We start from the raw sequence: 56,677 nt of genomic DNA, 5'->3' as shown, positions 1-56,677 counted from the left end.
CCCGCCGATGCCAGGCGAATGGCCGACTCGCGGTAGTCCGCAGGCCGCCTCGCCCCCTCGACAATCCGCGATGGAGGTGCGAAGAATATCCGGACGCGCGACGCACGCGCGGATGCTCATGGAGGTGCGTGCCGTGGCCGATCGAGTGCCCGGAGGACGTCTGGTCAGGAGCGGTCGGTTGGGCAGACTGGCCGCAGGCCAAGCCGTGCGTGGGGTCGGAGCCCGGTTGTCGATGATCGGCCGGACCGAAGAGGCCCGGCGCGTACTCGCCGAACGTTCCACACTCGCGACCGCGCAGCAGGTTGTCACGGTGCTCGGCAGCATGAAAGGCGCGGCGATGAAGCTGGGCCAGATGCTGTCGGTCCTCGATGTCGACCTCGTTCCGGAATCGCATCGCGAGCTCTTTCGGACCAAGCTGGCCGAACTCCGCGATCAGGCGCCGGCCGTGCCGTTCGCGGAGATGCTGAAAGTCATCGAGGACGATCTCGGGCCGCCTGCGCGCGTATTCGCCGACTTCGACGAGACACCGATCGCCGCGGCATCGATCGGCCAGGTCTATCGGGCACGACTGCACGACGGGCGCACCGTCGCGGTCAAGGTGCAATATCCCGGCGTCGATCGAGCCGTCCACGCGGACATGCGCAATCTCGAGATGCTCAGCAAGCTGTGGAAGTCCATGTTGCCCAGCGCCGCCGACAATGCCGTGCTGGACGAGATCTCGCGCAATATCGGTAACGAACTCGACTATCCGCGGGAAGCCAGGACCCAGCATCGGGTCGCGATGCGTTATCGGGGGCATCCTTTCATCACGGTTCCCGACAGTATCGAAGAGTACTGCGCGCGCAGAGTTCTCGTAACCGAGTTCGTCGAAGGCGGCACTTTTCAGCAGATCCGGACGCTGCCCGACACCGAGCGTGACCGGCTCGGTGAGTTGATCTACCGCTTCTATATCAGTTCGCTGTTCTGCGACAACGAATTCTGCGGTGATCCGCATCCGGGAAATATCCTATTGGCGGCCGACGGCAGGCTCGCGTTCGTCGATTTCGGACTCTACGACCGGATGGACCCCCTGCATGTCGACTTCGAACGCGCATGTCTGCGTGCGGCCGGGGAGCACCGCGCCCGAGACCTCTACGAGGCCTGGGTCGGGCGCGGCATCATCGACCCGGATGTGGAGGTCACTGCGGAGGAATGCTTGGAATACGTATGGGCCGCGACGGGATGGCATTTGCTCGACGAGCGAATAACGATCACCCCCGAGGTCGCGACCGGTGCGGTGATTCTGGCTGTCGACCCTCGTGCCGCCCAGTTCAAAGGCATGCGGCAGCAGTTGCTTCCGCCCGAGCATGTGTTCTCGCGACGCGCGGATCTGTTCACCTTCGCCGTGCTCGGTCAGTTGCGGGCCACCAACAATTGGCATCGGCTCGCGCGTGAGTGGCTCTATCAGGAGGCCCCCGTCACCGAGATCGGGCAGGCCATCGCAAAATGGCGGGCCGACTTGTGACGGACCCCGCAATCCACTGATGCGCTGAATCCGGTGACCGACTCCGACGCCTTGCGCTTCGGATTTTGGTCCGGAAACGGGACTGCGTGACCGCGGTATCTCGTCGGCGGCCCGTGCCATGTGGTCGATCTCGGTTTCTCTCGTTCTGTGGCCGCTCATATAGGTAGCCGCAACTTCGCAGTGAGCCGCCCAGAATCCGTTGCTGACCAGCATCTTTCGCCGAATTCCGTCCTATCGTTGCTGCCGTTCGACATTGCGAGGCGCGCCTGCCGGCAAGGACAACCATGCCGAAATACGGAAAGGCATTCGATGAGATCAAGCGTCAGTCGGCGAATATTGCGCACCGCCGTATTCACCGTAACCGCGACCATGACGATGGGGTTGAGCGTGCTGACCGTGCACGCGGCCCCGGAGACGGGTCCGACGGAGCAGCAGTTGGCCGATTACATCGCGGCGGGCCGTAAGGCAGCGCCGGTTGCGGATTCGGGGAGCGCGGGGTCGGGGTCGGCGTGTACGTCGGGGAGTGGTGCGGGTTCCGGGAATGGATCCGGTGACTGCTACGGGGGTTCGGGCAGTAGTTCCGGGTCGTCGGGTGGCTATGCCAGTGACACCGTGGGATTCGGTCCGCCGATGACGTCGTGGTTGGCGGCGTTCGGGTACGGATTGACTCATCCGGATGTCGCGCCGCCGGGAGCGAACGACTGGAACTGCAAGCCGACGGCGGAGCATCCGCGTCCGGTGGTGTTGGTGCACGGGACGTGGATGAACGCCTACAACGGATTCGCGTTCATGGGGCAGCCGATCAAGGATGCGGGGTTCTGCACGTTCACGTTCAACTATGGACGGTCGAATCTGTTGGAGGGCGGCGGTCTGGGGTCGGTGTTGCCGGGGGTGATGGGCACCGGTTACATCCAGGATTCGGCCAAGCAGTTGGCAGTCTTCGTGGATCGCGTGCTGGCGGCGACGGGGGCCTCGGAGGTGGATCTCGTGGCGCATTCCCAGGGTGGGTCGATGTCGAACTGGTACACGAAGTTCGAAGGCGGCGCGGCGAAGGTGAAGAACTTGGTCACTTTCGGTGCGACGCATCATGGGACGAGTCTCGACGGGATCGGCGCGCTGGGGCGGGCGATCAACAACTTCGGAATCGACGTGCTGGGTTTCATCGAGATTTTCGTGGGGCATGCGGGAATTCAGCAGACGATCGGTTCCGACTTCGTCAACAAGCTGAACGAACACGGTGACACGATCGCGGGGGTGGACTACACCGTGGTCGGTACCCGGTATGACGAGATCACCAATCCGTATGACCTGACGTTCCTGAAGGCGGCGCCGGGGGTGTCGGTGCAGAACATCACGTTGCAGGACGGGTGTGAGCAGGATGTGTCGGATCATCTGACGATGATGTATTCGCCGCGAGCGTTGTCGATCGCGTTGCGGGCATTGGACCCGGTAGGTCATCCGAATCTGGAGTGCACGTTCAACCCGTGGCTGCTGGGCGGGGGAGGCTCGCTGTAATCACCGCGGCGAAGTGCCCATCGAGCGACCTGGATCCTCGCTCGATGGGCACACCCATGCGGTCAGTGAGCATGTCCGGCGAGCACCGGCCGACCGACCGGCTCAGACCGCCGCCTCCCAGGCGAACCCGTCCGGGTCCACGAAAGGGCCGATATTGCCGCGGATGGCGATCCGGTGCGACCCGGTGCCTTCCGGTGCGATGCCGGCGTCCTTGGCAGCGGCACGGCGCCCGTAGAGCGCCAGTTTGACCGACGCGGCCGGGGTGGCGAACTCCACGTACTTGCTGCCGAAGCTCTTCGCCACAGCCAGGCCGTGGTCGATGTAGAACTGCTTGGTCGCCTTGACGTCGTCGACCCCGAGGAGCACGACGAAATCATCGACTTCCCGGGTGGCCGGGCCGGTGTCCTTCTTCGATGACGTCGCCACCTTCCAGAGCGCGCCGTCCGGCGCCTGGACGACACCGCCGTAGCCCCAGAAGCTCTTCTTGACGGGCTTGAGCGTCGTCGCACCTGCGTCGACAGCGGTACCGACGAGGCTGTCGACGGTGCTCGGCTGAGACACCACCAGCGACAGCACATAGCCGCGGAAACCGCTGGTCGGAGCGTCGGAGGCGCGGAAGCGCAACTTGCCGCCGAGTCCGAACGCGGCGGCGTAGAAAGCCCCGGCAGCGCCCGGATCGGGCACCTCGAGCACGACGGAATCGATTGCGGCCTGATCAGTGGTGAGGTTCATGGCACCAACGCTAGGCGGCGCGCGGCGAGCGCCGCTTCTCGATTCCTGACCGGTCGGTTCCGGCGGCCCGAGATCCCGCCCGAGACCGTCCGGCGGATGTGCCACAGCTACCTGGCGGCCGCGGTGATCAGCCGCTGAATCCCTCGTCGGACCCGAGGCGGCCGTCGGGGCGCAAGGTGCGCCTGGTCGCCAGCTGCGGCGGGGCGCGGGGATCGGCTTGCTCACGTACGCCATGGGTGTTTACTGAAGGAGCGGTTCGGTTCGCCCACCCTTCGATGGCGGTTCGAGGTGCGTATGCCGGTATGGCGGATTCGCGAGTTTCGTGACGCTGATCTGGATCAGGCGATCCAGATCTGGGAGCAGAGCCGTATGGACACCGCGGGTGAGCCGGTGTTCGCGTTGGCGGAGGTGCTTGCGTCCGCGCGGGCGGGGCAGCCGGCGGTGGTGGCCGAGGTCGGCGAAGAGATGGTGGGTATGGCCGTCGCGCAGGTCCAAGGTGAGCGGGCGTGGGTGTTGCTGGTGGCGCTCGGTGCGCAGTGGCGGCGGCGCGGTATCGGCAGTGCGTTGCTGACCGAACTGGAGAGGCGGCTGCGGGCGGATGGGGTGCGGCGGATCTGCACGCTCGTTCCCGAGGGCGCCACCGGGTCGGTCGCGTTCGAGAATTCCGGCTATCTGCGCAGGACGGGTTTGGTCTTCTACGAGCTGGTCGAACCGTTGGCGCCCGCGCAGTCCAGTCTGCTGAGCGAGTTGGGCGGTCGGCTGTTGCCACCGGGGTTGTGGGAGTCGATGGCGGGCATGGACCGAGAGAAAGAGGTCATCGAGCGGCGGATCGTGTTGCCGTTGGCGCGCCCGGATGTCGCGGAACGTTATCGGGTCAGGCCACCCAAGAGCGTGATCTTGTTCGGACCGCCGGGTACCGGCAAGACCAGTTTCGCGAAAGCGGTCGCTTCACGGCTGGGTTGGCCGTTCGTGGAGTTGTTCCCGTCTCGGCTGGCCGCGACGGCCAGCGGTGGTCTCGCGGCCTCGCTGCGTGAGGTGTTCGCGGATTTGAGCGACCTCGATGAACTGCTGTTGTTCATCGATGAGGTCGAGGAGATCGCCGGTGCGCGCGAGGGGACGGCGACCAGCCCGGCGCACGGGGTGACGAACGAGTTGCTGAAGCTGATCCCGGTTTTCCGGGAGGACTACAGCCGGTTGCTGATCTGCGCGACCAACTCGGTCCGGACTCTGGATTCGGCATTCCTGCGGCCGGGCCGCTTCGACTACGTGATACCGGTCGGCCCGCCCGACGAGCCTGCCCGCAAGGCGATCTGGCGGCGCTACCTGGGTCCGGCAGCCGAGACCATCGATCTCGCACGCCTGGTCCGCGCGACAGTCCACTTCACTCCCGCGGACATCGAGTTCGCCGCGCGTGCCGGTGCGCAGTCGGCGTTCGAACGCGCGGTCCGCGAGGAAACGAGCGAACCCGCCGACGTCGAGGACTATCTGGCCGCCGTCGCCAACACTCGCCTGACGCTGACACCGGAAATCCTGACAGCGTTCGAGCAGGACCAGGCCAACTACACCCGACTATGAGATTCGGCCACATTTGAGGCGTGCTTGCGGAGATTCAGGACTCGATACCGAGGAGTGGTCCGCAGCCTGTGGTGGACGCCTTCGCCGATCACCTCTCCGAGGCCCGCCGAAGGGAGTGCGACTCCATCAACAGTTCATAAGATCTGCGGCGGTCGCTCGGGTCGTACAGGTCGGTCTTGATCAACAACTCGTCGGCACCGGTGGCATCGACCAGCGCTTGCAACTGCGGTAGCACCGTGGCGGCGCACCCGACGAACACACCGGTCAGCTTGTCATCGGTGTTCCGGCTATCCATATACCCGTGTGCTTCAGCGGTTTGCGGGCTGGGCAGTTGTATCGGTCGGCCCTGCCGTCGCCGGGCGACCTTCATTCTCAGCGATCCGGCCAGCCACTGGGCTTGCTCGTCGCTGTCGGCGACGATAACCGCCACACTGATGACGATGCGCGGAGCGGGGCACAGCGATGACGGCTGGATGGCCACCGGCTCTATCCACCTCGAACAGCGCGAGCAGTTCTCGAACCTGATCTTCGAACGATTCGGCGGTGCGGTCGTGCTCGCTGCGCACGAGGTCGGTGATCTCGCGAGGTCCGCCGAGGGCTCGTCCGAGTCCGAGATCGATTCGCCCCGGGTGAAAAGCCTCCAAGGTGCCGAACTGTTCGGCGACCACGATCGGAGCGTGATTCGGCAACATCACCCCGCCGGCGCCGACCCGAATCCGCCGCGTCACCGAGGCCACGCGTTCGACAACGACTGCCGGTGCCGCGCAAGCCACACCCGCCATCCCGTGGTGCTCGGGCACCCAGTACCGGTAGTAACCGAGATCGTCGACGAGCTGTGCCAGCTCAACGCTATTGCGCAGCGCCATCCTCGCGTTCGATCCCTGCGTGACAGGAGCCGTGTCCAGAACCGAGATACGAACCTCACGACGGTCTTCGACCATTCAGAGCACCTTTCCGCAGCGACATCCCGCGCTTGCTCGGCTCCCGCCGGCCGTTGAGCATCCGTCGTGCTCGATGCCGCGACGGTATCCGAGCTGACGCTGTGGATATCGTTGCACTGCCTCTTGCAGTCGCACCGGGCCGCAGCGTCCCCTCCCACGAATGCGGGTTCTCGGAGAGGCCAGCGGCCGCGGTAGTTCCTCCCGGTCAGGAACCCCCGAACTCGCGTATGGAATCGCGGTCGGGGTTCCGTCGCGGGCTCTCGACAGTTCACCCGATAGGGGCGGCGACGAGTGTGCGGAGGGTCATCGGCTCGGCGAGCACGAGTTCGAGCACCTGCTCCACATGTCGGAAGTGCGCTGTCGTGAAGTGGTCGGCGAGAGACTGAGCGCTGGTCCACTCCTCGACGATCACCATCCGGCCGACGTGGTTCGGGTCGAGGTAGGGCCGGTAGGCCAGGCAGCCTGGCTCCTCCAGCGAAGGCTCGATCATCGCTTCCAGCGCGGTGCGAAGCCGATCCTCCTGTCCTGGCGCGGCCAGGCACTCGGCGATGACGGTGAGCGACATATGATCTCCTGTGCGGTAGAGGTTCTCACGGCTGAGTGGGACCGGCGCCCGCGCCGGAGGCGGTGATCGCCGCGGCGATCTCGGCCAGGTCCGACGGCGTCAACGCCACCGAGTCCGCGCCGATCCAGCCGTCGACCTGGTCGGACTTGCGCGCACCGACGATGGCTCCGGTGATACCGGGCCAGGCAAGCACCCAGGCGATGGCCACCTCGGCGACGGTCACGCCGTGTCGTGCGGCGATGGGGCGCAGCGCGTCCGCCAACTGGAGGTTGGCGGTCAGGCCGGTGGTGAAGTCGTGGTGGGCGGTCCGCCAGTCCTCTGCGGGCAGGCCGGCCACACGCTCGGCGGAAAAGGCCCCGGTCAGCAGGCCGGACTGCAACGGCGAGTAGACGATCACGCCGGTTTCGTGGGCGTGTGCCCAAGCGATCTCGGCGGCGGACGACCGGTTGATCGCCGAGAACGGCGGCTGGATGACGTCGACGTGAGCGATCCGCTCGGCGGCCTCGAGCAGGTCGGGCGTGTGGTTCGACAATCCGATCGCCCGAACCTTGCCCTCGGCCTTCAGGTCGGCCATGACCTGCCAGTACTCCTCCAAGGGGGTGGCGTTGGGCGACACCGCCCCGAAGCCGCCGCCGGCGTACTCCAGCGATTCGCCGGTGTCGGGATAGTGCACCTGGTACAGGTCGATGTGGTCGACCCCCATCCGCCGCAGGGAGTCTTCGACCTCGCGGCGCACGCTCGCGGGTTTCATGATCCGCCGAGGCGCGGCCGATGGGTTCTCCGGGTCCCAGACCAGGCCGACCTTGGTGAAGATGTACGGGCGGTCGGCCTGCGGCAGGCCGGAGATGGCCTTGCCGACCAGTTCCTCCGAATGGCCCAGGCCGTACACGGCGGCGGTATCGATCCAGTTGACGCCCGCGTCGAGCGCGTGGCGGATCGCGGCGACCGATTCGGCGTCGTCCGTGGCGCCCCAGCTGAAGGTCCAGCCCGATCCTGAAACGGCCCACGAACCGAAGCCGAGCCGGGTGATGTCCATACCGGTGGTGCCGAGGGGGACGGCGGTCAGGGTGGTCATTGCGCAGTGCTCTTTTCTTGTCGGCGTTCGTTTTCGGTGCCTCCAACCTTGGCGGCCGCGTCCCGGGCTACCCAGTGCCAGCTGGAGCCTGGGCACCGCATGACCAGGCTCGCGTCCGGCAGGCGCGGGGATACTGGCCGCATGCCATTGGACAGACGGGCGGAACTAGGCGAATTCCTGCGCTCCCGGCGGGCCCGCTTGCGGCCCGAGGAACTCGGCCTGCCGGACTACGGCGGTCGCCGCCGCGTTCCCGGGCTGCGCCGGGAGGAACTCGCGCAGCTCGCCGGGGTGAGCGTCGACCACTACGTGCGGCTGGAACAGGGGCGCACCCTGCACTTTTCCGAAGCGGTACTGGATGCGGTCGCCCGGGCGCTGCGCCTGAACGATGTCGAGCGGCAACACCTCTACCGGCTCGCACGACCTTGGTCGGAAGGCGACCGCGCGGATGCGCCGCAGCGGGTCCGGCCGGGGTTGCGGCGGCTGCTGGACTCGGCCGCCGACGTGCCCGCGTACATCGTCGGCCGCAACACCGATGTCCTGGCCTGGAACCGACTCGCCGCCGCGCTGATCACGGACTTCGGCGCACTGCCACCCGCACAGCGGAACCTGGCCCGCCTCGTCTTCCTGGACGAAGGCATGCGCAGCCTGTACGCCGACTGGCCGGAGAAGACCCGCGACGTGGCCGCCTACCTCCGACTCGACGCCGGGCGGCACCCGGACGACCCGGAAACGGCGGCGTTGCTCGACGAGCTTGCCGCGAGCAGCGCGGAATTCCGGAAAGCGTGGGCAGAGCACCAGATCAAGGACAAGACCCACGGCCGGTACGTCTACCGGCACCCGGTGGTCGGCGAACTGGACCTCGGCTTCGAAACCCTGCGCTTCCCGGACGATCCGGACCAAGCGCTGATCGCGCACACCGTCGAAGACGGGTCGGCCTCGCAAACCGCCTTGCGGTTACTGGCGAGCTGGGCTGAGGAAACGCGGCCGGTGAGTTGAGACCACTGTTGCCATCGCGAGTTCCCCTCGTCGAGCAGCGCGCCACCACCGCCGTCCGGAGTCGATGGCACGCCGGATCTTGCGCACAGTGGGTATCTGTGTGAGCAGGTGTTGCTGATATCGCCACGGCATTTGTGGCCCGTGCCGAGCCGCCATCGCATAGGCGAGTTGCACGGGGCTGCGGTCGAGATACCGGTCAGCGTGTTCGAACCAGATCATGCTGGTGCGGGCGGCCGCCTGGATCGGGCGTAGCGCAGCGCGGCGCTGCGCATCGTAGTTCTCCAGCGCGTCGGTGAGCTCGGCATGCTCGTACAGGTTCTGTGCGAGCACGACGGCGTCGACAATTGCCAACCGGGTGCCGGAACCGATGGTGAAGTGCGTCGTGTGCGCCGCGTCGCCGAGCAGCACCACGTTGTCGTGATACCAGATCTTGTTGGTCACCTCGAGAAAGCGGCTCCACCTCGCCGCTTCGCCTCGTGTGGTGCTGAGCAAGGAGTGATCGTCGAGAGTGCGCGCGAATATGTTCTCCAAAACGCGCAAGTTCTCCAGATTGTCCTGGGAATCGAATCCCAGTCCACGCCAAGTCTGCGGTTGGCACTCGACGATGCAGGTGCTGATTTTCCCGGCAATCGACGGGTAGGCATGGAACCAGATCCATCCGGCCGAGGTGTGTTCGAAGGCGAAGGTGAATCGGGTGAAGACCTTGTCCGTACCGAGCCAGACATATCGATTCTCGCCGAGTGTGACGGACGTGCCGAAACGATCGTCAACCAGCCGCCGTACCCGGCTGTTCGCGCCGTCGGAGGCGACGATGAGATCGGTGTCGCCGAAGCCGGACAGATCGTGCACCTCTCGCCCATGCTGGACATCGACGCCCAGGTCGCTCGCCCGCCGGGAAAGTACGTCCAGCAATGCCGCGCGCCCCATGCTGAACCCGTAGCCCCCGAAATACGCGGCTCGGTCGTCACGCACATGAATTTCCTGCTCACGCCATAGGACCGACCCGGCCCGCACCGCCTGGGCGCTGTCGGGGTCATTCCGATACAGAATGTCGAGCAGGTCGTCCCAATACACGACGCCCCAGCCATAGGTGGACCCAGCGGGATCGCGGTCGATCACCGTGATGTCATGAGCCGGGTCGCGCCGCTTCATCGAAATCGCGAAGTACAGTCCGGCCGGCCCGCCACCGACGCACACGATCTTCATTTCGTCACCAGCTCCAGCCCGGTCGGTCGAACTCGGCTTCAGATGAGCCCTGCTCGATGCGACCGAGCCCGGCACGCTGTACGTGTCCGGGCTCGGTCACCGGCGCTAGAAGCTGCCCCAGCCACCCCAGCCGGGGTTCCACCACCCCCAGCCACCGTTACCCCAGCCACCGCCCCAACCCCAACCCCAACCGCCGCGGCCCCAGCCGCCACCGCCCCACCCCCAGCCGCCGCGGCCCCAGCCGCCGCCGCCCCAACCCCAGCCGCCGCCGTGACCCCAACCAGGGCTGTCGACGAGCTGGGTCGCAGACGTGGGCGTCGTTGCGCGGGCGGTAGGCGCTTGCGCCGCGGCTGCGACGACCGGAACTGCGGCAACTGCGGCTATACCGGCGGCGGCCGCTAACCGGGCGAACTTTGTATGTGAATTCTTTCTGTCGAACATGATAGGGCTCCAGGGACAGTCCCGACCTGCCCGAATTGTACGCGTTTTCGCGGAATTGTAGAAGTTTCCGTGTTGCCCAATTTATAATGCTCGCCGCATTCCCTACCGTTTCCTGATCCGAGGATGCCCGCGTGCCCTGTGGAGGGGGGAATCGTCAGTAAGGCCGGTGTATTCGGTGGCCGGGATCGATGAGGATCTTGCCTTCGATCCGGCCGGCGGCCAGCTGGTCCAGTGCGTCGCCCAGCTCGGCGAGCGCTATCGGGGGTCGGGCGAATTCGTTGCCCAGTTCCGGGGTGGCGGTGAGGATGTCCAATGCCGCCGGAAGGTCGGTGTCGCAGATGTGGGCCAAGGTCGTGTCGAGGGTGATCTCGCGGAAGATCATCGAGTGCAGGTCGAGTGTGGGATGTTGTTTCGGGATGCCGACGGCTTGGACTCGACCGCCGTCGGCGACCATGTCGAGGGCGGCGGCCAGTTGGCCCGGCGCGCCACTGGCTTCGATCACCACATCGGGCTTGCGGCCGCCGAGCGCGTCGCGGACGTCGGCGCTCAGCGGCGCTGAGGAGGGCGGCAGGGTTCGGGCGGCGCCGAGCCGTCTGGCGCGTTCGAGGCGGGCGCCGGGGAAGTCGATGACGGTGATGTCGTAGTCGCCGAGATGTTTCAGGCCGGCCAGGACGAACGAGCCGATCGCTCCGGCGCCGATGACCACGACATGGTCGCCGTCGCGTACCCCGGCTCGGCGGGCGGCGTGGATGCCGACGGCCAAGGGCTGCGCGAGTGCGGCGTGGTCGAGGGGGAGGCCGGGCGGCAGTCGGCGCAATGTTCGCACCGGAACGGCGACGTATTCGGCCATGCCGCCGTCGAGGTCGAGCCCGAGGGTCTGGTATCGCGCGCACCGGTTGGTGCGGCCTTCGTGGCAGCGTCGGCAGGTGCCGCACCAGATCCCGGCTCCGCTGGCCACGAGTGTGCCGGAGGCGAGGTCTGTTCCGGTGTCGACTTCCACGATCTCGCCGACGAATTCGTGCCCGGGAATGATCGGGCCGAGGTGGCGGCTGTGGGGGTGACGGTGGTGGACGGGAAAGATCTTCGGCCCGGCTGTCCACTCGGCGGCGTCGGTTCCGCAGATGCCCGAGCGCAGCACACGCACCAGCGCTTCGGTCGCGCCCGGGGTGGGGATGGCGACGTGTCGCAGACGGATATCGCGGGCGCCGTGGTAGACGGCGGCTTGCATCGTCGATGGCACAGAAGGTCCTCTAGGTCGGGGCGTGTTGCCGGACAGCGCCGTCGGGCCGGTCGTATGACGAGCGGCCCGACGGCGTTTCATACGGTGACGGGTGCGTCGTCGCGAGGGTCGGTCATCGGTCGGATGACGACCGTGTCGTCGGTGGCGCCGGAACGGGGCAGCAGCAGGGCGACGACGGCGGCGAGTCCGAAGAAGCAGGCACACAGGATGAGTCCGCCGCTGAAACCGATGTCGGCGGCCAGTCCGGCCAAGGCGAACGGCGCGAGCGCGGAGATGCCGCGGCCGATGTTGAAGCAGAATCCGGCTCCGGTGGCGCGGGCTCGGGTGGGGAACAGTTCACCGAGGTAGGAGCCGAACAGGCCGAAGAAGGCGGTGAACGCGCCGAACAGCGGTCCCAGCCACAGCAGACTGGTTTGGTGGGTGGTCACCGCGTAGATCGGCAGTGTCAGCGAGACCCCGGCCAGGGTCAGGATGATGGTCCGGTGGCGGCCGATGTGGTCTGCGAGGAACCCGAATCCGTTGTAACCGGCGAACATTCCCAGGTTCAGGATCGTCACGAAGACCGCGACCGAACTCGAGGGCAGGTCGCGTTCGGTCGTGAGGTAGGTGGGCAGCCAGGTCGTCGCGCCCCAGTAGCCGAACAGCGCGAGGGCCGCCATCAGGGTGCCGAGCAGGGTGGTGCGGCGCAGGCCGGGGCCGAGGACATCGCGCACGGAGACGACCTCGCCCGCGTTGGCGGCCTTGTGCACCGCCCAACCCGCGGATTCGGTGAAGAAGATCAGGACCACGACGACGGGGAGTGCGACCGCGGCGCCCGCCACGAGGAACATCAGTCGCCAGTCCGGCAGGAACCAGCCGGAGATGGTGGCGGCCATCGCGCCACCGGCGGGGAAGGCGCTGATGACGAAGGCGGCGGCGCGGCCTCTGCTGTGTTCGGGCCAGGTCTCCACGACGTAGGCCGAGACCACGCTCCACACCGCGCCCAGGCCGATGCCGGCGAGGAACCGCAGCAGCAGGACGGTCTCGAAGTTCGGGGCGACGGCGATCACGGCGGTGAAGACACCGAAGGTGACCAGCGACGCGATCAGTGCCTTCTTACGTCCGAAGTTGTCGGCGACGTAACCGCCCAGGACGCTGCTGACGCCGATGCCTATCAAGGTGGCGGTGGCCAGCAGTCCGCCCTGGGTGACCGACAGCCCCATTTCCTTGCGGATGGTTGGCAGGGCCATGGACAGCAGCACTATCTCGAGCGCGTCGAACAGGTAGGCGAGAAAACACCCGCCGAGCACGATCCAACGACTACGTCGCATCGCGACACCTCCAAAGTGGCCTGCCGCGGACATGACTGCGCGGCAGGGAAAATCGTGTTCGCAGGGAATGAAGCCCGCCCTGCCGGGCAGATCCGGGATCCGCGTGCGCGGACGGCGCGGTGTGCGGCCCGCGATAGCCGGCTAGGAGCCGTCGTGGGCGGCCAGGACGAGGTCGAAGTCGATGCTCGTCCAGCCGCGTTCGGAACGGGTGCCATCGGGCGTGGGGTCGACGGCGTCGTGGCTCACGACGTCGACCACAAGGTTCTGCTTCACCCCGAACACCGCGTCACTGTCCAGGTACGGGTCGCCGGCGACGAAGATGTGGGTGATCAGGGTCCGGTATCCGGGTGCGGTGACCATGAAGTGCAGGTGGGCGGGCCGCATGGGGCCGCGGGCAGTGGCCGCGAGCAGGTCGCCGACCGGGCCGTCGTGCGGGATCGGATACGGCGCGGGGAGAATCGAGCGGAAACGGTATTCGCCGTCGTGGCCGGACCGCAGCCAACCGCGACCCGCCGAGCGGCCGTCGGGATACTGGACGTCGTAGAAGCCGTCTTCGTCGGCCTCCCACACCTCGATGCGCGCACCCTCGATGGGGACGCCGGTGACCGAGCGCACCTGGCCGGACACATAGCAGGGGATTCCGGCCGCACCGCGGGCGATGTCACCGCCGAGCGGCACTTCAGGGGCTGTGTCGACGAAGAACGGGCCGAAGACTGTGGATTCGGTGGCTCCGGGTTCGCGTGGTTCGTTGATGGCGATGGTCAGCATCGACAGGCCGAGCACGTCGGAGAGCAAGATGAACTCCTGGCGGCGCTGGTCGGTGATGTGCCCGGCGCGGGTCAGGAAGCCGATGGCGACCTCCCACTCGCGTTCGCTGAGCCGCACGTCGCGGGCGAAGGCGTGCAGGTGCTCCACAAGGCTGTGCATGATCTCGCGCAGGCGGGGATCGGGGGTGGCGTCGAAGCTGGCCAGCACCTCCTCGGTGACGGCTTCCTCGCGGTCGGTGGTCAGGGTTCGGTCGATGCTCATGTGGTGTGCCTCGAAGGGTCGGATCCCGACCATGCGGCGTGCAGCAGGGCACGGAGGCCGGCAGGAGTGACGGGAGTGGGGTTGTCGGCGGGTGCGATCGCGAGGATGTCGTCGCCGACCGCGGCAATGTCGAGTTCGGTGACGCCGAGTTCGCATAATCCCTTGGGAATTTCGAGCTTCTCGCTGAGTTCGCGCAACGCGGTCACCGCGTCGGGGCGGGCGAGCGCGTTGGCGATCCGGTCTCCGGCCTGCGGCGCGTTGGGCAGGTTGTAGGCCAGCACGTACGGCAGGACGATGGCGTGTGTCTGCGCGTGGGGCAAATCGAACGCGCCACCCAGGACGTGGCAGATCTTGTGGTGCAGACCGGATCCGGCGACGGCGAACGCCGATCCTGCGAGGTAGGCGCCGAGCAGCAGTTCACCGCGTGCCGCGAGATCCGAGGGCGCGGCGTGGACGGTGGGTAATCCGTTGATCAGATGGCGAATACCTGCTTCGGCGACAGCACTCGAGATCGGGTTGCGCTGCGGCGCCCAGAACGCTTCGACGCAGTGGGCCATCGCGTTGAGACCGCTGGCGACCGAGAGGTCCACCGGGAGCGAAACAGTCAGTTCGGGGTCGTAGATCACCGTGCGGGGCAGGACCCGTTGATCGGTGCCGGTGGTCTTGCGGCCTCGATCGGTCAGCCCCCACACCGGCGTGACTTCCGAGCCCGCGTAGGTGGTGGGCACCGCGAGGATCGGCAGCCCGGTGGTCAGGGCGACGGCCTTGGCGGTTCCGGTGGTCGACCCGCCGCCGACCGACAGCACGAGATCGGCACGTTCGGCGGCGGCGCGGGCGCGTTCGGCGACCTCGGTGGGCACGTGCGGACGCACGTCGGTGAATGTCGCGATCACCCTGTCGGCGAACGGCGCGCACAACCGCGCCCCGATCACACCTTCCTGGCCGGTGCCGATGAGCAGGATCCGTTCCGCGCCGAGACGGTCGATCTCGCCGAGCAGCTGGGTGCGCGCTGCGCCCGCACCGAAGACGACGCGGCCGGGCAACCCGTCGTAGGTGAAACTCGTCATCGGCGTTCACCCGCCGGGATGACGGTGGGCTGGAATGCGAGCAACAGCCATTCGTCGTTCTCGTACACCCAGACCGCGAGTACTCGGTTGGCCAGCGTCTTGCGGACGCCGCCGGCGGTGATCTCGGCGTGCATCTCACCGGCGACGATCGCGGTGTCCGCGGCGACGACGACCCGTGTGACCGGGTGGTCGATGCGGTGGTAGCGGTAGTGACCGGTGCGGAGTTTCTCGAGGTAGCTGTCGCGGGTGTCGACCTCGGCGGTGGAATGGGTGTAGACGAGGTCGGGGTGGGCCAGCGCGGCGAAACGGTCGAACTCGCCGGTGAGGACCGCGGCGTAGCGCCGATCCTCGAGCCCCCGGATGGCGGTCTCGATGCTGGCAGCGGTCATGGTTGCGCCGGTCATGGGCGCGCTCCTGTCTGTTCGAGTTCGGCAGCGGTCGTGTGGTTCGGTTTCTCCGCGCGATCGCGCAGTGCGGTGAGTACTCGGGCCATGTCGGCCTCGGCGAGGCCGGCGTCCACGGCTTTGTCGAGGACGGACAGCGCCGCTTCGGAGCCGGGCAGGTCGAGCCCGTGCCGGTGGGCGAGGTCCAGGGCCAGACCGAGGTCTTTGCGGATGAGGGAGACCGGGGCCGCGACGGCGGTGGACTCCGGTGTGAGATACGTCTGGCGTTTGTAGCCGACGTACGGGGCTCCGGCGGCGCTGCCGCTCAGGATGTCGTAGAAGACACCGAGGTCGAGATCGGCGGCCTCGGCGATCAGCAGGCCTTCGGCGACAGCCTGGTTGAGCCCGGCCAGCACCGCGTTGACGGCGAGTTTGGCCGCCGAGCCCGCACCGACCGGGCCCGCGTGGAACTGGGCCGCGGTCATCGCGGCCAGTACCGGACGGGCACGCTCGAACTGGTCGGCCGACGCGCCGACCATCGTGGTGATGGACGCGGTCTCGGCCATGGAGACGCTGCCCGAGACCGGCGCGTCGATGAGCTGGAGGTGGGGCAGTTCGCCGAGTGCGCGCACGGCTTCGGGGCCGATGGTGCCCATCACGATGTGCAGGTGACCGGGCCGCGCGGCGCGCAGCACTTCGCTCACCACGGTGAAGGTGGAGGGACCGTCTGGCAGCATGCTGATCGACAGCGAGGCGGCGGTGAGGTCCTGCGCGGAGGCGACCGCGGTCGCTCCCTGCGGAGTCAGTCCGGGAACGGGGTCGTAGGCGAGGACGGAGTGGCCCGCCCGGACCAGATGCGTCGCCATCGGATGTCCCATACGGCCCAGGCCGGCGAATCCGATCAGCATGACCGCCTCCCTCGTTCGGACATCGCGTGTCGCGCGAGCGGTGGCACGGCTGCCGTGGGGTGACGCGCTGCGAGGAAAGACATGGGTCTCCTTTGTCATCGGTGACCGGAATGGACGCACTCGTGAGAGTGACGTTCAGTATCATGGAACAAGATTCCACATAGTGTCAAGTAACACCAAACATGATGATTGATAGAAGGTAGCTATTCGATCGGAGGATTTCCGCAATGTCGGACACTGGAAAGGACTTCTCGTCACTACGTAAACTGTTGTGCCGAAGCCAATTAGAGGCTTCGGTGGCCATGTTCGACGCGACTCGGTCCAGACGGCGCAGACGCGGATGCCTCAGCGGCGATGTAGCCGGACTGTTATGCCAGGCCGAACGCCGATCGCGCTGGCATGCGAACGACCCGCATAGTGTTCACTGTGAATGAATGATCGAGGGCGTCCGGATGAAAGGGTGAGCCGATGGAGGACAGGATCGGATCGGCGTTGCGGCAGGCTCGCCTCGAGCAGAAACTGAGTCTGCGCGGCTTGGCGGCCGCCGCGGGCATCTCGGCCAGCCAGCTCTCCCAGATCGAGACCGGCAAATCTCAGCCCTCGGTGAGCACTCTCTATGCCCTGGTGACCCACCTCGGCGTCTCGCTCGACGAGTTGCTGGGGATCGGACAGACGCGCCCGGACGCCGACCGCGCCGCAGAACCCCGCCGCCAATCCACGGGGGTCGTGCAGCGGGCCGCCGACAACCCGGTGTTGGAGATGGCAAACGGGGTCCGGTGGGAACGGCTGGCGGTCGATCCGCGCGCCGACGTCGACGCACTGCTGGTGACCTATCAGCCGGGCGCGGCCAGTTCCGTCGACCGGATGATGATGCGCCACCAGGGAACCGAGTACGCCTACCTGCTCGCGGGTGAGTTGACGCTGCTGCTCGACTTCGACCGGCATCGTATCGCCGCAGGCGACTCGCTGTGCTTCGACTCCACCAGGCCGCACATGTATGTCAATCAGGGGGGCGAACCGGCGACGGGAGTGTGGTTCGTCTCCGGTCGCCACAATCCCGGTCCCTCGCGGACTTGGGTCGCCGAACAACTCGGCGAGGCCGGAGCGCAGGCGTCCCCGCGGGTCACCAACGCCGTCGACGTGCTGAGCCTGCTCGGAGCGGTCGGCGCGCCGCCCGGCGAACGCGACACGGAGGTCGCGCCGCACGGGGACGCCTGAGCAACCCTCGCTCAGGCGAATCCGAGCAGGCAAGGGCCTTCTCGGTGGCCGGGATCGTTCCGATGCCCATGGTGGCGGACGGAATTGCCGCCGTCGCCGCGGAGTTCTTGCCGCCCACGGTGATTCGATCGCGGGCGAGGTGGTCGTGCAGAGCCGCGCCTTCGCCTCGGATGCCCCATCGGATGTCGGTGGCGTAGAACTCGCTGCGGCTCACAGATTCCAGGCCGCCGGCCACGATGGGGTCGCGGTCACCGAAGCGCACGTGCATGCACACGTCGAGCACGGCCTGCGAACACGATCCACAGCGTCGGTCCACCTGTTGACCCGGGCGCGATGACACCGAGGCCTACGCCCAGCGGGCCGATCCGCCCGATCGCGGGCGCCTCCCCGTTCGGGTTGAGCGCAGTCGCCGAATACGCGGACCTTCAGCGGGACACCCCGTGCAGGATGAGCGTGTGCTCGATGCAGCGCGCGATGAATTCGTCGTCGAGCGCACCATCGACCACCAGAAGACGGAAATATATAGGGGCTGAGAGGGTTTCGAGTACTTCGCGGGGATCGACGTCCGACGGCAGCTCGCCGCGCTCGACGGCCCTGCCGATGACGTGCGCGGTTCGGTCGAAGCGGTCGACCCAGAAGCGTCGGCGCGCCTCGGCGACCTCGGGATCGGCCGACAGCGCGATGGTCGTGCCGAGCAGCCGCGCGATTCCGGGTCGCGAGATCAGGTGGGAGATCTGTTCGGCGAGTTGCCGGAGATCGCCGCGCAACGTCCCGGTATCGGGTGCGGGGTTGCCCGCCGCCGCCAGTTCGGTGACGGTCTCGGCGATCAGGGCCGTGCGCGTGCCCCAGCGCCGGTAGATCGTCGTTTCCGCGACGCCCGCCCTGGCGGCGACATCGCCGATGGTGAGCCCCTCGATCCCGTGTTCGGCTACCTGCTCCAGGGTGGCGGTCAGTACCGCGTCGCGCACGCGCGCCGACCGTCCCCCGGTCCGCTTGCGCGGGGCCGGGGGCGGTGACGGTTCGTCGATGCTCGCGTCGCGTCCGCGCTGATTCATGCCCCTGTTCTACTCGATGCGCACCCGGCGATGGGCGGACCGGGCCGCGAACGGCTCGGTCAGCGCAGGTAGGCGGTGATCCAGTTGCCGAACTCGCAGGCCAGATGCCACTCGTGTTCGGCGATGTACAGGCCCGGAACGGCCGCCGGGAAGGCCACCGCGAGATGGCTGCGGAAGCCGCCGCCGGGCTCGTCGCGGAACTGGTGCCGCACGCCCCCGATAACAGTGCCATCGGCGAGTGCGGCGGTTCCGGCGACGGCGAGCGGATAGGCCGGGTCAGCGGAAACGGGAACTCCGGTCGAGTCGGCGTAGTCGACGAAGAAGCGGCTGGCCAGGACCGCTCCACCGGTCACCTCGACGACTTCCTGACGTCCGTCCGCCAAGGTGGCGATGATGTAGTGGTCGGGGCACGCGTCGGTCCAGATCGCGCGCGCGTCGGTCGTGCGCGCGAGGCCGAACCACTCGACGAAACCGGCGGCGCTGCCTCGGTCGCTGACGATCTCGGTGGTCGAGATCGCCCATTGCCCGCCCGAGGCGGCGAGCGCGGTCCGCGTGGCCGCCTCGGAGGCGGCGAGTTCGGCGGCGAGCAGTTCCCGCAGTCCTTCCGAGCCGATCAGGGCGCGCGCCTTCGACAGGGCCGATCGCGCGGCGGCGATGTCGTCCACGGCGACGGCGAACCGACCGAGCAGGGAATCGAGCTCACCCCGCAACAGTCCGGCGAAGTCGGTCGACAGTCGTGCCGCCGCCACCGACAGTCGTGCCGCCGCCACCGACAGTCGTCGACGCTCCCATTCCACGACCCCGGACGGCTCGACCGGCGCACCGCCGATGAAGGTCCGCAGCCCGGTCCTGAAGGCCGGGGACCCAGGATTCGCCCCCGCCGCGCCGCAGGCCAGGTACATCGCGGTCGCCGCGGTCGCGGCCGCTCCTGCGGTCCGGTTCATGAAGTTTCGCCTGGTCAGCATTGACCGATTCCTCTCGCCTGCCGCCCTGTTCGCGCGCGTCGACGACGTGTTCGAACGGGGATGAAATGTTAATGCAAGATGAACTTGCGTTAACATAGCATGGGTGACTCGGGTCACTCTGTCAACAGTTCCGGGACATTAAAGCTAGGAAAGCTTGCGTTTGCGAGGGGGTGGGATTACGTTGACGCTGGTCTGCTCGGCGTTAGCCACCGCGCTTCCCGAGCGGGCGGACGTTGGTTCATCCCCCGCCGACGGGAAGTGGTCGGGACGGAAACGGAGAGGAAGGCGAGGCTCATGGGCGAGTCCATCGCGATTCGGACGTATATCGGCGGCGAGCAAGTCTCGCGGGAACAAGTACGAGCATGGGAAGCCCGCCGGGCCGCGGTGGTGTTGACCAAGCTCGCCCGTCGTCTGGGAGCGCGAGCCTTCGCCGAACTCGCGCCGGGAAAGCGTTTGGACGACCTGCTCGGCGCTCCGCTCGACGCGCAACGATCCGCGTTGACCTCGATGAAGACCCGCCTGGGTCACGCGGGCGTGTACGCCGCCCTCAGGCGTGACCTCGAGATCTCCGAGCGGATGACGCGCACCGGCGTCGCGCTCAGCCGGGGCCGCACCGAGCACGCCGTCACCCGCCTCGAGGTTCCCGGTTGCAGCGCCGAACGATTCGCCGCCTGGTTCTCCGACCTCACCGCTACCAACGCCGAGACCGATATGGTCGACGCCTGCCCCGACCACTACCTCCTGCGCGGCCTCTCCGACGGCCGCCAGGAAGTCGTCGAAACCACCGGCGGGTCACCCCTTGCCACCCGATTTCTCGTCGACTACGGCAGAACCGAAGCGCTCACCATCCCCGCCGACCCCCGCTACCCCCAGCAGATCGCGGGACAGGCCCTGCTCGACGACGGCCTCGTGATCGGCGGTGTACGACACCAATTCCTCGACCGCCGCGGAACGATGGAAGCCCTGCTGACCGTGCAGTTCCCGGCGAGTGTGCCCGCTCGGTTCATCCGCGAGCACCGATGGCACCTGGCGGTGGAATTCGGCAACTGGATCATCGCCGCCGCGCCCACAGCCTTCACGTCGTGAGCCGACTTCGGCTTGACGCCGATCCCTCCGCGGGCATGCAAATTGGAACATGCAGCGCTGCAACGCAGTACTGTCCGCAACTTCGGTGCCCGTGTTGATGTGAGGCAGCCCGGCAACGGAGTCATCGGCGCAGTCTCCCTCCTGTGGCAGACCTGAACAGCCCGACAGCGACGCGATCCGCGGGGAAGATGCCCATCTGGTTCAACACCAGGCGTGCCGCGGCGAGCGTTTCTGCGCTGACTGCCGGTGTGGTCATCGGCGCACCTCCTCGAGCAGTCGCCGGCTGGCCACGCACAACTCATCGAGAGCGGGGGTGGGTCAGCAGCCTTCCGGCATCGAGCCGAGTCGGTTCCAGGCGAATGCTCGGCCGCCGGTCGAGGGCGGCGACGGGGTGCTTGTCGAGGATGCGGCCTCGGTCTCCGGGTGTGCAGATTCCGTGGACGACATCGCCGTCGGCGGTACGAACCACGCGGTTCGTGACCTGCGGTCGGTGAACACGTTCCTGCAACGGCCACTGTGGCGGGATGACCGGCGCGATCACGGCTGACCACCACCGCCAGCAAACTTTTCGCAGAAGGCAAATGTGTCGCGATCCGGCGCATGTGGCATGGATCGCAGCAGGTCAGAGCGTGTTCAGCTGGTCGACTCCGTGTGCGCGAGTGCGCTCCCACGCGCGGCTCGGGAAGGTGTCACGACTGACGGGAATCTGTGCGCGAGAGGGGACTTGAACCCCTACGTCCGTGGACACCAGAACCTAAATCTGGCGCGTCTGCCAATTTCGCCACTCGCGCTTGATGGTACGACCGTCCAAACTCTACCGGGCCAATCGGTCATCGCGAAGCATTGGGTTGGCGTGGCGTACTCGTCAGTAACCTCACCTGGGATTATAACGATTTGGCAAACGTCAATGTGAGGGGCACTCATGTTTCGTACGTGTTGGTAACCCGATGGACCAGCGTGTTCAAACATGAGGCGGAGTCATGTTTACCACTATTCTGGTACGTACGTACTCAAATACTCTCTAGTAGTGGGCGCGCCCAGGGGCAAACGTGAGGATTTCCTCATGATTCTGTGTCATCCTCGCCCGTATCAGGCCGATCAACCGCGATCACTCGTGAACCGGTAGGGACCGGCGTGTCGCCGAGGCATGTCGCATGGAGAAGGAAGTCGAAGCGTCTTGACGATCAACGAGAGCACCAAGACCGAAGCCGGACAGAGCACGAAGGTGGCTGCCGCCGCCGGGAAGGCCGCGTCGGGCGGGGCGCGGTCGCCGCTGTTGGATCGTCTGCTCGGCGGCGTGTCGTACGCGCTCGCCTTCGGTGGGCAGGGTGCGCAGTGGCTGAGCGAGCTGGAGGAGATCGCGCGCGACAGTGCGCTGGAGCCGGAGCTGACCGCGCTGGTCAACGAGGCGGCGGCGCTGTTGGAGCCGGTCGCGGCGCAGTTGCTGGTGGTTCGTCCGGTCGGCTTCGACCCGATCGGCTGGATGCTGGAGAACGAACTCGCCGACGGTGACGAGGGCGAGATCTCCGCGGCCCCGTCCGACGCTGTACTGCGCTCGGCGGCGGTGTCCATGCCCGGTGTGCTGCTGACCCAGGTGGCGGCCGTGCGGGCGCTGCGGCTGCAAGGCTTGGATCCGGCCGAGCACGCGCCGGTCGCGATCGTCGGGCATTCGCAGGGTCTGCTCGCCGCCGCCGCGGTCGAAGCCGGTGGCGCCCGCGACGCGGAGCTGCTCGCGGTAGCCCAGATGATCGGCGCCGCAGCGGGTTTGGTCGCGCGGCGGCGCGGGCTGATGCCGGTGGGCGAGCGCTCGCCGATGGTCGCGGTGTCCAATGTCGATCCCGAGCAGCTCGGCGCCGTGGTGGCCGAGGTGTGTGACGGATCCGATCCCGCTGCGGCCGTGGTGGTCTCGATCCGCAACGGACGTCGGCGCGCGGTGCTGTCCGGGCCGCCCGCGCAGCTGGAGCGGGTGCGGCAGCGGTGCGCGCAGATCCACGACGAGCAGGCGCGCGAGCGCGACGCGAAGGTGCGCGGCGGCTCGGTGTTCGCTCCGGTCTTCGAGGACGTGGCCGTCGACGTGGCTTTCCACCACCCGGCGCTGGCCGACACCGTCGACCTGGTGAGCAGCTGGGCCGACCAGTGCGGCCTGGACAAGGAGCTGGCGGGCGAGCTGGCGCGGCAGATCCTGGTCGATCCGATCGACTGGGTGGCCGTCGTCGAGGGCGTGATCTCCGCGGGCGCGGAGTGGATCCTTGACCTGGGCCCGGGCGACCTGCTCTCCCGCGTCACGGGGGGCACGCTGAAGGGCACCGGCCTCGGCATCATCGCGGCCGCTACCCGCGCCGGACAGCGCAGCCTGCTCACCCCCGGTGCCGCGCCGGAGCCCGCGGCCCCGTGGTCGGCGTTCGCGCCGCGGCCGGTGCGGCTGCCCAACGGGCGCATCGTGGTCGAGACGGCCTTCACCAAGCTGACCGGGCGCTCGCCGATCCTGCTCGCGGGCATGACTCCGACCACGGTCGACGCGAAGATCGTCGCGGCCGCGGCGAACGCGGGCCACTGGGCGGAGCTGGCCGGCGGCGGGCAGGTGACCGAGCAGATCTTCGCCGACCGGGTGGCCGAGCTGCGGACGCTGCTGCACCCGGGGCGCTCGGTGCAGTTCAACTCCTTGTTCCTCGACCCCTACCTGTGGAAGCTGCAGCTGGGCGGAAAGCGACTGGTGCAGCGGGCCCGCACGGCAGGCGCCCCGTTCGACGGCGTCATCGTGACGGCGGGCATTCCCGAGCTGGAGGAAGCTGTCGCGCTGATCCAGGAACTCACCGAGGTCGGGATCAGCCACGTCGCGTTCAAGCCGGGCACGGTCGCCCAGATCCGGGCCGTGCTGCGCATCGCCGACGAGGTCCCGGACTACCCGGTGATCATGCACATCGAGGGCGGCAAGGCCGGTGGTCACCACTCCTGGGAGGACCTGGACGACCTGCTGCTGGACACCTACTCCGAGCTGCGCAACCGCGCCAATGTCGTGGTGTGCGTCGGCGGTGGCATCGGAACCCCCGAGCGCGCGACGGAGTACCTCACCGGCCAGTGGGCGGTCCGGCACGGCTACCCGGTGATGCCGCTGGACGGCGTGCTGGTCGGCACGGCGGCCATGGCCACGCTGGAGGCCACCACCGCGCCGGAGGTCAAGCAACTGCTCGTGGACACTCCCGGCACGCCCGACTGGGTCGGTGCGGGCACCGCGTCCGGCGGCATGGCCTCGGGCCGCAGCCAGCTGGGCGCCGACATCCACGAGATCGACAACGCCGCTTCGCGCACCGGCCGACTGCTGGACGAGGTCGCGGGCGACGCGGAGGCGGTCGCGGCGCGTCGCGACGAGATCATCGCGGCGCTGAACGCCACCGCCAAGCCGTACTTCGGCGACCTGGCCACCATGACCTACCAGGACTGGCTGGAGCGCTACGTCGAGCTCGCGGTCGGGCTGGACCGGCGCAAGGACTTCGACTGCGGCAGCGACCTGGGCGACGCGATCGCCGAGGCGACGCGTTCGGTGTGGTTGGACATCACCTGGCGGGACCGGTTCGCGGAGATGGTGCGCCGCACCGAATCCCGGCTGCACCCGGCCGACCGCGGCGAGATCCCCACGCTGTTCGCGAGTGACGACGACTTCGAGAACCCGGTCGCGGCGCTGTGCGCCTTGAAGGACGCCTATCCCGCCACGGCGCAGACGCTGCTGCACCCGGCCGACGTCCCGTTCTTCATCGCGTTGTGCAAGACCCCGGGCAAGCCGGTGAACTTCGTGCCCGTCGTGGACGGCGACGTGCGTCGCTGGTGGCGCTCGGATTCACTGTGGCAGGCGCACGATCCGCGCTACTCGGCCGATCAGGTGTGCGTCATCCCCGGCACGGTCGCGGTCGCGGGCATCACCCGGGTCGACGAGCCGGTCGGCGAACTGCTCGACCGCTTCGAACAGGACACGGCGTACTCCCTGGTGCGCGCGGGCGTGGCGCCAACCCCGGTGGACGCGCGTCGCACGGCGGGCGTCACGAGCGGCCCGATCGACGCCGTGCTGGCCGCCCCGGACGTGCAGTGGGCCGGACGCACCGCGATCAGCCCGGTGCACCGGCTCGGTGACCTGTCCGAGTGGGTCGTCGACGGCAAGGGTGCGGTGCATCCGCCCACCGGCGCGACGCTGGTCGAGACCCCAGGCGCCGAGCCGGAGCACGCCTACGTGGAGCTGACCGTCCCGCTGCTGGCGGGCAACGCGGTGCGCATCCGGATCACCGTGCCGACCTCGGTCTACAACGGTGGCGCCCCGGTCGTCACCGAGGCCGACGCCGACGAGGCCATGGCCGCGCTGCTCGCGGTCGCCGCGGGCCAGGATCTGCCCGAGGTCAAGGGCAAGGTCGCCCACGTGAATCTGGCCTGGACGCCGGATCTCATCGCCGATCACGCCGGGGTCACCGGCTCCGGCCTGCCCGCCACGCTGAGCACGCTCGGCCGCACCGTGCCGGACGTGCTGGTCGGCGCGTGCTGGCCCGCCGTGTTCGCGGTGCTCGGCGCGACCCGCACCGCGAAGGGCGAGAGCGTCATCGAGGGCATGCTCGACCTGGTGCACCTGGACCACCAAGTGCACCTCGCCGGTGCGCTGCCCGCCGAGACCAGTGTGCTGGCGGTGCGCGCGGAGGCCGGTGAGACCGTCGACACCGACCTGGGCCGGGTCGTCGAGGTGCACGTGCGGATCACCGCCATGCTGGACAAGCCCGAGACCGGGATGTCGATGCCGGTGCTGGCCACCCTCACCGAGCGGTTCGCGATCCGCGGGCGCAACGGCGCGGGCGAACTGGCCGATCCGCCGCGCGCGGCTGGCACGGTGTCCGACGCGGCCACCGACACCCCGCGCAGGCGTCGCCGCGACGTCACGATCGTGGCTCCGCGCACCATGCACGCCTTCGCCGCCGTCTCCGGCGACCACAACCCGATCCACACCAGCGATGCCGCGGCGAAGCTCGCCGGGCTCGGCAGCCCGATCGTGCACGGCATGTGGCTGTCGGCGGCCGCGCAGCACGTCGTGTCGGCGGTCGATCCCACGAGTTCGGTACCCGCGCGGACGGTGACCGCGTGGACCACCCGGTTCCTCGGCATGGTCCGTCCCGGGGCGCAGATCGATGTGCGCGTCGAGCGGGTAGCGCTCGACGCGGGCAGCGAGGTCGTCGAGGTCTCCTGCCGCACCGAAGGCGAGCTGGTGATGACCGCGACCGGTCGCACCGTGGCGCCGAAGACCGTCTACGCCTTCCCCGGACAGGGCATCCAGCGCAAGGGGATGGGGCTGGATGCCCGCTCCCGGTCGAAGGCGGCCAAGGAGATCTGGGACCGCGCGGACAAGCACACCCGTGCGGCGCTCGGCTTCTCGATTCTCGCCGTGGTGCGCGACAACCCGACCTACCTGAAGGCGCGCGGCGTCGAACACCGCCACCCGGACGGCGTGCTGCACCTGACCCAGTTCACCCAGGTCGCCATGGCGACCCTCGGCGTCGCCCAGGTGGCGGAACTGCGCGAGTCCGGTGCGTTCGTCGAGGGCGCGCTGCTCGCGGGCCACTCGGTGGGCGAGTACAACGCGCTCGCCGCCGTCGCCGGAGTGCTGCCGCTGGAGGCGGTGCTCGAGGTCGTGTTCCAGCGCGGTTCCGCGATGCACGAGCTGGTGCCGCGGGATGCGCAGGGACGCAGCGACTATCGGATGGCTGCGATCCGGCCCTCACAGATCGGATTGCCCGACGCGGAGGTCGTCGGCTTCGTCAAGGAAGTCGGCGATCGGGTCGGGGAGTTCCTCGAGGTGGTCAACCTGAACCTGCGCGGTTCGCAGTACGCGATCGCGGGCACGGTGGCCGGGCTGGACGCGCTGGAGCAGGAGATCGACCGTCGTCGCGCCGAATTCGGCGGCAAGCGGGCGTTCATCCTGGTCCCCGGCATCGACGTGCCGTTCCACTCGACGGTGCTGCGCAAGGGCGTTCCGGAGTTCCGGCAGAAGCTCGAGCAGCTGCTGCCGGTGGATCTGCGCCCGGAGACCTTGATCGGCCGCTACATCCCGAACCTGGTGCCGAGGCTTTTCACACTCGAGCGGGCGTTCGTGCAGGAGATCGCGGACCTGGTGCCGTCCGAACCGCTCGCGGAGGTGCTGGCCGACTTCGACAGCTGGGCCGCCCGGCCGACCGAGTTGTGCCGCGTGGTGCTGATCGAGTTGCTCGCGTGGCAGTTCGCCAGCCCGGTGCGCTGGATCGAGACCCAGGACCTGCTGTTCACCGACCCCGCACAGGGCGGCCTCGGCATCGAGCGGTTCATCGAGATCGGTCTCGGCGCGACGCCGACGGTGGCCAACCTGGCCAGCCAGACGTTGAAGCTCCCCGCTTTCGGCGGAGCCAAGGTGGAAGTGCTCAACATCGAGCGCGAGGCGGCGATCGTCTACGCGACCGACACCGATCCCGCCCCGGTCGACGAGCCGGTGGAGGAGCCTGCCGCCGCAGCGGCTCCGGCAGCGGCCGTCGCCGCCGCACCCGTGGCCGCGCCCGCCCCGAGTTCGGGCGGCCCGCGTCCGGACGACATCGCGTTCACCGCCGCCGACGCCACGCGCGTGCTGATCGCGCTGTGGACCAAGTTGCGGCTGGACCAGATCGGCCCGGTGGACACCATCGAGGGCCTGTGCGACGGCGTTTCCTCCCGGCGTAACCAGCTGCTGGTCGACCTCGGCTCCGAGCTCTCGCTCGGCGCGATCGACGGCGCGGCCGACGCCGACATGGGTGCGCTGTCCGCGACGGTGGAGCGGCTCGCCCGTACCTACCGTCCGTTCGGCACGGTGCTCACCGACGCCATCGGCGACCATCTGCGCAAGGTGTTCGGGCCGTCCGGCAAGCGTCCGGCCGCCATCGCGGACCGGGTCAAGAAGGTCTGGGAACTCGGTGACGGGTGGGCCAGCCACGTGACCGCCGAGGTGTCGCTGGGCACCAGGGAAGGCACCAGCGTGCGTGGTGGCGACCTGGGCGGCCTCGTCTCCGGCGCGCTGGGCGACGCCGCCTCGGTCGACGCGGCCATCGATGCCGCCGTGCAGGCCGTCGCGGCCCGTCGCGGTGTCGCGGTGTCGCTGCCCTCGGCGGGCGGCGGTGGCGGTGCGACCGTCGACGCCGCCGCGCTGGGCGAGTTCACCGAGCAGATCACCGGACGCGACGGCGTGCTCGCCACGGCCGCGCGCGTCGTACTGGAACAGCTCGGACTTTCCGAGCGCGTCTCCGCGCCGGAAGCGACCGACAACTCCCTGGTCGATCTGGTGTCGGCCGAACTCGGTTCGGACTGGCCGCGTCTGGTGGCGCCCGCGTTCGACGCCCGCAAGGCGGTGCTGCTGGACGACCGGTGGGCCACGGCGCGCGAGGACTTGGCCCGGCTGTGGCTCGCCGACGACGCAGGCAGCGCGAACGGACCGGTCACCGGGTTCATCGGTGCGGGGGAAGCCGTTGCGGCGCAGGCGAACTGGTGGCGGCAGCGGGCGATGCACGAAGCGCGCTCGGTGCTGGCCGGCCTGTACGAGCGCATCGCCGAGGCGGCGCTGAGCACGGAGGAGCCCGGGCTGTGGTCCTCCGACATCGCGGTGATCACCGGCGCCAGCAAGGGATCCATCGCGGCGGCGACGACCGGCAGGCTGCTCAGCGGTGGCGCCACAGTCGTGGTCACCACGTCGTCGCTGAACGACGAACGCCTCGCCTTCTACCGGAAGCTCTACCGCGACAACGCCCGGCACGGCGCGGCTCTGTGGGTGGTGCCCGCCAACATGGCGTCCTACCAGGACGTCGACGCCCTGATCGACTGGATCGGCACCGAGCAGGTCGACAGCGCGGGCGGCGCGAAGATCAAGGTCAAGGACGCGATGACGCCCACGCTGCTGCTGCCGTTCGCGGCGCCGCGAGTGGCCGGTGACCTCGCGGACGCGGGCGCGCGCGCCGAAATGGAGATGCGCGTGCTGCTCTGGTCGGTCGAACGGCTGATCGGCGGGCTGTCCAAGCTGGGCGCCGATCACGACGTGGACGCGAAACTGCACGTGGTGCTGCCGGGTTCGCCCAACCGCGGCATGTTCGGCGGCGACGGCGCCTACGGCGAGTCGAAGGCGGCGCTGGACGCGGTGGTCGCCAAGTGGCGGGCCGAGAAGTCGTGGTCGACCCGGGTCACCCTGGTGCACGCGCTGATCGGCTGGGTGCGTGGCACCGGCCTGATGGGCCACAACGACCCGATGGTCGAGGCGGTCGAGAAGGCGGGTGTGCAGACCTGGTCCACCGCGGAGATGGCCGACGAGTTGCTCAAGTGGTGCACCTCGCGGGCCCGCCAGGTGACCGCGACCGGCCCGCAGCAGATCGACCTGACCGGTGGGTTGGCCAGGGCCAAGCTGGACCTGCCCGCGCTGGCCAAGCAGGCCGCGGAGCAGGCGGAGGCGGAGACCGACGCGGACGCGGGTCGCACGATCGCCGCACTGCCGGCGCCGCCGACCGTGACCTCCGCGCTGCCGGTGCCCGAGTGGGGCGAGGTGACTGTGGATCCGGCCGACATGGTGGTCATCGTCGGCGCGGGCGAGCTGGGCCCGTACGGCTCGGCGCGCACCCGATTCGAGATGGAGGTCTCCGACGAACTGTCGGCGGCGGGCGTGCTGGAACTGGCTTGGACCACCGGCATGGTCACCTGGGAGAACGACCCGAAGCCGGGCTGGTACGACGCCGCGTCCGGTGACTACGTCCCCGAGCACGAGCTGGCCGAGCGTTACCACGACGCCGTGGTCGCCCGTTGCGGTGTGCGCCGCTACGAGGACGACGGCGCCATGACCGACAATTCGGCCCCACTGATGACCTCGGTCTTCCTCGACCAGGACCTGTCGTTCACGGTGGGCGGCGAGGCCGAGGCGCGTGCCTTCCACGCCGCCGATCCGGAGCACACGGTGATCACACCGGTCGCGGACTCCGGCGACTGGACGGTGACGCGCCGAGCGGGCACGGAGATCCGCGTGCCGCGCCGGGCCAAGCTCTCGCGCACCGTCGGCGGCCAGATCCCGACCGGCTGGGACCCGACCATCTGGGGCATCTCGCCCGATATGGCCGCTTCGGTGGACCGGGTCGCGCTGTGGAACATCGTCTGCACGGTCGACGCGTTCATCGGCTCCGGGTTCAGCCCCGCTGAGCTGATGAGCTGGGTGCACCCCTCGCTGGTCGCCAACACGCAGGGCACCGGCATGGGCGGCATGTCCTCGATGCGCTCGCTGTACATCGACAACCTGCTCGGTGAGTCGCGGCCGAACGACATCCTGCAGGAGGCGCTGCCGAACGTGGCGCTGGCGCACGTGGTGCAGTCCTACGTCGGCAGCTACGGCGCGATGGTGCATCCGGTGGCGGCCTGCGCGACCGCCGCGGTGTCGGTCGAGGAGGGCGTCGACAAGATCCGGCTGGGCAAGGCCGATCTGGTCGTGGCAGGCGGCTACGACGATCTCGGCATCGAAGGCATCGTCGGCTTCGGTGACATGTCGGCCACCGCGGATTCCGCGGCCATGAGCGCCAAGGGCATCAGCGACCGGTACTTCTCCCGCGCCAACGATCGCCGCCGCGGCGGGTTCATCGAATCGCAGGGCGGCGGCACGGTCCTGCTGGCGCGCGGCAGCGTCGCGCTGGAGATGGGCCTGCCGGTGCTGGGCGTGGTGGCCTACGCGCAGTCCTTCGCCGACGGCGTGCACACGTCCATCCCGGCTCCGGGCCTGGGCGCGCTGGGCGCCGGTCGTGGCGGGACGGAATCCCGGCTGGCGACCGAACTGCGCAAGCTCGGCGTCACCCCGGACGAGATCGCGGTGGTGTCCAAGCACGACACCTCGACGGCCGCCAACGACCCGAACGAGTCGGAACTGCACGAGCGGCTCGCGACGGCCATCGGGCGCTCGGACGGCGCTCCGCTGTTCGTCGTCTCGCAGAAGACCCTCACCGGGCACGCGAAGGGCGGGGCGGCCGCATTCCAGCTCATCGGCCTGTGCCAGGTGCTGGAGCAGGGCGTCATCCCGCCGAACCGCAGCCTCGACTGCGTCGACGAGAAGATGCTGGCCTTCCCGCACCTGGTGTGGCTGCGCGAACCGCTGCGGCTGGGCGGGCGCCTTCCGCTGAAGGCGGGTCTGGTCACCTCGCTCGGCTTCGGCCACGTGAACGGTCTGCTGGCGATCGTGCACCCGGAGGCGTTCATCCAGGCCATCGAGCCGGGACGGCGCGAGGAGTACCAGCGCACGGCGCAGGAGCGTCAGCTGACCGGCCGCCAGCGGTTCGTGGAGGCGATGTGCGGCGGCGCGCCGCTGTACGAACGTCCCGCGGATCGCAGGCTCGGCGGGGAGGGCACCCCGTCCCAGCGGGCGCGTCAGCTGGAGGCCGACGTGCTGCTCTCGCCGGAGGCGCGCCTGGATCAGGACGGCGCCTACCGCGCGAAGGGCATCGGATGCGCGTAACCGGAAGCGCGGCGGGGCAACTCGCCGCGCCGGGTCCGTGCGCGGGCTCGCCGAGGACCTCGTAGGCTGGCCGCCTATGACGATCCTCGGTATCGGCTTGGACTTGGTGACCATCTCCGAGTTCGCCGAACAGCTCGAACGCGCCGGAACGACGATGCTCCGGGAAAGTTTCACCGCGGGTGAGCGGCGCTACTGCCAGAGCAAAGGGACCGACCCGGCGCGCAGCTACGCGGCGCGGTGGGCGGCGAAAGAGGCGGTGCTCAAAGCATGGGCGTCGTCGCGGTTCGCCCGCCGCCCGCAGATCGGGGACAACCCCTATCCGCTGATCGAGGTGGTCAACGACGCGTGGGGCAGGCCGAGCATCAAGCTGCACGGCCTGGCCGCCGAATTCCTGCCCCGGGTAAGGGTTCACCTGTCGCTGACCCACGACGGCGACACCGCCGCCGCGATGGTGGTGCTGGAGGACCCGGGCGAGCTGGCCGACCTCATCGAAGGCCGCGAGAGCGCCGGTTGAGTCGCGCGGTTGGTCCCGGTTCCGGCCGGGACCACCACTTATTTTTGGCCGCCGGTCCGCGATTCCTTCTCCGCGACCAGCAGGTAGGCGACCATCAGCCGCTTGAGTTCGGCGACCGCTTCGGCGCTGCTCTGCTCGTCCTGCACGGAGAAGTTGAGCATCGAATAGACCACGTGCACCAGCACTTCCGCCATCATGGTGCGCCGTGCCCGCGGAGTGCGCGGCGTGAGCGGGCGCAGCATCTGCGACACGACCTCGGCGAACTGCTTCTCGTGGATCGCCCCGGTGGCCCGGGTGGACGGCGTGGACTGCATGGCCAGCCACACCTCCCGCCGGGACGGGTCGGTCATCCAGAGGTTGGCCAGGTGGTCGACGAACTGGTTCATGTGCCGCAACCAGTCCAGCGAGGGAATCTCACCGTGGAAGTCGGCCAGCTCCTGGGAAACGGCAACCAGATCTTGGCGATTCAGCTCACAGACGATGACGTACTTGTTGGCGAAGAACTGGTACAGCGTGCCGATCGGCACCTCCGCCCTGGCCGCCACCTCCTCGCAGGTGAACGACTCGAACCCGACCTCGACGAGCAGCTCCCTGGACGCCTGGAGTAAGGCGTCGAACTTTCGTTTGCTGCGTTCCTGCGTCGGCCGGCGTCGCGGCATGAGCTCCTGTGGGTCGTCCTGCAGCTCCAACGCAGGGTCCAGACGGTGCTTCACCCTGGCCTCCGCGCGTACTTCCACGCATCCAGGCTAACGGTAGGGACAAGCGTGCGATACGCGCATCCGCCGTTCGCGTCCAGCTGACTTGATTTCCGCTACCCATCCGTAACCGATGCGGCATCGAACATATACCGAGCGCGCGTGCATCGCGACGTGTGTTCCGAGCAGGGGAATCCATGGGGCTCATGGCTTTCGGCAAGCCCGTGAGCTCGGTCAATGCACAGAGGGGAAGGCGTGATCAGTGGTAGCTGAATCTGTGGTGACTCTCGGCGTTTCGACCGAACGCGGTGCCGTGCACGCGGTAGCGCTCGCCGACGGCAGGAAGCTGGCCGATCGGGTGCTGCTGCGCCGGATCGAGCGAACGGACGGCGACAGCAAGGCGGACGTGGCCGAGGCGGTCGAGACCGCGCTGGACGCCCTGGCCGCCGGGCTGGGCTCGGAGCGGGAAGTCGGTGGCGTAGCCGTCGCCTATCGGGACGCCGCGGAGCGGCGCGCCATCGTGACCCGGCTGGCGGCAGGCCCGTGGCACAGCGCCTCGCTGGTCTCGGTGAAATCGGCCCACCTGAGCGTGGCGAGCATGATGACGTGGCTCGACGCCTACGACAACCTGCTGGTGTGCGAGGTGGTGCCCGGGTACCACGCGTTCACCCTGGTCGACCGGGGCCGCCGCCGGGTGCTCGCCGCCGTGGGGCAGGCGGGCCGGGCGACGCCCCGGTCGCTGGGCATCGGCGTCACGGCGGCGTGGGATCAGCTGGACGCGGCCGGCGCGCGGCCGGACGCGGTGGCGCTGATCGGCTCGGCGGGCGCGGGCTCCGCGGTGCTGAGGGCGGTCGAGAAATTCGGGGCTCCGGTGATCCCCTGCACCGTAGGCGCTTTCGCGTCCGCCGCGGGCGCGGCGTTGAGCGCCCGGCTGGAGCAGGACAGTTACGTCGGGCCGGTGAGCGAGTCGAGTCGGGCGCGCGGCGGCGTCGCGGTGTTCGCCGCGGCCGGTGTGCTGGCAAGCGGAATGGTCGTCGGCGGGAGCTATCTGCTGAACGATTCCGCGCAGCCGACACCGACCGTCGTGGCGGACGCCCGGATCGAGGGCGCAGGCGCGACGCATCCGGTAGAGCCGGTCCGTCCCGCGGACACCGAGGCGGACGAGTCGTTCGACGGGCCGCGGGGCGGCGACGCCACCACGACCGGAGTGTGGCTTCCGGACCAGCGCGGGGGGCTCGCCCCGCGGCATCGTCCGTTGCCGTTGGTCGCCGCAGACGCGACAACCAGGCCGGAGACGGAAACCCCGGAGCCGCTCCTGCCGGGGACCGGGGTCCCGACCGATCGTAAGGTGGGCGCACCCGACGCCGCGTTGCTGTTCCCCGGTGAGGCCCCACCACCCGCCGTGTTCACCCCGGAAGCCGCGGACTGGTGGGACGAGCACCTTCGCCTGATGGCGCAGTGGGCAGCCCAGCAGGTGTGGCAGGTGTGATCCGATCCACCCGACTTCGGCCCGGCGCCCCTGCGGCGCCGGGCTTTTCGTTGCCCGCGCTACACCGACAGATCGCGGCGCAACTTGGCGACGTGGCCGGTGGCGCGGACGTTGTACTGCGCGACGGCGATCTTGCCCGCTTCGTCCACCAGGAAGGTCGAGCGGATGACGCCGACGACCGTCTTGCCGTACATGGTCTTCTCTCCGTACGCGCCCCACGCGGTGAGCACGGCGCGATCGGGATCCGACAGCAGCGGGAAGGTCAGCCGTTCCGCGTCGCGGAACTTGGCCAGCTTGGCGGGCTTGTCCGGTGAGATGCCGACGACGTCGATGCCCGCGCCGTCCAGGTCGGCCAGGTTGTCGCGGAAGTCGCAGGCTTGCTTGGTGCAGCCGGGCGTGCTCGCGGCGGGGTAGAAGTACACGATCACCCTGCGACCGCGGTAGTCCGACAGCGAGACGTCCTTGCCGTCGGCGTCGGGAAGCGTGAAGTCGGGGGCGGTGTCGCCCGGGGAGAGTCGTTGGTTGGTGGTCACCTTCTGCACGGTATCCGAAGGTCCCGACCGGAGATCCTCGCGCGGCCGGATAGCGGCGCGTGGCGGCGGATAGACTCGTCCGCGAGCCCCGGGTGCTCCGCGAACGGCCGAGCGTGCGGCCCGATTCGTGCACCGGGTGCGGCAATCGACAACAGGAGGGTGGAACGTGGCAAGGGATACCGAGCGGATCGAGCAGGAGATCGAGGCCGCCCGCACTCGGCTGGCGAGCACGCTCGACGAACTCGCGGTACGCGCGGACCCGCATCGGATCGCGGACGACACCAAGCAGATCGTGGTCTCGAAGCTGAACGAGCCGAAGGTGAAATACAGCCTGATCGGCGCCGCCGCGGTCGTCGTCGGGCTGGTGCTGCTCAAGATCTTCCGCTGAGCTGGAAAAACGACGACACCCGGTGTGGCGATGCCCACCGGGTGTCGTCGTTTCGCGGTCGGTTCAGACCGTCGGGCAGGCGAAGCCGTCGCCGTCGGGATCCAGGTGCGGGCCGTAGCCCGGTTCGCCGCGGAACAGCGGCGCGTGTCCCGCGGCGCGGGCGTCGTCGCAGTTGGCGTAGGCGCCACCGGCCGAACCGGTCTGCGACAGACCGGCCGAGCCGGTCGCGGCGGAGCCGGTGTCGACGGCCGAGGAGCCGGTTCCGGCGGATCCGGACGGAGGGGCGGCTAGGGCGGCAGGAGCCGCGAGAAAGGTCAATCCCGCGATGGCCGCGCTGACGGAGAGCCGGCGAACGTTCATGTATTCCTCTATGTATGTGGTTGCTGCGGTGGATGGGCGTCCGACCGGACGCCGCATCCACTGTTGTGACGGGCCGCTCTCTTGTCAACCTCGCGGGGACGGAACTAGGGGATTAGGGGATCGCACCCAGTGCCGTGGCTCAGGAGGTCGTCCCGATGCCGCGGATGTGTTCCGCTGGGATGTTTCCCATGCGTCCGGCCTGGTAGTCCTCCATCGCTTCGATGATCTCCGCGCGAGTGTTCATCACGAACGGCCCGTACTGCACCACCGGTTCGCGGATCGGCTGTCCGCCGAGCAGCAGGACTTCGAGCGCTCCGGTCCGATTGTCTTGGCGCGCATCGGCTGTCACGCTGATCGCGTCTCCGCGGCCGAAGACCGCGAGCTGCCCCTCGTTCAGCGGCCTGCGCTCCGCGCCCACCGTGCCGCTGCCGGATAGCACGTACGCCATCGCCGTGAACTCTTGCGGCCAAGGTGTTTCGAGGATTCCGCCGGGCGTGATCGACGCGTGGGCGTAGGCGATCGGGGTGTATGTCGAACCGGGGCCGGTGAATCCGCCGACCTCTCCGGCGATGAGCCGCACCAGCGCGCCGCCGTCGTGCGAACTCACCAGCGTCAGTTCGCGAGCGCGCAGGTCCTGGTAGCGCGGCGTGGCGAACTTGAGCGCGCGCGGCAGGTTCACCCACAGCTGGATGCCGTGGAACCAGCCGCCGGAGGCGACCATCTCCTCCGGCGGGACCTCGTCGTGCAGGATGCCGGAGCCCGCGGTCATCCACTGGGTGTCGCCTTCGCCGATGACGCCGCCGCCGCCCTGCGAGTCGTGGTGCACCATGGTGCCGTCGAGCATGTAGGTGACCGTCTCGAAGCCGCGGTGCGGATGCCACGGTGCACCCTTCGCCTCGTGCGGTTCGTAGGCGACCGGACCCATCTGGTCGAGCAGGATGAAGGGATCGGCCGTGCGCAGATCCATGCTGGGGAACGGCCTGCGCACCTCGAATCCCGCGCCTTCGCGCTGTTTGTGCGCGGTGACCACGCTCCGGACCGGCCGTTGGCGCAGGGTCGCGTCCGGGCGGGGGAGGCGTGGCAGGACCATGATGTCGGGAACAGTGACGGCGGGCATGGGGACCTCCTCGGGAGTTGGTGTCCATGTCAACCAACGGTGACTACACTTCATTCCCATGGTCCGGTGGTTGAGTGACGACGAGCAGGCGACGTGGCAGGCCTACGTGCGGCTGCGCCAGCGTTTGGACGGGGCGATTTCCGCCGGGCTGGCCGAGGACGGCCTGTCCCTGGCGGACTACGAACTGATGGTGGCGTTGTCGGCAGCCGCCAACGGGTGTCTGCGCGCCAAAGAGCTGGCTACCGAGGTGTGCTGGGAGAAGAGCCGGCTGTCCAAGCATCTGGCCAGGATGGACGCGCGCGGACTGGTCGAGCGGCGCCCCGCGGAGGAGGATGCCCGCGGCATCATCGTGCAGCTCACGCCGCAAGGGCGGGTGGCGCTGGAGCGGGCCGCGCCCAACCACGTCGATCTGGTCCGTCGCGTCTTCGTCGAGCTGATGACGCCGGGTGAGGCGCGTGCGCTGCGCGCGCTGGCGGACAAGGTGGTCACCGAGGTCGAGCAGGTGACCGAACTCGGCGCCTGATCGCCGTTCCCGCCGCTATCCGGCTTCGGTGTCGTGCCGCCGCCATCGACGCCACCACTGGCGGCGTGGACGCGGCGCGATGCGGCCTGTCTGCGCTCGGGTGGGGCCGGTGGCTTCGAGGCTGGGTTGCGCGCGTTTCGGCCTCGCGACCTCGCGTGCGCGCCTCCATTGCTCGACGATCTCGTCCGCGTTCACCGGAGCGATCGGCACGAACGGTCCTTCCGGCATCCGCAGCCACTCCACGATGCGTTTGTTGAGTTCACTCACGGCCGCTCGCACCTCCCGCTCGCCGGTCGCATCACGCACGGTCTCGGACAAGTGCTCGATATCGCGTCGCAGCAACAGCGACGGGGGCAGCAGCGCGTCACCGCTGACTCCTTCGCGACGCAGATATGCGCGCAGCCACCAGTCCTCGTCGGGAGCCGTGCCCACTCCGGGAATCGGTTTGCCGGTACCGGGCAGGTTGTCGAATTCGCCGCGCTCGGCCGCCTCGCGGATCTGCTTGTCGATCCACGATTCGAAGGTCTGCTTCGGCGGCTTGCGCTCGGTCATCGTGACGGCTGAGTCGGCGGGTGCATGACGCTAGTCTACGGAATTCTGTAGTAGACACAGAAAACGTTGAAGCGCAAAGACTTTCGCGTAACTCAGGACCACGGCGTGATCGGCGGCTTCACCCAGAGCAGTTTCTCGTCGGTGTGTTCGCGCCGGGCAGCGGGATGCCGCGGATGTCGGGCGGCCCAGTCGTCCTTCTCCGTCAGCAGCCGTGCCACCGCGGTCCAGGTCTCGTCGGTGCTCGGCGGATTCGTTCCGGCGGCCCTGGCCAGTTTGCGCCGTACCGGCGCGGGCATCGCGAGCACCTCGGAGCCGGTGATGCCACGGGGCCAGAGGTAACTCGCCAGCCGGCGTGCTTTCTCGGCGCGGCTCTTGGCCGCCGCGTCGTTGTGTGCGTAGTCGGTCACGGCAAGGTCCAAGGGGTCGCGGGTATGTGGACCATTATTGCCGAGCCGCAGATACGCCTGCCCGACCGCGCGGACACGGCCGGAAAGCGCCGCAGCCTCCCCATCCGATGGATGGGGAGGCTGCGTGACGGTGTGGATCAGTACGCGCTGTTGACGTTGTCCATCGAGCCGTAGCGGTGCGCCGCGTAGTTGCAGGCGGCGGTGATGTTGGCGACCGGGTCCCAGATGTCGAAGGGCGTGCCGGCGACGTGGTAGGCGGCGAAGGTGGGGTCGATCACCTGGAGCAGGCCCTTGGACGGGATGCCCATGGCGGCGTTGGAGTCCCACAGGTTGATGGCCTGGGGGTTGCCCGTCGACTCGCGCATGATGTTGCGGTAGATGCCGTTGTAGGTGCCGGGGATGCCGTTCGCCGACATGATGTCGAGCGCCTGGCGGATCCAGCCGTCCAGGTTGTCCGCGTAGACCGGCGGGGCCGGGGCGGGCATCGGGGCCGGGACCGGGGCCGCCTCCGGAGCGGGCGCGGGGGCGGGGGCGGGCGCGGGTGCGGGCATCGGCGCGGGGATCGCCTCGGCCGCCAGTGCGGCGACCGGAGCGGCGGCGGCCTCGGGCTGCTGCTCGGCCACCATGGCGATGCGAGACGGGACGCTGTTGTCGGCAACGGACGCCGCGGAGCAGGCGGCCACGGCGACGACACCCGCGGCGGCGAAGGCGACGGTGACGGTTTCGCGGAGCGAGGGGCGGCGAAGGGTGGAAAGGCGTCTGTCAGGCATTGCGAATCGGTTCCTTGATCGGGGACTTACTCGATCCGGCCGCAGTTGGGCAGCACGGATCCTGCGGCGTACGCTCGTGTGCGTTCGCCGAAACGGCCATGTGCTTTTGTGTGGTTTTGTTGTGGGGGACGCTGATGTCCCCGGAACGCGACGCTTCTGCGTGCGGCACCGGATCGCCCTCGGTGGGCTCGGCCGCTTGTCGCGCGAGACCCGCATCCTCGATGCGGTGAGACGGGCGGAAGTATGGGATTGCGGGTCCGTTGCCGGATTCCGCTCCGCCGATCACGTGGCGGGCAGGGTGCCTGCCGTGTGATCGTTACCGAATCGGTGTCTACAACTCCTCGGGCTGACCAAACTTCAGGTCGCTTTGTGACCTGATTGCAGAATGGTCACGCATGGTTAACGGACGGTGAACTGATCATGAACGGCAGGCGCTGACGATCTTGGAAAGCCCAAGACGCGGTTGCCGAATCGTTATCCAAGCTGGGAGTTTGCCGTTAAACCTCTTGTGCCGTAGGTCACAGAAATTTTCGGGCGTACAGGTGGATTTCGCGGCGATCGCGGGCGTATAGCTGTCCGAATTGAGACCACTGGTGCAACTGGGAAAAACTCCAGGTCACGGTGATGTCACGGAAATCGGGGCCATCGTGGAGACGAAGAAAACCGTGCCCTTGCCAGCCGATGACTGACAAGGGCACGGTTTGCGTGTTGTGCGCCATCAGGGACTCGAACCCCGAACCCGCTGATTAAGAGTCAGCTGCTCTGCCAATTGAGCTAATGGCGCTTGCTCCGTGTTCCGGTGCGGGACAAACCTTAACAGGCCGGGGCCGCAGAAGTGAAATCGTGTCCTGACCGGCGCGGATGTGATGCTCTCCGCCGCCGTAACGCGTGGGTTCGCCGCGGTGATCTAGTGGTGGTAACGCTGCAGTGACGGACTAGGTGTTCACATTGGCCAGGACGTGACGCACTGGCAGAATGTCCGATTGTGGTTTCGACCGCCCGCGTACACGGCGGGGTGAGCGGCGTGGCGGTCGGTATCCGAAGCCCTCGGTGTGTCCTGGAGCGCCGAGACTTTGAAACGGGGTTGAAATGAGTTTTGGTCGAGGTCGGCACGTGCGCAAGCCGACTACGAGGCGGTCGCTACGCACGTTCGCGGGACCGGTGATAGTTGTCGCGGTCGCCGCGCTGGCATTGACCGGATGTTCGGCATCCGACGCCAAGGACGCGGCTCAGGTGGCCATCGACCGCAACCCCATCACAGAACTGATCAAGCCGAAGTTGTTGTCGCCGGTGAAAGATGGCGAGGTAGGGGTATCGCCGGGCGTCCCGTTGGCGCTCAAGGTGGAAGACGGCAAGTTCACCAACGTGAGCTTGGTCAGCCCGCAGGGCAAGGCGGTGGAGGGCAGGCTCGCCGCCGACGGGCGTTCGTGGGAGACCACCGAGGTGCTCGGCTACGGCAAGACCTACCGATTGAAGGCCGACGCGATCGGGCTCGGCGGGGCGAACTCCGCGACGCTGAGTTTCACCACGAGTTCGCCCGGTAACCAGACCAAGCCCTACCTGGTGCCCGGCGAGGCGGAGGTCGTCGGTATCGGACAGCCGGTGGCCGTCCAGTTCGACGAGAACATCCCCGACCGGAAGGCCGCGCAGGATGCGATCAAGATCACCACGGAGCCGCCGGTGGAGGGCGCGTTCTACTGGGTGAACAACCGCGAGGTGCGCTGGCGGCCGGAGCATTTCTGGGCGCCGGGATCGAAGATCACCGTCGATGTGAACGTCTACGGACGTAATCTCGGCAACGGCCTGTACGGGCAGGACAACATCCACTCGTTCTTCACCATCGGCGACGCGATGGTCTTCACCGCCGACGACAACACCAAGCAGGTGACCGTCGAGTTGAACGGCCAGGTGATCCGCACCATGCCGACCTCGATGGGCAAGGACAGCACCCCCACCGACAACGGGGTCTACATCGTGGCCGACCGCCACGAGAAGATCATCATGGACTCCTCGACCTACGGCGTGGCGGTCAACGCGCCCGACGGGTACAAGACGCCGGTCGACTTCGCGACGCGACTGTCCTACAGCGGCATCTTCTTCCACTCGGCGCCCTGGTCGGTCGGTGCGCAGGGGTACAGCAACACCAGTCACGGCTGCCTGAACCTCAGTCCGGCGAACGCGCAGTGGGTCTTCCAGAACGCCAAGCGCGGTGACATCACGATCGTGAAGAACACCGTGGGCGGCACCCTGTCCGGTGTGGACGGCTTGGGTGACTGGAACATCCCGTGGTCGGTCTGGAAAGCGGGCAACGCCGAAGACAATCGCTGAGCCGAAGCGGAACGCCGAACGGGCCACCGGAGCGATCCGGTGGCCCGTTCGGCGTTCAGGGGGTCACGGCAGCATGTTGCAACCCAACTGGGCGTCGCCCAGGATCGCGATGGCGCTGCCGGTGGCGGCGCACAGCAGCTTGCTGCCCGCCGATCCGGTGCCGGAGGAGCCGGTGGTGGCCAGGCCGCCCGCCGATCCGCTCGACGCCGAGCCGGAGTCGGGCAGCGGGGGAAGTCCGATTCCCGCGACCGCGGTTCCGCTGGATCCGGTGAGGAGAGTGGCGCCGACGAAGGCTGCGATAACCGCGGAACGCATCACGAGGTGTGTCTTTCTGGTCGAACCGGGAAGGCGCCCCAGCGACACCGTCCCACGTGCACCGCAGTCTACGGACGCGTGGCGGATTCTGGAGTGGTTTCGTTTCACATCGCGGCGAGTGCCTGCGGCAAAAGGTCTGGGGCGCAGTGAAAGAGCCTTGCGCGGAGTGTCAGCCGCGCCCGATCGAGCCGACTCGGCTCTCGGTGGGGACGTGGGCCGGTTTCCTCGATCGGCGGCGCGAAGCGATGCCCGCGACGAACGCGTCAGGACCCGGCCGGTGCGGCGAGGCGGGTCATGCGGGCGCTCGGCCTCTGCGGAAGACGATTTCCATAAGCGCCGAGACCTTCGGTGGTCGGCCGTGGCAGGAGGGCGCGCTCAGGCATGAAATGGCACGCCGCATCGTGACGCATTTCGCATGTGGACCCATTCGAGTGCAGGCGCTTGCCGATGGCTTGGGGTCTTCGGGACATGATCGCCGCCTCGGAGAGATACGGACGGCTATTTCACGTCGCGCGCCGATGCGGGGAATGAACAGAGTAGAGAAAGCGCCAGCCGTAGTGTGCGAACCGCCTCAGAGGACGGTTCGCACACCGCGACACCTGGGGTGAGCGACGGGACTCGAACCCGCGACAGCCAGGATCACAACCTGGTGCTCTACCAACTGAACTACGCTCACCATCGCCGGTGAAGAACCGGCGGGCTAGATATTAGCGTGTCTACCCGCCCACTCCCTAATCGTTATCTGGCGAGCCGTTGACCTGCGCCGATTCGGTCCGCTGTTCGGCGGTCTCGGAGACCTCGGCGGCGACGGCGGCGATTTCGGTGGTGGAGGGACCGGGCGGCGCGACGAACGCGGTCCGCCGGTAGTACTCCAGTTCCCGGATGGACTCCTGGATGTCGGCCAGTGCGCGATGGCTCAGGCCCTTCTCCGGCTGGCCGAAGTAGATGCGCGGGTACCAGCGGCGGCACAGCTCCTTGATCGAGCTCACGTCGACCATCCGGTAGTGCAGGTGGGCATCCAGCAGCGGCATGTCCCTGGCGATGAAACCGCGGTCGGTGGCGATCGAGTTGCCTGCCAGCGGCACGGTGCGCGGGGTGGGGATGTACTGGCGGATGTAGTCGAGCACGCGCTGCTCGGCCTCTTCGAGGGTGACGGTGGAGCGACGGACCTCGTCGGTCAGCCCGGAGCGCGCGTGCATCTCGGCGACCACGGCAGGCATCGCGGCCAGCGCGTCGTCGTCGGCGTGGATGACGATGTCCACGCCCTCGCCGAGGATGTTGAGATCGCTGTCGGTCACGAGTGCGGCCACCTCGATCAGCTTGTCGCTGTCCAAGCGCAAGCCGGTCATCTCGCAATCCATCCACACCATGTATTTGTCGGACACCCGTGCAACATTAGCCGGGCGAAGGTCCGGTGCCCGCGATACGGCTCGGCAACCCCGAAGCCGCCGATGCGGACGGGAATCCGACCGGTGGCGATACAGTTTCTTCCAGATCGTCACCCGGCGTTTTCGGTGCGGCAGCAAACATTGAGTGAAGCAGCCCGGTCGAGCCAGGACGGAGACGTGCGATGACCACCCCGAAGGAGAAGGCGGCCGCGGCGCGCAAAGCGGCCGACGAGGCGGCGCGGATCGCGGCGGAGGCGTCCGCCGCCGCGGAGGCCGCGGAACGTGAACTGGCCGAGCAGACGGCGGGTGGAGCCGGTGCTGCCGAAGGAAGAGACGAACCGTCCCCGGGCTCGACCGCCGCACAAGAGATCGCCGCGGGCTACGCGTTCGAGGGCGCTGCGCTGGACGTGGGCACCGTGGTGGTCGACGGGAGGGTGGATTCCGGCGCGCGCGTCCGTATCCCGATGCGGATGATGAACCGGCACGGTCTGGTCGCGGGGGCGACCGGCACGGGGAAGACGAAGACCCTCCAAGGCATCGCGGAGCAACTGTCGAGCGCCGGGGTTCCGGTGGTGCTGGCCGATATCAAAGGCGACCTGTCGGGTTTGGCCGAGCCGGGCCGATCGAGCGAAAGACTCGCCACGCGGATCGCGGAGACCGGCGCCGCGGACTGGGCGGCGACCGGCTTCCCCACCGAGTTCGTGTCGCTGGGCACCACCGGGGCAGGGCTTCCGATCCGCGCCACGATCAGTTCGTTCGGCCCGGTTCTGCTGAGCAAGGTGCTCGGGCTGAACGAGACGCAGGAATCCACCCTCGGACTGATCTTCCACTGGGCCGACCGCAATGGCCTCGCGCTGCTGGACCTGAAGGACCTGCGCGCCGTGATCACTCATCTGACCAGCTCCGAGGGAAAGGATGACCTGAAAGGCATCGGCGGTGTCTCCGCGGCCACCGCGGGCGTGATCCTGCGCGCCTTGGCGAATCTGGAGGCCGACGGCGGCGACACGTTCTTCGGCGAGCCGGAACTCGATCCGGCCGACCTGGTGCGGGTGGTGGACGGAAAAGGGGTGATCACACTCTTCGAGCTGGGTGCCGAGGCGGCGCGGCCGGTGATGTTCTCCACATTCCTGATGTGGGTGCTGGCCGACCTGTTCCAGACCCTGCCGGAGGTCGGCGACGTGGAGCGTCCCGAGCTGGTGTTCATCTTCGACGAGGCGCACCTCCTGTTCTCCGACGCCTCGAAGGCGTTCTTGGATCAGGTGGAGCAGACCGTCAAACTGATCAGGTCCAAGGGAGTGGGCGTGTTCTTCTGCACACAGTTGCCCACCGATATCCCGAACCCGGTGTTGTCCCAGCTCGGCGCGCGCATCCAGCACGCGCTGCGCGCGTTCACCCCGGACGACCAGAAGGCGTTGGCCAAGACCGTCCGCACCTACCCCAGGACCGGTGTATACGACCTGGAGCAGGCGCTGACCTCCCTCGGCACCGGCGAGGCGATCGTGACGGTGCTCTCCGAGCAGGGCGCGCCGACGCCGGTGGCCTGGACCAGGATGCGGCCACCCCGGTCGCTGATGGACACCATCGGCGTGGACGCGATCCGGTCGGGGGCGCTGTCCAGCCCGCTGGCCTCGAAGTACGCCCGGACCATCGACCGGGAATCGGCCTACGAACTGCTGGCCGCCAAGATGGCCGACGCGACGCGGGAGCCGGAACCGGCACCCGTCCCCGGCCGTAACGTGAACCGCGTGGAAGAGGAGTCCGCCGCCGAGCGGATCATGCGGAACCCCGCGGTCCGCGGCTTCCTGCGCTCGGCCGCCACCGCGGCGGGACGCGAGATCACCCGCAGCCTGTTCGGCACCCGGCGCCGTTGAGCGCGCCGGTCATCCGACCTCGCGGGCGAGCAGGTCCGCCGTCGTCTCCCTGCGGATCAGTTCGCGGGCGCGGCCGTGTCGAACGGCGATGATCGGCGGCCGCCCGACAGTGTTGTAGGACGAGGCAAGGCTGTGATGGTAGGCGCCGGTGCACGGCATCGCGAGCACCTCGCCGGGGCGCAGGTCGGCAGGCAGCCGGACGTCGGCGGCGAGGATGTCGCCCGCCTCGCAGAAGCGACCGGCGACCGTCGCGGTCATCTGCGGACCGCACGGGTGGCGGCTGGCGACCACGACCTCGTAGCGCGCGCCGTAGAGCGCGACGCGCGGGTTGTCGCTCATCCCGCCGTCCACGGTGACGTAGGTGTGCCCGCCTTCGACGTGCTTGATCGAGAGCACTCGGTACAGCGTCACCCCGGCCCTGGCGACGACGGCGCGGCCGGGTTCCAGCGCGAGGACCGGGCGTGGGAAGTGGTGGCGGGCGCAGGCGGCGTCGAGGGCGTCCTCGAGGATGTCGGCGAGTTCGGCGAGATTCATTTCGGCGTCACCGGCGCGATAGGCCACCGCGTGACCGCCGCCGAGATCCAGTTGGGTCAGCAAGACGCCGTGGTCTTGCCGCACCTGCGCCATCGCGGCGACCAAGCGCCGTACCGCCTCGCCGTAGTGATCCGGGTTGTAGATCTGCGAGCCCAGATGGCAGTGGAAGCCGACCAGGGTGAGGTTCGGTTGGCGCAGCACACGGTCGATCGCCTCGGCGGCCGAATCGCTGCCGAGGGGGAAGCCGAACTTCTGGTCGTGCACACCGGTGCGCACCGCGGGATGACCGTGGACATCGATGCCGGGGGATAGCCGCAGCAACACCTGCTGTGGCTTCGTGGCCAGGGCGGACAGCAGCGTGATCTCGGTGTGCGAGTCGATCACGATCCGGCCGACCCCGCTGCGCACGGCGGTGGCCAGTTCGTCGAACGACTTTCCGTTGCCGTGCAGGACGATGCGCGCGGGGTCCACACCAGCCGCCAGCGCGACGGCCAGTTCGCCCGCCGAGCACACGTCGACCGAAAGGCCTTCCTGGGTAACCCAATCCAGCACCGACCGGGTCATCAGGGCCTTGCCCGCGTAGATGATCTCGGCCTCGGGAAAAGCTTTGCGATAGGCCCGGCAGCGGGACCGTACCTCCTGCTCGTCCAGGACGTAGGTGGGCGTCCCGTACTGATCGGCGATGTCGGCGAGGGCGGCGCCGCCGAGGGTGATCCCGCCGTCGCCGTCGTAGTGCGTGTCCCGCGGCCAGACCGCGGCATCCAGGCGCGAAGGTGATCCCGACCGCAATGACGGGAGGATGTCGAGCAGCGTCACGATGTTCTCCTGGGTCGCCCCCGCTTTCTCGAATTGCGGGGCCGATGCCAGGACTACGCCGGGTGCGGGGCCGGTGGGCCGGTCATTTGCGGATCCTTGACCACCGGGCGTCGCTTCTTGACAGCTCGCTGACGCGGCTGGCTCAGCTGCCGAGTTTCTTGTAGAACGCGCCGGCGATGGGAGCGGTGACCGCGCGCGGGCCGTACTGTCCCGCCACACTCATTCCCTTGCTGATCAGGCCGGGGACAACGCGCATCTTGTTGCGGGCGAGCGCGTCGATGGACACCTTCGCGGTGGCTTCCGAGGAGACCCACATGAAGTCGGGCACCATCCGGTCGACGATGGAGGCGTCGGCGGGATCCGGGGTCTCGGTGCGGACCGGGCCGGGCGCGAGCAGGGTGACGTGCACCCCGGAGCCTTTCAGCTCGCCGCGCAGCGATTCGGAGAAGGTGTTGGCGAACGCCTTGCTCGCGGCGTAGGTGGCGTTGTTCGGGATCGGCATGTTGCCCGCGGCCGAGCCGCTGATCAGGATGCCGCCGCTGCCGCGGGCGAGCATGCCGGGCAACACGGCCAGCGTCAGGTCGTGCACGGCGACGGCGTTGAGTTCCATCTGCGCGCGCTCGTAGGCCGGGTCGAGTTCGGCGATCGCGCCGAAGGTCGCGATGCCCGCGTTGTTGCACAAGACGGCGATCTCGCGGGTCGCCAGTTCTTTCACCAGTACAGCGCGCTGCTCGCGGTCGGCCAGATCGACCGCGCGCACCTCGGCGGTGATGCCGTGGGCCAGGGTCAGTCGCTGCGCGAGCTCGGTGAGCAGCTCCTCGCGGCGGGCGACCAGGATCAGCGAGTAGCCGCGGGCGGCGAGTTCGGCGGCGAGCGCGGTGCCGATGCCGGAGGAGGCGCCGGTGACGACCGCGCGGTTCTCGGAAGTGGGGGAGGGCAGGCTCACCCGATGCAGCCTAGGCGACGTGACCCGGTGGTCCGCCGCACGATCCCCGGCGGGGTTCCGTGCCGCGGTCACGGCGGCCGGGCGTCCGGGCCCGGCCGCCGCCCGCTCACAGCCGTGCGGCCAGCCGGGTGCCCTGGTCGATGGCTCGTTTGGCGTCCAGCTCGGCGGCCAGTTCGGCGCCGCCGATGAGGTGCGGGCTCATCCCGGCGGCGCGCAGCGGGGCCTCCAGGTCGCGCACGGATTCCTGGCCCGCGCAGACGATGACGTTGTCGACCGGGATCAATTGGGGCCGTTGTCGCTTCTCTCCGAAGCTGATGTGCAGGCCGTTGTCGTCGATGCGCTCATAGTTCACACCGCCGATCTGCTCGACGCCCTTGGCCTTCAGCGCGGCCCGATGCACCCACCCGGAGGTCTTGCCCAGGTCCTTCCCGAACGGAGTGGTCTTGCGTTGCAACAGAACGACTTCGCGCGCCGCCGGAGCCGGCCTGGGCGTAGTGAGCTGCCCGGGAACCTGCTCGTCGTCGGAGGTGACGCCCCACTCCTCCTTCCACTCGTCCAGCTTGAGGGCGGGATGCCCTTCCACGGTGAGGAATTCGCTGACGTCGTAGCCGATGCCGCCCGCGCCGATCACGGCGACGCGCTTGCCGACCGGCTTCTCCTCCCGCACCAGTTCGGCGTAGGACAGCACCATGGGGTGGTCGATACCGGGGATGTCCGGGATCCGCGGCTGTACGCCGGTGGCGAGCACGACCTCGTCGTAGCCGCCCGCGATGAGTTCTGCGGCGCCGACCCGCTTGTTCAGGTGCACCGTGACGCCGGTGAGCTCGAGCATCCGGGTGTAGTACCGGATCGACTCACTGAATTCTTCCTTGCCCGGGATGCGGCGGGCGATGTCGAACTGGCCGCCGATCTTGTCGTCGGCCTCGAACAGGTCGACGCGATGGCCGCGTTCGGCGAGGCTCACCGCCGCCGAGAGCCCGGCCGGGCCCGCGCCGACCACGGCGATGCGCTTGCTGCGGCGGGTCGGCAGCAGTTTCAGCTCGGTCTCGTGCCCGGCGCGCGGATTGAGCAGGCAGGACACCGTCTTGCGCTGGAAGGCGTGATCCAGGCACGCCTGGTTGCACGCGATGCAGGTGTTGATCTCGTCGACGCGATCCTGGGCGGCCTTGTTCACCCACTCCGGATCGGTGAGGAAGGGACGGGCCAGCGAAATCAGCTGCGCGTCACCGCGGGTCAAGATCTCCTCGGCCACCTCGGGCATGTTGATCCGGTTCGACGCGCACACCGGGATGGTCACCCGCGCGGTGATCTTCGCGGTGAATTCGACGAAGGCGGCACGGGGTACCGAGGTGACGATGGTGGGCACCCGCGCTTCGTGCCAGCCGATGTCGGTGTTGAGGATGTTCACCCCGGCGGCTTCGAGTTCCACGGCCAGCGCGACGATCTCGTCGAAGCTCTGTCCCTTCTCCACCAGCTCGGCCATGGACAGCCGGAACACGATGATGAAGTCCGGGCCGACCGCGGCGCGGGTGCGGCGCACGATCTCCACCGCGATCCGGCGCCGGTTCTCCGGGGAGCCGCCCCACGCGTCCGTGCGCTTGTTGGTGCGCGGCGCGAGGAACTGGTTGATGAAATATCCTTCACCGCCCATGATCTCGCAGCCGTCGTAGCCCGCGAACTGGGCCAGCTTCGCGCAGCGGGCGTAGTCGTCGATGGTGCGCTCGACGCCTTTGGCCGACAGCGCGCGCGGCCGGAACGGGTTGATGGGCGCCTTGATGGACGACGCCGACACACTGCCCGGCATGTAGGAGTAGCGACCCGCGTGCAGGATCTGGATGGCGATCTTGCCGCCGTGCTCGTGCACCGCTTTGGTGATCGCGCGGTGCCGGTACGCTTCGGTTTTGTTGGTCAGCTTGGCGCCGAAAGGCAGCAGCCAGCCTGCGCGATTCGGCGCGTAGCCGCCGGTGATGATCAGGCCCGCGCCGCCGCGTGCTCGTTCGGCGAAGTAGGCGGCCAGTTTGTTGGTGTCCCAGGCGCGGTCCTCCAGCCCGGTGTGCATCGAACCCATCACCACGCGGTTGCGCAGGGTGGTGCAGCCGAGATCGAGCGGCTCGAACAAATGGGGGAAGGAGCTCATGGGGCAGGTCGCCTTTCTCCGTCCGCGTGCGGGGCTGTCGCGCGCGGGTGTAGTGCTTGCAGAACTTCGTCGCACCATTCGACGAATCCGGCCTCCACGCGGATGCCCGCGCGCAGGACGAGGTACTGGTGCAGGGCCGTCCCGGCGAGCCGCTCGGGAGCGGGGAAGTCGTGTTTCTCGATGTGCCGGTACAGCTCGAGCCGCTGGGCGTGCTGGTCGCGGTGGCGGGCCACCTCCGCGCGCAACGCGGTGATGTCGCCGTACGCGGCGGCGCGGATCTTCACGGCGAGTTCGTTGCGCGGAGTGGCGGAATCGCTCGGTTCGGCGATCCAGCGCGCGAGTTCGGCGCGTCCGGTCTCGCTCACCGAGTAGACCTTCTTGTCCGGCCTGCCCTCCTGGATCACCGTCTCGCCGTCGACCCAGCCGGACTCCTCCATGCGCTTGAGGACGCGATAGATCTGCTGGTGGGTCGCGCTCCAGAAGTAGCCGATGGACTTGTCGAAGCGGCGCGCCAGCTCGTACCCCGAGCCGGCGCGCTCGGTCAGCGATACCAGCAACGCATGCTCGAGTGCCATGCGGTGAGGATAGCCGTGACACTCGGTACTATGCAACTAGGTGCATAAGTACCCTCCGTTTCGTCACGGCCGGACCCGATTTCGGCCCGCCTCGTCACCGTCTCGCGCATTAAGCTGCGCGGCATGACCGAGGTGAACGCCCAGGCGACAGTCGGGCAGGCCGCCGGGCGCGGGCAAGTGGTGGCGTGGGGGCTGTGGGATTGGGGATCTTCGGCATTCAACGCCGTGATCCTCACCTTCGTCTTCTCGGTGTATCTCACCGACAAGGTCGGCGACGATCTGCCCGGCGGTGTCTCCGCCAGCGCGTGGCTTGGGTGGGCGCTGGGCATCGCGGGCCTGATCGTGGCGTTGACCGCGCCGGTCAGCGGACAGCGCTTCGACGCGTCCGCGAAACGCAAGGGCTCGCTCGGTGCGCTGACCGCGCTGACCGTCGCGGCGATGACGCTGATGTTCTTCGTGCACGACGACTACCACGACCTGTGGTTCGGCTTGGCGCTGTTGGCGTTCGCGTCGGCCTGCTTCGAACTGGCGAACGTGCCGTACAACGCGATGCTGCGGCAGGTCTCCACGCCGCAGACCGTTGGCCGGGTCTCCGGATTCGGTTGGGCGATGGGTTATTTCGGCGGCATCTTGCTGCTGCTGATCTGCTATTTCGGCTTCATATCCGGCGAGGGAGACAACCGCGGGCTGCTCGGCGTGCCCACCGATCAGGGACTCAACATCCGGCTGGTCGCCGTGCTCGCCGCCGTCTGGTTCGCCGCCTTCGCGTTGCCGGTGCTGTTCGCGGTCCCCGAACTGCCACGGACGAACGCCGATCCCGGCGCGGCGAGCGCGGGGTTCCTCGGCTCGTACCGGGTGTTGTGGCGTGACCTGCGCGAGCTGTGGCGCGTCGACCGGCGCACGGTCGGCTTCCTGGTGGCCAGCGCCGTCTTCCGGGACGGCCTCGCCGGGGTGTTCACCTTCGGTGCGGTGCTCGCCGTGCGGGTCTACGGGATCGCCGACTCGGATGTGCTGCTGTTCGGCATCGCGGCCAATGTCGTTGCGGCGCTGGGTGCGATCGTCGCGGGGCGCTTCGACGACCGGGCCGGGCCGAAGATCGTCATCGTGGTGTCCCTGGCCGCGATGCTGGTGTGCGGGCTGGCGCTGCTGGTGGTGTCCGGCCCACTGATGTTCTGGATCTTCGGCTTGCTGCTCACCGTCTTCGTCGGCCCGGCGCAGGCGGCGGCGCGCTCGTTCCTGACCCGCCTCGCGCCGCCGGGCCGGGAGGGGCAGCTCTTCGGCTTGTATACGACCACCGGGCGCGCGGTGTCCTTCCTCGCCCCGAGCCTGTTCGGCTTGTTCGTCTGGCTGTTCGGTTCGGACCGGGCGGGGATCGCGGGCCTGTTGGTCGTGCTCGCGGCCGGGCTCGCGGTGCTGCTGCCGGTGCGGTCACCGGATCCGGTCACGGTGCGCGGCGATGTCTAGGAGCCCCGGCCCGCCGAGTGAGTTCGGCGGATTCGGTCGCGGCGGGCGGCGGCGTCGAGGAGTCACGGCCCGCCGAGTGAGTTCGGCGGCGGATCAGCGCCGCTTCGGTGGCCGCCAGCCGCCCATGCCGAGTGCGATCAAACGCATCTGCTGGACGGTGCGGTCGATGATCGCCTGCTCGTCGCGCGGCGCGGCCGACACGTAGGCGGCGATCCCGTCGGTCACCGTGCTGACCATCAAATCGGCGGCGATCTCCAGGTCTCGTGGCGTCCAGGAGTCCAGGGCCCGGATGCGGGAGAGGTCGGCGACGAGCTCTCGGACGATCAGTTGGATCTCCCGGGCGATGGCCGTGCGCAAGGCGGCGGACCCGCCGTGGCGCTCCCTGGTGAGGAAGCCGAACAGCTCACGTTTGGGGCCCACTTGCGCGAACACGAAGCGGACCGTGTCCGACAGGCCCGCGTCGGCATTGCGGCGGACTTCGCGCAGCGCCAGCCGCAGCGCGGTGACGCCGTCGTCGACCAGCGTGGCGCCGAGGTCCTCCAGCGACGCGAAGTGCCGGTAGAACGCCGTCGGCACGATGCCGGCCGAGCGGGCGATCTCCCGCAGGCTGAGCGCGGCGAATCCGCGTTCGGCGGCCAGCGCGAGCGTGCCGTCCAGGAGCGCCTGCCTGGTCCGCTCCTTGCGTTCGCCTCGGGTAGCCGCCTGCTCACTCATCTCGGTGAGCATACATCCGTTCACCATTCGACCTATCCCCAGATGTAGTTCGAGTCACATGTTTCGCCGGTTGACACCTAGCCCCGGTCATCCGTCACACTAGTTGAGTGTACAGACGTGCACTGAAATTCCAGCCGCACGTCGTCAGTCCGACAAGAGGTACGGAGAACAAATGGTGGATCTCATCAACTTGGTGCAGACCCTGACCTCGCCGCACCCGCTGGATCGGTACCTCGAGCTGGTCCGCCCCACCCTCACGGTGCGGGACATGCGGGCCGAGATCACTCACGTGCGCCGCTCGGCGCCCGGCTCGGTGACGCTCACGCTGCGCCCCACCCGGCACTGGCAGGGCCACGTCGCCGGACAGTACGTCCAGATCGGCGTGGTGATCGACGGCGTGCGGCACACGCGGTGCTACTCGCCGGTGAACCCGGAACGCCGTCGGGATCGTCATATCGAGCTGACCGTGAAAGCGCATCCGGACGGTTTGGTGTCGCAGTACCTGTACCGTCACGCCGCCCCCGGCATGGTGGTCGACCTGGCACCCGCCGACGGCGTGTTCCGGCTGCCCGAGTCGCGGCCGCGGCGCGTCCTGCTGATCAGCGGTGGCAGCGGCATCACGCCCGTGCTGTCCATGCTGCGCACGCTCGCCGCGGAGGACCATTCGGGCGAGGTCGTCTTCCTGCACTACGCCAAGTCGCCCGCTGTGCTGCCGCACCGAGCGGAACTGGACGCGATCGCTGCACGGCATCCGAACTTCCGCATCGAGCTGCGCTATCCGCATCGCATGCCGGATCTGGCGCCGCGGGCGGATTCCGGTGCGCCGTGGGTGGATCTCGCCCGGCCGAAGGGCAGCGGGTACTTCGACTACGACGAACTGGAGCGCGTCGCGCCTTGGTTCGCCGACGCGCAGACCTTCGTCTGCGGCCCGCCGTCGCTGATGGACGCGGTGCGCACGGTCTATCAGGCCGAGCAACTCGAGGACCGGCTGCACTCCGAGGAGTTCACGCTGTCGGTCGCGCCGGTGGACGCCGCCGACGCACACGGCACCGTCAGTTTCTCGGCCAGCGGCGTGAGCGCCGACAACACCGGAGCCACGTTGCTCGAGCAAGCCGAATCCGCCGGTCTCACGCCCGAGTACGGCTGCCGCATGGGGATCTGCTTCTCCTGCACAGCGGTGCGCCGCTCCGGCTGCACGCGCAATCTGCGCACCGGCGAGACCGACACCGACCCCGACCAGCCGATCCAGCTGTGCATCAGCGCGCCGGTCGGCGACGTCGACATCGACATCTGATTCACGAAGGGGAGCCAATTATGACCATCCTGACCGAAACCGAGAACGGACCGCTGGTCCTGAGCCCGGACCAGATCGAGGAACTCGGCCGTGAACTCGACGAGCTGCGCGCGGCCATCGTCGCCGACCTCGGCGAGCGCGACCGGGAATACCTGTACTCGATCATCAAGGCGCAGCGGGGATTCGAGATCGCCGGGCGCGGCCTGATGTATCTCGGCTTCCTTCCGCCCTTCTGGCTGGCCGCCGTGGCGGCGCTGAGTGTGTCGAAGATCCTGGACAACATGGAGATCGGCCACAACGTCATGCACGGCCAGTACGACTGGATGCGCGAGCCCGGCCTGAATTCCCGCGTGTTCGAATGGGACACGGTCTGCCCGGCCGACCAGTGGAAGCACTCGCACAACTACCTGCACCACACCTACACCAACATCCACAACAAGGACCGCGACATCGGCTACTCCATCCTGCGCATGGACGAGGCGCAGGAGTGGAACGTGCTCCGGCTCGGCCAGCCGCTGTACGCCTTCGTGCTCATGATGCTGTTCGAGTGGGGTGTGATGGGCCACGACCTCGAGGTCGAGCACATCCTGGCGGGTAAGAAGAAGTGGCCGGAGGTCAAGAACCTGATCCTCGGTCAGTGGCGCAAGGCGGGCAAGCAGGTGCTCAAGGACTACCTGGTGTTCCCCGCGCTGACCGGACCGCTGTTCTTCCACACGCTGGCGGGTAACGTCACCGCCAACCTGGTGCGCAACGTGTGGGCCTTCGCCATCATCTTCTGCGGTCACTTCCCGGCCGGCGTACAGACGTTCACCGAGGAGGAGACCGCGGACGAGACCCGCGGCGAGTGGTACATCCGGCAGATGCTCGGCTCGGCCAACATCACCGGCAGCAAGCTGTTCCACATCATGTCCGGGAATTTGTCGCATCAGATCGAACACCATCTGTTTCCCGATCTGCCCGCGAGCCGTTATCCGGAGATGGCGCCTACGGTCCGCGCACTGTGTGAAAAGTACGGTTTGCCGTACAACACCGGCTCGCTCAGTAAGCAGATCGGCTCGGTATGGAAGAAGATTTTCAAGCTGGCACTTCCGCCGCGCTGGGTCGAGAGCGAACCGTCCCCCGGTGTTATCGTGATGCGTCAGCGAAAGGCGAGCGAAGCGGGCGTGTGAATGATCGGGAAATTCGAGAGCAACAAGGATCTCATTCAGGAATTGACGTCTTCCGGTGCCAGGCACGTCGGCAATATCGCCAACATCATCACGGGGACGGTCGCCGAGGTCACCAAGGAGATCGGTGAGTGGATCACCGACGCCATCGAGATGAACGAGGCGGCGGCCGCGGCGCGCCGGGACGCGGAGGCACAGCGGGATCTCGATCGTGACCTCGACACCGAGACCGAGGTCACGGTCACGAAACCGCGGGCGGACGCGACGGAGGCGTTCCTCGACGCCGAAGTCGTCGAGCCGGGCGTCGACGAGCCGCGCTGATCACCAGACCGGCAGCCTGCGCCGATGCTCGATGACGTCGGTGATCAGATCCTGATAGCCGTCGACCAGCTCGGCCAGCCTGGACCACTGCAGGTGGGCCTCACCGCCCGCCTGCCCCGGGTGCGGCCCGGTCGTGATCTCGTCGTCCAAAGAGTGTCGGGCCGAAACCCATTTGGCCGCGATTCGGTCGATGACCGCGCCGAGTGTCTCGGTATGCAGGGAGGCGCCCTCTCGGTGCTGCACATTCTCCGCCACCCATGCGTCGATCCGCCCGATCCATTCCGCGCGGCAGCCGTCGATGTCCTCCACTTGCTGGGTGCAGGCGGCGACCCGGGTGCTGGATGCCTCCGGGGCGTGTGATCGCTCGAGTGCCCGCTGCCGTCGCTCATGGCAGTCGACGAGCTTCCGCGCGGCGTGCAGCACGCTGTGCCGGTGCTGGTTCTCGCCGGGTTCGCGAATCGCGCGAAGCAGTGCGGCGGGCGGCGGCAGCTCTTGGGCTCCGAAACTGCGCTGAGCGTATTCGGTGGGCATGACTTACCTCTGCGACACGACGAATCCTGGATGCGCCAGGGCCGAGGGGGATTTCGGGGAGGGGCGCCCCTCGGCTCCGGCGCAGTCCCGCACCCGGATGCCATCCCGCGTTCCACCAGCACGGCAGAGAAACCGGGAAATCCGCGACGATGCGGGAGAAGACGGTCCGAGAAATCAGGACACTTTCAGGAAAGCGCGGTAACCGAAGCCGCGCAATACTCTGGTCTGTGAATCCGAAAGCTGCCGGGAAATCGTTATATTCCGTTACGGATCGGTCACCCGGACCGGCGCTCGGCGGTGCGTTCTCGAAATTGTCGAGCGTATGAGCAGCAACCGATTCGGTGCGTGCGCTGCGCGCCACCGCCGCATGGGCTAGCCTCGGTATTCGTGCCCGCCTACGTGTCATCGCCGGAGCTGACATTCGGCTTCATGTTCGCGCTGGAAGACCCTGAGCGAATCGCGGAGGTCGTGCGTGATCTGATCGTCCGCAAGACCGTCTCGGTCTTCCGTCTCGCCCGGCTGTCCGACGACGACGGCCCGCCGGAGCGCTACGTGGTCAACTGGGCGGTCATCCCGCAGATCTCGATCACCACCGCCGCGCCGGACGAGGAGGAGCTGCGAACCACCCGCACCATGCTGGTCAACGCTTTTCTCAGTGAGGGTGGCGAGGTCAGCCTGTATTCGGCGCAGTCGAGCGGACCGGCCTGAGGCGGACCGTCCCGGAGGCGCACATCCAGGACAGTCCGATCGATCACCCGACCGGTAGCGGTGCGTCGAGCCGTCCGGAGCGGGCGAGCGCGAACAGCCCCGCCGCCGCGGCTGCTCCCACGGCGACGAGCGCGGCCCACGCCAGTGCGCTCATCCCGGCCTCGCGCGTGCGGTCCAGCAGCGTTCCGATGCCCAGATTCCCGAGCAGGATGCCGATACCGACGATGGTGTTGTAGAGGCCGTAGTGCGTCGCCACCAGGCGGTTGCCCGACAACGCGACCACGGTGTCCATTTCGAACGGAAAGACCGCTGCCGCACCGATTCCCAGCGCGACCGCGGTCAACAGCAGTGCGCCGATCGCGGGCCCCACGCCGAAGCCGGTGCCCGGGATCACCACCAGCGGCACGAACGCGGACGCGAGTATCGCCATGCCGAGCGCCAGGCTGTGCGCGCGGCCCCACCGCTGCCCGAACCAGCGGGTGATGCGCAGTTGCCCGGCGATCGCGATCAACCCGGACAGTACGAACACCGCCGTCATCAGCACGGTGGCCGAGTCGCCCGCGATCCGTGCGGCGTGCACCGGCAACGCCAGGTAGACCTGGAAGGCCAGGACCGAGGAACTGATCATCGCCGCGGCGAACAGCAGGAACGGGCGGTTGGCCAGCACCACGCGCCAATCGTCCAGCACCGAGGTGGTTTTCGGCTCGGCGCGGTGCTGCGGCAGCGCGCGTAACTGGGCCAGCGTCAGCACGCCGAACACCACCGCGGCGCCCGTGGCGGTCGCACGGAAGTCGACGGCCATCAGCGCGAGCCCGGCGATCGGGCCGAACAGTATGCCCGCCTGGTAGAAGACGTTGAACACGGCGAACGCCTCCACCCGGCGCTCGCCCGAGTCGACCGCCAGATACGCGCGGA

51 protein-coding genes and 3 tRNA genes (2 of these 54 cut by a window edge) are annotated in these 56,677 nt (G+C 68.3%); 19 read left to right on the top strand and 35 right to left on the bottom strand.

All coding sequences use genetic code 11. The features are described 5' to 3' along the window. From ACWESM_RS22155 to ACWESM_RS22145, 3 genes are all read left to right on the top strand, one after another. Positions 1-36 carry the 3' end of a PucR family transcriptional regulator gene (locus ACWESM_RS22155; protein ID WP_364429891.1) on the top strand. 1,206 nt of this gene lie to the left of the window's left edge, so only the last 36 of its 1,242 coding nucleotides appear in the window; the start codon falls outside the window, past its left edge; its stop codon occupies positions 34-36. Between the two features lie 97 nt (positions 37-133). Further along, a complete protein-coding gene (locus ACWESM_RS22150; protein WP_452493486.1) occupies positions 134-1,504 on the top strand; it encodes an ABC1 kinase family protein in 1,371 nt (456 codons plus the stop codon). A gap of 369 nt (positions 1,505-1,873) precedes the next feature. Continuing rightward, positions 1,874-3,019: an esterase/lipase family protein gene (locus tag ACWESM_RS22145; RefSeq protein WP_355075809.1), complete on the top strand. Its 1,146-nt coding sequence runs from the start codon at positions 1,874-1,876 to the stop codon at positions 3,017-3,019. Between the two features lie 102 nt (positions 3,020-3,121). Here the strand turns inward: ACWESM_RS22145 and ACWESM_RS22140 are convergent, their stop codons facing one another. Then, a complete protein-coding gene (locus ACWESM_RS22140) occupies positions 3,122-3,751 on the bottom strand; it encodes a glyoxalase (RefSeq protein ID WP_452493484.1) in 630 nt (209 codons plus the stop codon). 294 nt (positions 3,752-4,045) lie between these two features. Between ACWESM_RS22140 and ACWESM_RS22135 the strand changes: the two genes are divergently transcribed. Continuing rightward, positions 4,046-5,326 carry an ATP-binding protein gene (locus ACWESM_RS22135; protein WP_397279224.1) on the top strand — a complete coding sequence of 427 codons (1,281 nt, stop codon included), beginning with the start codon at positions 4,046-4,048 and terminating at the stop codon, positions 5,324-5,326. Between the two features lie 88 nt (positions 5,327-5,414). Here ACWESM_RS22135 and ACWESM_RS22130 read toward each other — a convergent pair whose 3' ends face one another. The 4 genes from ACWESM_RS22130 to ACWESM_RS22115 all read right to left on the bottom strand — a co-directional run bounded on the left by ACWESM_RS22130 (position 5,415) and on the right by ACWESM_RS22115 (position 7,907). Further along, positions 5,415-5,621, bottom strand: a complete 207-nt coding sequence (locus ACWESM_RS22130; RefSeq protein ID WP_452493481.1) for a hypothetical protein — start codon at positions 5,619-5,621, stop codon at positions 5,415-5,417. 13 nt (positions 5,622-5,634) lie between these two features. Then, a complete protein-coding gene (locus ACWESM_RS22125) occupies positions 5,635-6,267 on the bottom strand; it encodes an MsnO8 family LLM class oxidoreductase (RefSeq protein WP_397279228.1) in 633 nt (210 codons plus the stop codon). 268 nt (positions 6,268-6,535) lie between these two features. After that, positions 6,536-6,832, bottom strand: coding sequence for a putative quinol monooxygenase (locus ACWESM_RS22120; RefSeq protein WP_355075815.1), 297 nt, complete (start codon positions 6,830-6,832; stop codon positions 6,536-6,538). 25 nt (positions 6,833-6,857) lie between these two features. Next, on the bottom strand, positions 6,858-7,907 hold the full coding sequence (locus ACWESM_RS22115) for an aldo/keto reductase (protein WP_452493479.1): 1,050 nt from the start codon (positions 7,905-7,907) through the stop codon (positions 6,858-6,860). A gap of 141 nt (positions 7,908-8,048) precedes the next feature. On the opposite strand from ACWESM_RS22115, the gene ACWESM_RS22110 reads away from it, so the two are divergent. After that, positions 8,049-8,903, top strand: coding sequence for a helix-turn-helix transcriptional regulator (locus ACWESM_RS22110; protein ID WP_364429873.1), 855 nt, complete (start codon positions 8,049-8,051; stop codon positions 8,901-8,903). On the opposite strand, the gene ACWESM_RS22105 is transcribed toward ACWESM_RS22110, so the two are convergent. From ACWESM_RS22105 to ACWESM_RS22075, 7 genes are all read right to left on the bottom strand, one after another. Next, complete coding sequence (locus ACWESM_RS22105) at positions 8,862-10,109, bottom strand: FAD-dependent monooxygenase (protein WP_452493476.1); 1,248 nt, start codon at positions 10,107-10,109, stop codon at positions 8,862-8,864. The two genes, ACWESM_RS22110 and ACWESM_RS22105, sit on opposite strands and share 42 nt — an antisense overlap. Positions 10,110-10,704: 595 nt before the next feature. Then, positions 10,705-11,790, bottom strand: a complete 1,086-nt coding sequence (locus tag ACWESM_RS22100; RefSeq protein WP_452493474.1) for a zinc-dependent alcohol dehydrogenase — start codon at positions 11,788-11,790, stop codon at positions 10,705-10,707. 77 nt (positions 11,791-11,867) lie between these two features. Beyond that, positions 11,868-13,100 carry an MFS transporter gene (locus ACWESM_RS22095; protein WP_452493472.1) on the bottom strand — a complete coding sequence of 411 codons (1,233 nt, stop codon included), beginning with the start codon at positions 13,098-13,100 and terminating at the stop codon, positions 11,868-11,870. A gap of 141 nt (positions 13,101-13,241) precedes the next feature. Continuing rightward, on the bottom strand, positions 13,242-14,129 hold the full coding sequence (locus ACWESM_RS22090; protein ID WP_355075824.1) for an intradiol ring-cleavage dioxygenase: 888 nt from the start codon (positions 14,127-14,129) through the stop codon (positions 13,242-13,244). Beyond that, positions 14,126-15,196 carry a maleylacetate reductase gene (locus tag ACWESM_RS22085; protein WP_364429860.1) on the bottom strand — a complete coding sequence of 357 codons (1,071 nt, stop codon included), beginning with the start codon at positions 15,194-15,196 and terminating at the stop codon, positions 14,126-14,128. The genes ACWESM_RS22090 and ACWESM_RS22085 overlap by 4 nt, the downstream gene beginning before the upstream one ends. Then, positions 15,193-15,600: a nuclear transport factor 2 family protein gene (locus ACWESM_RS22080; protein WP_364429857.1), complete on the bottom strand. Its 408-nt coding sequence runs from the start codon at positions 15,598-15,600 to the stop codon at positions 15,193-15,195. The genes ACWESM_RS22085 and ACWESM_RS22080 overlap by 4 nt, the downstream gene beginning before the upstream one ends. Further along, on the bottom strand, positions 15,597-16,487 hold the full coding sequence (locus tag ACWESM_RS22075) for an NAD(P)-dependent oxidoreductase (protein WP_355075830.1): 891 nt from the start codon (positions 16,485-16,487) through the stop codon (positions 15,597-15,599). The genes ACWESM_RS22080 and ACWESM_RS22075 overlap by 4 nt, the downstream gene beginning before the upstream one ends. A 468-nt stretch (positions 16,488-16,955) precedes the next feature. Between ACWESM_RS22075 and ACWESM_RS22070 the strand changes: the two genes are divergently transcribed. Further along, the gene (locus ACWESM_RS22070) at positions 16,956-17,705 is read left to right on the top strand and encodes a helix-turn-helix domain-containing protein (protein ID WP_452493468.1); all 750 of its coding nucleotides are present in this window, start codon (positions 16,956-16,958) and stop codon (positions 17,703-17,705) included. Here ACWESM_RS22070 and ACWESM_RS22065 read toward each other — a convergent pair. The 3 genes from ACWESM_RS22065 to ACWESM_RS22055 all read right to left on the bottom strand — a co-directional run bounded on the left by ACWESM_RS22065 (position 17,611) and on the right by ACWESM_RS22055 (position 19,725). After that, complete coding sequence (locus ACWESM_RS22065; protein ID WP_452493567.1) at positions 17,611-17,979, bottom strand: hypothetical protein; 369 nt, start codon at positions 17,977-17,979, stop codon at positions 17,611-17,613. The genes ACWESM_RS22070 and ACWESM_RS22065 overlap by 95 nt on opposite strands. A gap of 151 nt (positions 17,980-18,130) precedes the next feature. After that, on the bottom strand, positions 18,131-18,760 hold the full coding sequence (locus ACWESM_RS22060; protein ID WP_364429848.1) for a TetR/AcrR family transcriptional regulator: 630 nt from the start codon (positions 18,758-18,760) through the stop codon (positions 18,131-18,133). Positions 18,761-18,819: 59 nt separating this feature from the next. Beyond that, positions 18,820-19,725, bottom strand: coding sequence for a hypothetical protein (locus ACWESM_RS22055; RefSeq protein WP_452493465.1), 906 nt, complete (start codon positions 19,723-19,725; stop codon positions 18,820-18,822). Positions 19,726-20,019: 294 nt separating this feature from the next. Here ACWESM_RS22055 and ACWESM_RS22050 point away from each other — a divergent pair, with 294 nt between their 5' ends. Next, on the top strand, positions 20,020-20,811 hold the full coding sequence (locus tag ACWESM_RS22050; RefSeq protein WP_364429842.1) for a hypothetical protein: 792 nt from the start codon (positions 20,020-20,022) through the stop codon (positions 20,809-20,811). 709 nt (positions 20,812-21,520) lie between these two features. Here ACWESM_RS22050 and ACWESM_RS22045 read toward each other — a convergent pair. Continuing rightward, positions 21,521-21,602, bottom strand: a tRNA-Leu gene (locus ACWESM_RS22045). Positions 21,603-21,988: 386 nt separating this feature from the next. On the opposite strand from ACWESM_RS22045, the gene ACWESM_RS22040 reads away from it, so the two are divergent. Continuing rightward, complete coding sequence (locus tag ACWESM_RS22040) at positions 21,989-31,306, top strand: fatty acid synthase subunit beta domain-containing protein (RefSeq protein WP_452493463.1); 9,318 nt, start codon at positions 21,989-21,991, stop codon at positions 31,304-31,306. Positions 31,307-31,382: 76 nt separating this feature from the next. Then, on the top strand, positions 31,383-31,820 hold the full coding sequence (gene acpS, locus ACWESM_RS22035) for a holo-ACP synthase AcpS (protein ID WP_039796489.1): 438 nt from the start codon (positions 31,383-31,385) through the stop codon (positions 31,818-31,820). Positions 31,821-31,858: 38 nt separating this feature from the next. Here the strand turns inward: acpS and ACWESM_RS22030 are convergent, their stop codons facing one another. Further along, positions 31,859-32,479 carry a TetR/AcrR family transcriptional regulator gene (locus ACWESM_RS22030; protein WP_355075985.1) on the bottom strand — a complete coding sequence of 207 codons (621 nt, stop codon included), beginning with the start codon at positions 32,477-32,479 and terminating at the stop codon, positions 31,859-31,861. A 298-nt stretch (positions 32,480-32,777) separates the two neighbouring features. On the opposite strand from ACWESM_RS22030, the gene ACWESM_RS22025 reads away from it, so the two are divergent. Next, positions 32,778-34,004, top strand: coding sequence for a hypothetical protein (locus ACWESM_RS22025; protein WP_355075842.1), 1,227 nt, complete (start codon positions 32,778-32,780; stop codon positions 34,002-34,004). Between the two features lie 59 nt (positions 34,005-34,063). Here ACWESM_RS22025 and bcp read toward each other — a convergent pair whose 3' ends face one another. Next, positions 34,064-34,537, bottom strand: coding sequence for a thioredoxin-dependent thiol peroxidase (bcp, locus tag ACWESM_RS22020; RefSeq protein WP_452493460.1), 474 nt, complete (start codon positions 34,535-34,537; stop codon positions 34,064-34,066). 166 nt (positions 34,538-34,703) lie between these two features. Here bcp and ACWESM_RS22015 point away from each other — a divergent pair, with 166 nt between their 5' ends. Beyond that, positions 34,704-34,925, top strand: coding sequence for a DUF3618 domain-containing protein (locus ACWESM_RS22015; protein WP_067802691.1), 222 nt, complete (start codon positions 34,704-34,706; stop codon positions 34,923-34,925). A 63-nt stretch (positions 34,926-34,988) separates the two neighbouring features. Here the strand turns inward: ACWESM_RS22015 and ACWESM_RS22010 are convergent, their stop codons facing one another. Both ACWESM_RS22010 and ACWESM_RS22005 read right to left on the bottom strand, forming a co-directional pair. Next, positions 34,989-35,285 carry an excalibur calcium-binding domain-containing protein gene (locus tag ACWESM_RS22010; protein ID WP_355075846.1) on the bottom strand — a complete coding sequence of 99 codons (297 nt, stop codon included), beginning with the start codon at positions 35,283-35,285 and terminating at the stop codon, positions 34,989-34,991. Positions 35,286-35,424: 139 nt separating this feature from the next. Continuing rightward, the gene (locus ACWESM_RS22005) at positions 35,425-36,402 is read right to left on the bottom strand and encodes a pirin family protein (protein ID WP_452493458.1); all 978 of its coding nucleotides are present in this window, start codon (positions 36,400-36,402) and stop codon (positions 35,425-35,427) included. Positions 36,403-36,472: 70 nt separating this feature from the next. Here ACWESM_RS22005 and ACWESM_RS22000 point away from each other — a divergent pair, with 70 nt between their 5' ends. Continuing rightward, positions 36,473-36,925 (top strand): MarR family winged helix-turn-helix transcriptional regulator, encoded by a 453-nt coding sequence (locus ACWESM_RS22000; protein WP_355075850.1) that lies wholly within the window; start codon positions 36,473-36,475, stop codon positions 36,923-36,925. Between the two features lie 15 nt (positions 36,926-36,940). On the opposite strand, the gene ACWESM_RS21995 is transcribed toward ACWESM_RS22000, so the two are convergent. The 5 genes from ACWESM_RS21995 to ACWESM_RS21975 all read right to left on the bottom strand — a co-directional run bounded on the left by ACWESM_RS21995 (position 36,941) and on the right by ACWESM_RS21975 (position 39,438). Next, positions 36,941-37,477, bottom strand: a complete 537-nt coding sequence (locus ACWESM_RS21995) for a DnaJ family domain-containing protein (RefSeq protein WP_452493457.1) — start codon at positions 37,475-37,477, stop codon at positions 36,941-36,943. Positions 37,478-37,569: 92 nt separating this feature from the next. Further along, positions 37,570-37,884: a hypothetical protein gene (locus ACWESM_RS21990; RefSeq protein WP_356968314.1), complete on the bottom strand. Its 315-nt coding sequence runs from the start codon at positions 37,882-37,884 to the stop codon at positions 37,570-37,572. Positions 37,885-38,021: 137 nt separating this feature from the next. After that, a complete protein-coding gene (locus ACWESM_RS21985; protein ID WP_452493455.1) occupies positions 38,022-38,654 on the bottom strand; it encodes a transglycosylase SLT domain-containing protein in 633 nt (210 codons plus the stop codon). 518 nt (positions 38,655-39,172) lie between these two features. Then, complete coding sequence (locus ACWESM_RS21980; RefSeq protein WP_397279254.1) at positions 39,173-39,373, bottom strand: hypothetical protein; 201 nt, start codon at positions 39,371-39,373, stop codon at positions 39,173-39,175. Continuing rightward, positions 39,366-39,438, bottom strand: a tRNA-Lys gene (locus ACWESM_RS21975). The genes ACWESM_RS21980 and ACWESM_RS21975 overlap by 8 nt, the downstream gene beginning before the upstream one ends. 305 nt (positions 39,439-39,743) lie before the next feature. Here ACWESM_RS21975 and ACWESM_RS21970 point away from each other — a divergent pair. Further along, complete coding sequence (locus ACWESM_RS21970; protein ID WP_397279256.1) at positions 39,744-40,982, top strand: L,D-transpeptidase; 1,239 nt, start codon at positions 39,744-39,746, stop codon at positions 40,980-40,982. Between the two features lie 63 nt (positions 40,983-41,045). Here ACWESM_RS21970 and ACWESM_RS21965 read toward each other — a convergent pair whose 3' ends face one another. The 3 genes from ACWESM_RS21965 to orn form a co-directional block, all read right to left on the bottom strand. Beyond that, a complete protein-coding gene (locus ACWESM_RS21965; RefSeq protein WP_355075858.1) occupies positions 41,046-41,297 on the bottom strand; it encodes a hypothetical protein in 252 nt (83 codons plus the stop codon). Positions 41,298-41,897: 600 nt separating this feature from the next. Continuing rightward, positions 41,898-41,973, bottom strand: a tRNA-His gene (locus ACWESM_RS21960). 55 nt (positions 41,974-42,028) lie between these two features. Next, entirely contained in the window at positions 42,029-42,667 is a 639-nt protein-coding gene (gene orn, locus ACWESM_RS21955; RefSeq protein WP_397279306.1) for an oligoribonuclease, read from the bottom strand. A gap of 200 nt (positions 42,668-42,867) precedes the next feature. Here orn and ACWESM_RS21950 point away from each other — a divergent pair, with 200 nt between their 5' ends. Continuing rightward, positions 42,868-44,556: a helicase HerA-like domain-containing protein gene (locus ACWESM_RS21950; RefSeq protein ID WP_452493453.1), complete on the top strand. Its 1,689-nt coding sequence runs from the start codon at positions 42,868-42,870 to the stop codon at positions 44,554-44,556. A 9-nt stretch (positions 44,557-44,565) separates the two neighbouring features. On the opposite strand, the gene lysA is transcribed toward ACWESM_RS21950, so the two are convergent. The 4 genes from lysA to ACWESM_RS21930 form a co-directional block, all read right to left on the bottom strand. Beyond that, positions 44,566-45,906: a diaminopimelate decarboxylase gene (gene lysA, locus ACWESM_RS21945; protein ID WP_452493451.1), complete on the bottom strand. Its 1,341-nt coding sequence runs from the start codon at positions 45,904-45,906 to the stop codon at positions 44,566-44,568. Between the two features lie 142 nt (positions 45,907-46,048). Continuing rightward, positions 46,049-46,852: a mycolate reductase gene (cmrA, locus tag ACWESM_RS21940; protein WP_355075865.1), complete on the bottom strand. Its 804-nt coding sequence runs from the start codon at positions 46,850-46,852 to the stop codon at positions 46,049-46,051. A gap of 106 nt (positions 46,853-46,958) precedes the next feature. After that, positions 46,959-48,989 (bottom strand): FAD-dependent oxidoreductase, encoded by a 2,031-nt coding sequence (locus ACWESM_RS21935; RefSeq protein ID WP_452493449.1) that lies wholly within the window; start codon positions 48,987-48,989, stop codon positions 46,959-46,961. Beyond that, positions 48,986-49,564, bottom strand: a complete 579-nt coding sequence (locus ACWESM_RS21930; RefSeq protein ID WP_355075869.1) for a PadR family transcriptional regulator — start codon at positions 49,562-49,564, stop codon at positions 48,986-48,988. The genes ACWESM_RS21935 and ACWESM_RS21930 overlap by 4 nt, the downstream gene beginning before the upstream one ends. Before the next feature lie 123 nt (positions 49,565-49,687). Here ACWESM_RS21930 and ACWESM_RS21925 point away from each other — a divergent pair, with 123 nt between their 5' ends. Further along, complete coding sequence (locus tag ACWESM_RS21925) at positions 49,688-51,028, top strand: MFS transporter (protein WP_364429755.1); 1,341 nt, start codon at positions 49,688-49,690, stop codon at positions 51,026-51,028. A 93-nt stretch (positions 51,029-51,121) separates the two neighbouring features. Here the strand turns inward: ACWESM_RS21925 and ACWESM_RS21920 are convergent, their stop codons facing one another. After that, positions 51,122-51,742 carry a TetR family transcriptional regulator gene (locus ACWESM_RS21920; protein WP_355075873.1) on the bottom strand — a complete coding sequence of 207 codons (621 nt, stop codon included), beginning with the start codon at positions 51,740-51,742 and terminating at the stop codon, positions 51,122-51,124. Between the two features lie 172 nt (positions 51,743-51,914). Between ACWESM_RS21920 and ACWESM_RS21915 the strand changes: the two genes are divergently transcribed. The 3 genes from ACWESM_RS21915 to ACWESM_RS21905 are packed head-to-tail and all read left to right on the top strand — an operon-like array spanning position 51,915 to position 54,523. Next, a complete protein-coding gene (locus ACWESM_RS21915) occupies positions 51,915-53,036 on the top strand; it encodes a ferredoxin reductase (RefSeq protein WP_452493446.1) in 1,122 nt (373 codons plus the stop codon). A 20-nt stretch (positions 53,037-53,056) separates the two neighbouring features. After that, positions 53,057-54,205, top strand: a complete 1,149-nt coding sequence (locus ACWESM_RS21910) for a fatty acid desaturase family protein (protein WP_452493445.1) — start codon at positions 53,057-53,059, stop codon at positions 54,203-54,205. Further along, positions 54,206-54,523 (top strand): hypothetical protein, encoded by a 318-nt coding sequence (locus tag ACWESM_RS21905; protein WP_355075879.1) that lies wholly within the window; start codon positions 54,206-54,208, stop codon positions 54,521-54,523. Here ACWESM_RS21905 and ACWESM_RS21900 read toward each other — a convergent pair whose 3' ends face one another. Continuing rightward, positions 54,524-55,054, bottom strand: a complete 531-nt coding sequence (locus ACWESM_RS21900) for a DUF4254 domain-containing protein (protein WP_355075881.1) — start codon at positions 55,052-55,054, stop codon at positions 54,524-54,526. Between the two features lie 387 nt (positions 55,055-55,441). On the opposite strand from ACWESM_RS21900, the gene ACWESM_RS21895 reads away from it, so the two are divergent. Further along, entirely contained in the window at positions 55,442-55,762 is a 321-nt protein-coding gene (locus ACWESM_RS21895; RefSeq protein WP_355075883.1) for a hypothetical protein, read from the top strand. A gap of 43 nt (positions 55,763-55,805) precedes the next feature. On the opposite strand, the gene ACWESM_RS21890 is transcribed toward ACWESM_RS21895, so the two are convergent. After that, positions 55,806-56,677: the 3' portion of an MFS transporter gene (locus ACWESM_RS21890; RefSeq protein WP_356968292.1), read on the bottom strand. It continues 367 nt past the right edge of the window; 872 of the gene's 1,239 nt are visible here — the last part of the coding sequence; its start codon lies off the right edge, out of view — the gene reads right to left on this strand; its stop codon occupies positions 55,806-55,808.

The organism is Nocardia sp. NPDC003999 (assembly GCF_053604885.1).
Note: the sequence above shows the minus strand (reverse complement) of the source record. Positions and strands in the feature narration are given on the sequence as shown.

Bases quoted from the DNA above. Each gene is read 5' to 3' on its own strand.
- ACWESM_RS22145 (WP_355075809.1), top strand. From the start codon at position 1,874: ATGACGATGGGGTTGAGCGTGCTGACCGTGCACGCGGCCCCGGAGACG.
- ACWESM_RS22140 (WP_452493484.1), bottom strand. From the start codon at position 3,751: ATGAACCTCACCACTGATCAGGCCGCAATCGATTCCGTCGTGCTCGAG.
- ACWESM_RS22135 (WP_397279224.1), top strand. From the start codon at position 4,046: ATGCCGGTATGGCGGATTCGCGAGTTTCGTGACGCTGATCTGGATCAG.
- ACWESM_RS22130 (WP_452493481.1), bottom strand. From the start codon at position 5,621: ATGGATAGCCGGAACACCGATGACAAGCTGACCGGTGTGTTCGTCGGG.
- ACWESM_RS22125 (WP_397279228.1), bottom strand. From the start codon at position 6,267: ATGGTCGAAGACCGTCGTGAGGTTCGTATCTCGGTTCTGGACACGGCT.
- ACWESM_RS22120 (WP_355075815.1), bottom strand. From the start codon at position 6,832: ATGTCGCTCACCGTCATCGCCGAGTGCCTGGCCGCGCCAGGACAGGAG.
- ACWESM_RS22115 (WP_452493479.1), bottom strand. From the start codon at position 7,907: ATGACCACCCTGACCGCCGTCCCCCTCGGCACCACCGGTATGGACATC.
- ACWESM_RS22110 (WP_364429873.1), top strand. From the start codon at position 8,049: ATGCCATTGGACAGACGGGCGGAACTAGGCGAATTCCTGCGCTCCCGG.
- ACWESM_RS22105 (WP_452493476.1), bottom strand. From the start codon at position 10,109: ATGAAGATCGTGTGCGTCGGTGGCGGGCCGGCCGGACTGTACTTCGCG.
- ACWESM_RS22095 (WP_452493472.1), bottom strand. From the start codon at position 13,100: ATGCGACGTAGTCGTTGGATCGTGCTCGGCGGGTGTTTTCTCGCCTAC.
- ACWESM_RS22090 (WP_355075824.1), bottom strand. From the start codon at position 14,129: ATGAGCATCGACCGAACCCTGACCACCGACCGCGAGGAAGCCGTCACC.
- ACWESM_RS22085 (WP_364429860.1), bottom strand. From the start codon at position 15,196: ATGACGAGTTTCACCTACGACGGGTTGCCCGGCCGCGTCGTCTTCGGT.
- ACWESM_RS22080 (WP_364429857.1), bottom strand. From the start codon at position 15,600: ATGACCGGCGCAACCATGACCGCTGCCAGCATCGAGACCGCCATCCGG.
- ACWESM_RS22075 (WP_355075830.1), bottom strand. From the start codon at position 16,487: ATGCTGATCGGATTCGCCGGCCTGGGCCGTATGGGACATCCGATGGCG.
- ACWESM_RS22070 (WP_452493468.1), top strand. From the start codon at position 16,956: ATGGAGGACAGGATCGGATCGGCGTTGCGGCAGGCTCGCCTCGAGCAG.
- ACWESM_RS22060 (WP_364429848.1), bottom strand. From the start codon at position 18,760: ATGAATCAGCGCGGACGCGACGCGAGCATCGACGAACCGTCACCGCCC.
- ACWESM_RS22055 (WP_452493465.1), bottom strand. From the start codon at position 19,725: ATGCTGACCAGGCGAAACTTCATGAACCGGACCGCAGGAGCGGCCGCG.
- ACWESM_RS22050 (WP_364429842.1), top strand. From the start codon at position 20,020: ATGGGCGAGTCCATCGCGATTCGGACGTATATCGGCGGCGAGCAAGTC.
- acpS (WP_039796489.1), top strand. From the start codon at position 31,383: ATGACGATCCTCGGTATCGGCTTGGACTTGGTGACCATCTCCGAGTTC.
- ACWESM_RS22030 (WP_355075985.1), bottom strand. From the start codon at position 32,479: ATGCCGCGACGCCGGCCGACGCAGGAACGCAGCAAACGAAAGTTCGAC.
- ACWESM_RS22010 (WP_355075846.1), bottom strand. From the start codon at position 35,285: ATGAACGTTCGCCGGCTCTCCGTCAGCGCGGCCATCGCGGGATTGACC.
- ACWESM_RS22005 (WP_452493458.1), bottom strand. From the start codon at position 36,402: ATGCCCGCCGTCACTGTTCCCGACATCATGGTCCTGCCACGCCTCCCC.
- ACWESM_RS21995 (WP_452493457.1), bottom strand. From the start codon at position 37,477: ATGACCGAGCGCAAGCCGCCGAAGCAGACCTTCGAATCGTGGATCGAC.
- ACWESM_RS21985 (WP_452493455.1), bottom strand. From the start codon at position 38,654: ATGCCTGACAGACGCCTTTCCACCCTTCGCCGCCCCTCGCTCCGCGAA.
- ACWESM_RS21980 (WP_397279254.1), bottom strand. From the start codon at position 39,373: ATGGCGCACAACACGCAAACCGTGCCCTTGTCAGTCATCGGCTGGCAA.
- ACWESM_RS21970 (WP_397279256.1), top strand. From the start codon at position 39,744: ATGAGTTTTGGTCGAGGTCGGCACGTGCGCAAGCCGACTACGAGGCGG.
- ACWESM_RS21965 (WP_355075858.1), bottom strand. From the start codon at position 41,297: ATGCGTTCCGCGGTTATCGCAGCCTTCGTCGGCGCCACTCTCCTCACC.
- orn (WP_397279306.1), bottom strand. From the start codon at position 42,667: ATGGTGTGGATGGATTGCGAGATGACCGGCTTGCGCTTGGACAGCGAC.
- ACWESM_RS21950 (WP_452493453.1), top strand. From the start codon at position 42,868: ATGACCACCCCGAAGGAGAAGGCGGCCGCGGCGCGCAAAGCGGCCGAC.
- ACWESM_RS21935 (WP_452493449.1), bottom strand. From the start codon at position 48,989: ATGAGCTCCTTCCCCCATTTGTTCGAGCCGCTCGATCTCGGCTGCACC.
- ACWESM_RS21930 (WP_355075869.1), bottom strand. From the start codon at position 49,564: ATGGCACTCGAGCATGCGTTGCTGGTATCGCTGACCGAGCGCGCCGGC.
- ACWESM_RS21925 (WP_364429755.1), top strand. From the start codon at position 49,688: ATGACCGAGGTGAACGCCCAGGCGACAGTCGGGCAGGCCGCCGGGCGC.
- ACWESM_RS21920 (WP_355075873.1), bottom strand. From the start codon at position 51,742: ATGAGTGAGCAGGCGGCTACCCGAGGCGAACGCAAGGAGCGGACCAGG.
- ACWESM_RS21915 (WP_452493446.1), top strand. From the start codon at position 51,915: ATGGTGGATCTCATCAACTTGGTGCAGACCCTGACCTCGCCGCACCCG.
- ACWESM_RS21910 (WP_452493445.1), top strand. From the start codon at position 53,057: ATGACCATCCTGACCGAAACCGAGAACGGACCGCTGGTCCTGAGCCCG.
- ACWESM_RS21905 (WP_355075879.1), top strand. From the start codon at position 54,206: ATGATCGGGAAATTCGAGAGCAACAAGGATCTCATTCAGGAATTGACG.
- ACWESM_RS21900 (WP_355075881.1), bottom strand. From the start codon at position 55,054: ATGCCCACCGAATACGCTCAGCGCAGTTTCGGAGCCCAAGAGCTGCCG.